Source organism: Lactococcus sp. (genome assembly GCF_036648155.1).
In the GTDB taxonomy this organism is placed as follows: domain Bacteria; phylum Bacillota; class Bacilli; order Lactobacillales; family Streptococcaceae; genus Lactococcus; species Lactococcus cremoris.
The window spans coordinates 57,672-115,342 of sequence record NZ_JAVXIY010000006.1; the positions used below are offsets into that span (position 1 = coordinate 57,672).

The following is a 57,671-nucleotide window of genomic DNA, read 5'->3' on the forward strand; positions in this document are numbered from 1 at the left end:
TTTGAAATTAATTCAAGGATCATATGCTTTCGCGCTCATGGACAGAGAAGATGCAGATTTAATCTATGTAGCAAAAAATAAATCTCCACTCCTCATTGGACTTGGCGATGGTTATAATATGGTTTGTTCAGACGCAATGGCAATGATTCGTGAAACATCAGAATTTATGGAAATTCATGATAAAGAGCTCGTTGTTTTGACAAAAGATAAGGTTGAAGTGATGGACTATGAAGGTCAAATAATTTCACGCAATTCTTATACTGCTGAACTTGATTTGTCAGATATTGGAAAAGGAACTTATCCTTTCTATATGCTTAAAGAGATTGATGAACAACCAGCTGTCATGCGTAAACTGATTGCGACTTATGCCAATGAAGATGGCACGATGAAAGTTGATCAAGATATTATCAAAGGCATTCAAGAAGCAGACCGTATCTATATTATTGCTGCTGGGACCTCTTATCATGCTGGTTTTGGTGCGAAGATGATGCTTGAAGCACTTACGGATACTCCTGTTGAACTTGGTCTTGCATCAGAGTGGGGCTATGATATGCCATTATTGAGCAAAAAACCATTCTTTATCTTCCTTTCACAATCTGGGGAAACAGCAGATAGTCGTCAAGTTTTAGTAAAAGTAAATGAATTAGGACTTCCTAGCTTAACTGTTACAAATGTTCCTGGCTCTACCTTGTCTCGCGAAGCTACTTACACAATGTTAATTGGAGCTGGTCCTGAAATTGCGGTAGCTTCAACAAAAGCTTATACTGGTCAGATTGCAACTTTGGCCTTTCTTGCCAAGGCAGTTGGGGAAGCAGAGGGTCAAGCAAAAGCTAAAGACTTTGATTTGGTTAAAGAACTCTCTTTAGTGGCTCAATCTATTGAGTCTACTTTATCTGAAAAAGATGAGATTGCGGCTATTGTATCAGAACTATTGCCAACAACGCGTAGCGCCTTTTATATCGGTCGTAAACAAGACTATTATGTTGCAATGGAAGCTTCGCTTAAATTAAAAGAAATTTCTTATATCCAATGTGAAGGATTTGCAGCTGGAGAATTAAAACATGGAACGATTTCATTGATTGAAAAAGGGACTCCAGTTCTTGCTTTGATTTCTAATAATGAAGAAGTAGCAGCCCATACTCGTGGTAATGTGATGGAAACTGTGGCGCGTGGTGCCTCAGCAATTACAATCGTTGAAGAAGGAGTGGCACGTGAAGATGATACAATTGTAATCAATCAAGTTCACCCTTATTTGTCAGCAATTTCAATGGTTATCCCAACACAATTGATTGCTTACTATGCCTCAATGCAACGTGGTCTTGATGTTGATAAACCCCGTAATTTGGCTAAAGCAGTAACAGTAGAATAAAAATTTACTGACAGAAAGGTCAGTAATAAAATATAAAAAAGTTCTGATTCTGTCAGAACTTTTTTATATTTTTTTAATTTGTCAGTGACAAACGATTTGTTTTTTCGTATAAGTAAGTATGTACGAATTAAAAGAGAAATCTTATCCAATGCAACCAAGAGAGCGTTTAGAACTTTTAGGTGAAGAGTATTTGTCCGATGTTGAGTTACTTGCAATATTATTGCGGACGGGTCGAAAAAAATACTCATCATTGAATTTAGCTTTAGAACTTTTGCAACATTTTGGGACATTGGATAATTTTCGCAAAGCATCTATAAGTGAACTCAAGGAGATTTCGGGTATTGGGCAAACAAAAGCTATTGAATTGCGAGCAATGATTGAACTTGGAAAAAGAATACAAACGACAACCAGAAAACGTTATGGTCAAGTTTTAAGTTCAAAAGAATATGGCATGAGTCTTGCTTTTGAAATGCAAAATTTTGAGCAAGAACATCTTACCGCGACCTATTTAGATGGACAAAATCAGATTATTGAGAAGAAAACTATTTTTATCGGAGCAGTTAATCATGCAACTGCTAGTCCTCGAGAGATCCTTTATCATGCAGTAAAAAATCTCTCGGTTGGTTTATTAGTCGCACATAATCACCCCTCGGGCAATTTACAACCCAGTCAAGCAGATAAAATTTTTACAAAAAAAATAAAAAATGCTTGTGATAATATAGGAATTAATTTTATTGATCATATTATTGTGGGAGCGGGTAATTATTATAGCTTTCGGGAGAAAGATAGCAACTTATTTTAGTTGACTAGCCTTAACTTCCGAAAAATAATAATGATTAACTCGATTGAAGATATGCTGGAATTAGTACTAAATAATAAACTAAAAATTTGTGAAAAAATTAAAATGATGATGGCTTGAAAATAAAATACCTAAGCACACGAAGGCCTAGGTATCATTAATAGTTTTGATAAAATTTTGCTTGTCTTTTATTCTTCTTGAGCTCCCATGAAAAATAACAAGGTTTGCAATTCTTTAGTTAAATCAATAGATTGAACAACAACATCCGAAGGGACTTTCAAGCGAATAGGTGCAAAGTTAAGAAAGCCTTTGATTCCTGCTTTAACAAGGGTATCAACCACTTCCTGAGCGTTTTCCTTACGAACAGATAGAATGGCTGTTTTTATGTCTGATTTCTTAACATTCTTTTCTAAATCAGAAATATTATAAATTGGAATGCCATCATCTGTTTGAGTCCCAACTAGTGGATTTCCAGAAATATCGTAGGCCTGAGTAATTCTCATTTTATTTCTGTCTTGAAATTGATAATGAAGAAGCGCACGTCCAAGGTTTCCGACCCCAATCAATGCGATATGAGTTTCTTGATCTTGTCCAAGGAGTTCTCCAAAGAAATCACGAAGAACTTTTGTTTCATATCCGTAGCCTCGTCGTCCTAATTCCCCAAAGAGAGAAAAATCACGACGAATTGTGGCAGCATCTACCCCAATTTTTTCAGAAATAAGTTGTGAATTTGTGCGTGTCACATTCTCTTCGACTAGACTTTTGAAAAGTCGATAGTATTGTGGCAACCTTTTTGCAGTTGCTTTTGGTAAGCTTTTGCTTGGTTTATGGTCAGTCATTGTTATACCTCAAAAATGTAATTCGTATTTATTAAAACTAATCATGATTAGTTTCTTTGTGATAATTTTATCAAAAATTTGTGAAATTATCAAACAAAAGGAACGATAGAACAAATAAAAATGAGTGAAAAATGATAATGATTAAAAAATATTAATATTATTCTTTTAATTAAGGCGCTTTCATGGTAGAATAGAATTATGAAAAAATAGATAGGGAGAATATATGATTAAAATTTATCTTAGTGGTTCGTGCTCGTCTTGTAGAAAAGCCAAAAAATGGTTGAATAAACGTCATATTGAGTTTGAAGAAATTAATTTAATAAAAGACATCATGGAGAAAGATGATTTAATCAAGATTTTGTCTCTCACAGAAAATGGTTTGGAAGATGTCATTGCTACCCGAGGAAAGACTTACTCTGGCTTAAACCATAATTTTGATGAATTGGGCTTAGAGGAGGCCTATAGATTGATTCAAGAAAATCCTCGTCTTCTAAAACGTCCATTAATTTTTGATGAGCAAAGATTATTGATTGGTTTCAATGAGGACGGAATTAGAGCATTTATCCCACCTGAAGTTCGTAGAGTAGAATTAAGAGAAAGATTAATCTTAATTTAATAATATTTTTAAAAAACTTATCAAATTTGATAGGTTTTTTTATGACACTATTTGAGAAAACTACAAAATATATCGTTTAAATGCTATAATAGAAGGACTGCTTTTTCTATGAAATATAAGAAAAAAATCAGGGATAAAAAGGTTTAAGATTTAACGAAGAGGATTAATAATAATGATTTTATTGCAAGGAAATGGAATCGCACGAACTTTTGGTGGCGATGTCTTATTTGAAAACATTAGTTTCAGCCTACAAGACCATTCAAGAATAGCTTTAGTTGGACGAAACGGTGCCGGTAAATCAACTTTGCTTAAAATTATTGCTGGGGTTGAAGAAGCAAGTCTTGGAACCATTTCAAAAACAAAAGACTTAAGCATGAATTATTTGGCTCAGGATACTGGCTTAAATTCGCAAAGGACGATTTTTTCTGAAATGTTGTCTGTTTTTGACCAGCTTCGTCAAATGGAAAAGCAATTGCGTCAAATGGAACTGCAAATGGGAGAACTTGCCGCTGATGAATTGACGCTTTTAATGAAGCGCTATGATTCATTGTCAGAAGAATTTCGCATGAAAAACGGCTTTACTTATGAATCTGAAATTAAGTCAGTTTTAAATGGTTTTCGTTTTGATGAGTCGATGTGGGAACGTGAAATTTCAAGTTTATCAGGTGGACAAAAAACGCGTTTAGCCCTAGCGAAAATGCTTTTAGAAAAACCACAGCTGTTGATTTTGGACGAACCAACTAACCACTTGGATATTGAAACTTTGGCTTGGCTTGAAAATTATCTTAAAAATTATGATGGTAGTTTACTAATTGTCAGCCATGACCGTTACTTTTTGGATAAGGTAGTCAATGAAGTTTTAGAGTTATCAAGAGGCGAGTTGACTCGTTTTTCTGGTAATTACTCACGTTATGTCGAACAACGGGAGCAAAAACTTCTATTAGAACTTAAAAACTTTGAAAAGCAACAAAAAGAAATTGCAAAATTAGAAGACTATGTTGCCAAAAATCTAGTGCGCGCTTCAACGACCAAAATGGCACAATCGCGTCGCAAAAAATTAGAAAAAATGGATCGACTGGATGCACCAACGAGCGATGACAAATCAGCTCATGTTACTTTCACCCCGGAAAAAACCTCAGGAAATGTTGTCCTGACCGTGTCAGAGGCTACGGTAGGCTATTCAGACAATCGTCTATCTGGACCAATCAATATTGATGAACGCAAAGGGGAGTCTTTGGCTATTGTTGGGCCAAACGGTGTGGGTAAAACGACCTTAATCAAATCCATTGTCGGTCAAATCCCTTTTTTGGCTGGCCAAGCAAAACTGGGTGCCAATGTTACCTTGGGATATTATGATCAAGAACAAGGGCGCTTGACGACTTCAAATACCGTTTTGGACGAATTGTGGAATGAACATCGCTTGCTTAATGAAGTGGAAATTCGCAACATGTTAGGAGCCTTTCTTTTTAGCGGTGATGATGTCAAGAAAACAGTGGGAATGCTCTCTGGTGGGGAAAAAGCGCGTCTTTTACTTGCAAAATTAGCAATGAATCATGATAATTTCTTAGTCTTAGATGAACCTACGAACCATTTGGATATTGACTCACGTGAAGTTTTAGAAAATGCTTTAATTGATTTTCCTGGAACAATCTTGTTTGTTTCCCATGACCGTTACTTTATTAATCGTGTAGCGACAAAAGTTTTAGAAATCGCTCCAGAGGGAAGTACAGAATTTTTGGGCGATTACGACTATTATGTTGAGAAAAAAGAAGAACAGTTAGCCCAAAGTGATGAATCAGACAATGGGGGGCTTGTAGAAAGTCTTGCTCAACAAGATTTTACGGCTCAGAAAGAAGCCCAAAAAAATCGTCGAAAAGTGGAGCGAGAAATTACTTCTTGTGAGGAAAAACTAGCAGAGTTAGAAATAAAAATCGAAACACTTATGCTTCAAATGCAAGAGAATACTTCTGATTTTGTGAAATTAGGTGAGTTACAAGCTGAAATTGACCTGCTTAATGATGAAAAAGATGAGACAGAGATGGCGCTTTTAGAAGCAATGGAAGAATTAGAAAGTTTGTAAGCATCATAGGATATTGAAGAAAAGAATAGTGTTTCTATTCTTTTTTTCTAAGCCAATAAAGAAATATTGAAAAAACTAAGACTTGCAAATCTCTCTTAAGTTTGTTAAACTAATAAGCAATGTAACTTTTAAACTAGTCCAGAGAGGCTAGCAAGGTTGAAATCAGGAAAACTAATTTTATTTTTACTGACAGGATTTTCTGTCAGTAAAAATGAACTTGTTTTGATACTTTTTACACTTGCTAAGTCTCTTGGCAGGTGTTTTTTTATTGCTGACAATTACCACGATTGGGTCGCACGTTATCCATGTTCGTTATGGTGGTTCTGTCAGTAAATTGAGAAGGAGAAATCATGTCAATATCAAAAGCCATTGCTGCAGATTTATTAGAAATTAAGGCGGTCAGTCTTTCACCAAGTCAACCTTTTACTTGGGCCTCAGGAATTAAATCACCAATTTATACTGATAATCGAGTGACATTAGCCTATCCAGAAGTTCGTAGTCAAATCGAAGGAGCTTTTGCGGAATTGATTAAAACGGAATTTCCAGAAGTTGAAGTGATTGCTGGAACTGCGACAGCCGGTATTCCCCATGGGGCAATTATTGCTGACTATCTCAAATTACCATTTGCTTATATCCGTAGTAAACCAAAAAACCACGGGGCTGGCAATCAAGTTGAAGGTCGTGTGGCTAAAGGGCAAAAAATGGTTGTAGTTGAAGATTTGATTTCCACTGGAGGTTCTGTCTTAGAAGCGGTCGCGGCCGCAGAACGTGAAGGCGCTGATGTCCTTGGTGTGGTTGCCATATTCACTTATGAATTAGAAAAAGCGACTAGAAAATTTGCTGATGCCGATGTCAAATTGGCGACACTGACAAATTATTCTGAGTTGATTGAAATTGCTAAAGAAACAGGATATGTCACTAAAGAAGAACTAGAGTTACTCAAAAAATTCAAAGAAAATCAAGAAACTTGGCAAGGATAATTTACTGACAGAAAATAGAATAACATTGTCAGTAAAGTTGCTAGTTCTGCTGTTAAATATCAACTTGTCAGTTTGATTCAACTCACAGAAATTATTGAATTGGCAAATGACAGGACTTGTCAGTAAAATTGAAAGGTGAAAATGACTTTATTAATCAAAAATGGTCGTCTGATTGACCCTAAATCAAATCGTGATGAAATTTTAGATATTTTAATTCAAGAGAATAAAATAGCTAAAATTGGCATAAACTTATCAGAAGAAAATGCTGAAATCATTGACGCAAGCGGTCTAGTGATTGCTCCTGGATTAATTGACGTTCATGTTCATTTTCGTGAACCAGGACAGACCCATAAAGAAACCATTCATAGTGGCGCAAAATCAGCAGCGGCAGGTGGTTTTACAACAGTTGTCATGATGGCCAATACGAAACCTATTTTATCTACGCCAAAAGGACTGACAGAGACTTTAGCAATTGCCAAAAAAGAAGCAATTAAGATTAAAGCAGTTGCATCAATTACGCAAGATTTTGATGGGGAAAACTTGACAGATTTTGCTGAACTTATCAAAGCAGGGGCAATTGGTTTTTCTGACGATGGCATTCCGTTGACAGACGCTGGAGTCTTGCGGGAAGCCTTGCAGAAAGCCAAACTAACAGATCGTTTGCTTTCGATTCATGAAGAAGACCCAAATCTAATCGGGACACTTGGAGTTAATGATGGAGAAGTGGCTCATAAATGTGGCTTCACAGGAGCGCCGACCGTTTCAGAATACAGTATGATGGCGCGTGATGCTATGATTGCTTATGAAACAGGCGCACGCTTGCACTTACAGCATCTTTCTGCAGGAGAATCTGTCGAAGTGGTTCGATTTGCTAAAAATTTGGGCGCGAAAATTACAGCAGAAGTGACACCACAACATTTTTCAATTACAGAACAGATGATTTTTGAGCAAGGGACAAATGCGAAACTCAATCCTCCATTGCGTAGAGATGCAGATATCAGTAAAATTATTGCGGGCTTAAAAGATGGGACAATTGATGTGATTGCGACTGACCATGCCCCTCATACTCATGAAGAAAAAAATGTCAGCATTGATAAAGCCCCATCAGGAATGATTGGCTTAGAAACTTCATTGCAACTTGGTTTGACGAATTTGGTTGCCAAAGGTCATTTGACTTTGCTCGAATTACTGACAAAAATGACTGTCAATCCAGCTAAATTATATGATTTTGATGCAGGTTACCTTGCAGAAGCTGGTCCGGCTGACCTTGTGATATTTGATGCCGAAAAGACCTATCAAGTTGGTGAAACTTTTGATTCCAAAGCGACCAACTCACCGTTTATCCATCAAAAAGTTCAAGGACAAGTTAAATATACAATTTGTGATGGGAAAATAGTTTTCAAGCAAAATGAAAATACAGAAAGTATTGTATTTTGATAGAATGATAGTAAAAAAGGACCCTAAGGAAATACTTTCCTCGGGTTTTTTCTTTCTTTTCTATAACTCTTTTTAAAACAAAGAGCTACTATAAAGTAAATCATTGAGTGAATGGATGATTTCTAAGCCATTTTTGATTGATTCTTCAGTTTCCATTGTTTGATTTTTTTCTGTTTGAACTTTCATTTCTTTTTTCCTTTCGACTGCATCTCTTATTTATATATAGTATAGCAATAATTTGCATGAAAATTTCTTACAAAAATGTAATTTAAAAAGAATGGGTAGATTTGATTAATTTTAGTAATTTAAATGCTGGATTTCTGGGTGCTGTTTTAGAATAGCTTATAATGAATAACAGCCAATAAAATAATAAATCAAATATGTAGTATTCAGGGTGAAAATTTGAATTACAAAAATAAAGACAAGGAGGGTTATTATATAGTTTATAAGATTTAATTATAAAACCAGAAGAAGAGAGAAAATATAAGCTTTTTATTTTTCAAATTTTATTCCTCAAATCATAAACAACATTATTACAATTTTCTAGCAACATATCTACTTGTTTTTGAAATGTAAGCGTTATATAATTTAGTAGTCATAATTTATGATTAGAAATTTTTAGGAGCTATTATGGAAAGAAGTTTGAAGAAAAAAGTAGTTTACACATTATTAGGTTTAACTATTTTGAGTTGTGGGACACTGACTAGTAAAGCCCATGCAAGTACGGAAAAATCGAAAGTAGATGAATTTTCCAATTTATTAGACCTAAGTGCGACGCCAACGGAGCGTACTCATGGAGTTTATGATACGAATTATTTTAATAATTTTTCGGATTTAGGTTCTTGGCACGGCTATTATCAGCCGGATAAAAATAATAAGGAGTTGTTAGGTGGATTTGCAGGTCCATTAATCATTGCAGAAGAATATCCAATAAATTTATCTGCAAGTTTAAATAAATTGACACTTAAAAATAAAGAAACTGGGGAAGTTTATGATTTAAGTCAGAGCAATAAGCTAGATTTAGATTACTTTCCGGGACGTTTAGAGCAAAAATACGTTTTAGAAGATTTGACCCTTCGTCTTTCATTGATTTTTGTTAGTAACCGTACAGCACTTATTCAGACGCGTATTACTAACACAGGAGAAAAACCTATAACTTTAGAGGCAAGTTGGACTGGAAGTGTCTTTGATAAAGTGATTGATGGTTCTGATATCATTTCAACAGGAGCTCATCTGAAATCTGAAGGAAATGAGATTCAAGTTCAGTTCAAAAAAGTGAGAGAACAATGGAGTTATTTTTCTACTGAATCAACGAGGTATACTATTCATCACGCGGATAAGGTGAGCACGAAAATTGATGGTGGCAAATATGTAGCAACTGCAAAGGATATTACGTTAGCAGTTGGAAAGACTTATGAAACCAAGACAACAGAAAGTTATACCTTCACAGAAAAAGAGTTAGAGACAGAGAAAAATAAATTTGATGATTATACTAAGAATGCCTCTGATTATTTTAAAAAGAACAAGAAGCGATGGCAAGGTTACTTAGACAAGACATTTAGCCATAAGAATGTAAAAAAATATCCAGAATATCAGAATGCTATTGTAAAATCTATCGAAACACTTAATACTAACTGGCGAAGTGCAGCTGGAGCTTTCAAGCATGACGGAATTATACCTTCAATGTCTTATAAGTGGTTTATAGGGATGTGGGCTTGGGATTCTTGGAAAGCAGATGTTGCGGTTGCAGAATATAATCCTGAGTTGGCTAAAAATAATATGCGCGCATTATTTGATTATCAAATCACCCCGAAAGACTCAGTACGGCCACAAGATGCAGGGGCTATTATTGATGCAGTCTTTTATAATCAGAATGAGGAAAGAGGGGGAGAAGGTGGAAATTGGAATGAAAGAAACTCTAAACCACCACTCGCTGCATGGGCAGTTTGGCAGATTTTTAAAGAAACTAAAGATAAAGACTTTTTAAAAGAAATGTATCCAAAATTAGTTGCTTACCATAATTGGTGGTATTCTAATCGGGACCACGATAAAAATGGTATTGCCGAATATGGAAGTATGGTGAGCGAAGCACAATATCAAACGGATGAAAATGGGAAAATTATCAAAGATACCAATGGAAATAATATGCTTGATGAAGAGGCAGTTATAGAGGCAGCAGCTTGGGAAAGTGGAATGGATAATGCAACACGTTTTGATAAAGAAGGAGCTGGAAAGGGAGATATCGGCGTTCAAGTATTTGAAAATAAAAAGGAGGGTAAAACAATTGGCTATTCAATTAATCAAGAATCCGTAGACTTAAATTCATATCTTTATGCAGAAAAAGGTTTCTTATCCTCTATGGCTTCAGAACTAGGTAAGAAAAAAGAAAGTAAAGAGTATAAAAAAGAAGCCAAAAAAGTGCAAGAATATATCCAAAGTAAAATGTACGATGAAAAATCAGGTTTCTTTTATGATTTACAAATTAGTGAAAATGGATTAAAGACAAAATTACTTGTTAATCGTGGCAAAGGAACTGAGGGTTGGATGCCATTATGGGCTAAAGTAGCCTCTAAAGCTCAGGGCAAATCTGTAAAGAAAACTATGATGAACGCAGATATGTTTAATACATATCTGCCGTTCCCAACCGCTTCAAAAGATAATCAAAAATTTTCTGCAACTCAGTATTGGCGTGGACCAGTTTGGTTAGATCAAGCACTCTATGGAGTAGAAGCGCTGCATAATTATGGCTATAACAAAGAAGCAAAAGCAATGACAGAGAAATTATTCCTTCATGCGGAAGGGCTAATGGGAGAAGGTTCAATCTATGAAAATTATGATCCGCTAACTGGAAAGGGATTAAGTACTAAAAACTTTAGTTGGTCTGCATCGGCCTACTATCTTCTTTATAAAAATTCACTTTTAGGGAATAGTTCAACCGCACAATCAGCCTTTGATATTCAGTAAATGGGATCCCCTTTTTAAAGTAAAAAACTACTAAACATGTTTTTAGTAGTTTTTTTATGAAATCAGCAGCTGTTATTATTTAAGGTTATCTAGAGAGTTTAAAAAAGATCGTCGATAAGAAAGTGGTGTGGTATTCATTCTATCAACAAAAAATTTTGAAAAATAGGATGGAGAGGAAAAACCTATAGAACAACTAATATCTGTAATACTTAAAGAACTTTTTCTTAGTAGGGAACAAGCCTTTTTTAATCTCAAATTTTGAATATATTTACTCGGAGTAGTTTTCCTATGACGTCTAAATAATCGATAAAGATGTGTACGATCAATCTCATAATATTCAGCAATTTCATTTACTGAAATATCGTGCATATATTTTTCGTCAATATAAAGAATAATATCTTCAAATAAACTCTCTGGAGCCTTCTGGATTCTTTGTTTAGCCGTTTTTTGAGCCAAGTACTCGAATAAAGTGTATGAGTAGCGTAAGGTTGAAAAATTATTTTTTTCCTCAACTCCTAAATAAATCAGTTCAAAGATATTATTTAATTTTTCGTCTACTGAACTTTTTAAAACACAATTCTTAGAATTTAATCCTAAACTTTTAAAATATTTACTGGCACTGACTCCGGAAAACCCAACCCATCGATAGCTCCAAGGTTTTGTTTTACTAGGATAATACTTGTTGCTACAATTGGCAGGTATTAAAAACAGGTCTCCTTGAGTGATATGATACTTAGGGGATTCAGGGGTAGAAAAATATCCCTCACCATCGGTACAATAATGCAAAACCCAATAGTCAATTGAGGTGCATTCGAATGGTTTTGTAGGCTGGCATTTTTCATAACCAACCTCGCAAACTTGAAATTCATCGATTGCAATACTTTGGATTAGAATACTTACGTCATTTTGGAATGGTTTTAACATGATATAGTCCATCTATTTCTATATGTTATTACTAATATATTATATTTTGATGTCAGAGTCAATTAATAATTAATTTAATGAAATTGCACGTAACTTATAAAAATCCCTTCTTTTTTTAAAATGAGATTCAGATCTATAACATAAACATTCGTTTATATTTGACAATACATAAACATTTGTTTATATTATATATAAACGTTTGTTTATGTTTGGGAAAGGATTTTATGAATTACGAAAGAATTGCAATGAGTTTGAAGGCATTAGCTGAGCCAAATCGTTTAAAAATTGTCGACCTGCTGTCATGTGGAACAAAATGTGCTTGCGACCTATTAGAGCATTTTGATTTTTCACAACCTGCATTGTCCCATCACATGAAGGTTTTAGAAAAAGCAGAAATTATCACTGTTGAGAAAAAAGGGACTTGGAATTACTACACTTTAAGTGATGATTTTGCTAAAGAATTCCAAAGCATGTGTATGACTCTATTCTCACATAACGAAGATACTTGTGTGTGTGGTACTGATAAAAAATGTAATTGTTCTAATTAAGAAAGGGAACGATAATGAAAAAAATTGAAATTTTTGAAGCTGCGATGTGTTGCTCTACTGGAGTTTGTGGTCCGTCAGTTGATTCAGAGTTACTTCGTATTACAAACCTATTTGATACATTGAAAGAGAACGAGGAGGTAAAAGCTTATCGTTATAATCTTACAAGTAACCCTCAAGCGTTTGTGGTTAACGAAAAAGTTCTGAATCTCATACAAAAGCAAGGAAATGATGTTTTACCAATCACATTAATTGGTGGAAAAATTCTCAAAACTGAAAGCTATCCAACTTCTGAAGAACTTGGGCTAAGCGATATTAATACTGAAAAAGGTGCTTGTTGCTCAAATTCTCAAGAAGAAGTCAAAGTAGAGGCAAATACTTCATGTTGTGGTGGAAATACTGCTTGTTGTTAATAGGGGAGAAATGATGAAAGCTTACGATCCAAAAAAATTAGAATTGACTAAATACCTATTCTTTACAGGAAAAGGTGGGGTTGGCAAAACAACCTCTGCTTGTGCAACTGCAGTAAGTCTTGCGGATTCAGGTCATAAAGTGATTCTTGTCAGTACTGACCCTGCTTCTAATTTACAAGATGTATTTCAAACAGAATTAACCAATAAACCAAAAGAAATTCCAGAAATTCCTAATTTAAAAGTCGCAAATTTTGACCCAGTATCTGCGGCAAATGATTATAAAGAAAGTATTGTTGGTCCATATCGAGGAATTCTGCCAGACTCAGCTGTAGAAAATATGGAAGAACAGCTTTCAGGTTCGTGTACCGTTGAAATTGCTTCTTTTAATGAATTTGCAGGTTTCCTAACAAATAAGGACGTTGAAAATGAATTTGACTATGTCATTTTTGATACCGCACCAACTGGACATACCCTCAGAATGCTTGCTCTTCCTTCCGCATGGTCTAACTACCTTGATGAAAATGATACTGGTGTTTCGTGCTTAGGTCAACTTTCAGGACTGGGAGATAAAAAAGAAAGTTACGAACGAGCAGTAAAAACATTAGCAAACGGTGAACTAACAACGCTTATGTTAGTAACACGTCCTCAAAAAGCTTCAATTGAGGAAGCCAATCGAGCTTCTGGTGAACTTGCGGAACTTGGAATAAATAATCAAAAATTAATTATTAATGGACTATTAACTCAAGCAGATGATGAAGTATCAAAGATTATTGCCAATCAACAAGAAGATGATTTAGAGCATTTGCCTAACTCTCTCAGTAAATATGAACAATTCTTTATTCCACTCAGACCTTATAATGTGACTGGGTTAGAGAAGCTTCGTATCCTCTTAGATACAGTTCAATCCGAATTGCCTGAGATTGATTCAGAAATGAGAGAATATCCAGATCTTTCAATGGTGATTAACGATTTTGTTAAGACTGGTAAAAAAATTATCTTTACAATGGGTAAAGGCGGAGTTGGAAAAACTACTGTAGCGATTAAAGTTGCTCAAGCTTTGCAAAAACAAGGTAAAAAAGTTCATCTGGCTACTACAGACCCTGCGGACCATCTTAATTTCTATTTAGGGGATACTTCCGGACTCTCATTAAGTCATATTGATGAAGAAAAGGAACTTCGAGAATATAAAGAAGAAGTTTTAAGCAAAGCAAGAGAAACAATGTCAGGTGATGATTTTGACTATGTTAAAGAAGACTTGGAATCACCATGTACACAAGAAATTGCAGTCTTTCGTGCTTTTGCTGAAATTGTTGAGAAAGCAGATGATGAGATTGTAGTAATTGATACTGCGCCAACTGGTCATACCCTTTTATTACTTGAATCAACTCAAAGCTATGCGAAAGAGGTTGAACGGACAAGTGGTGAAGTTCCAAAATCAATTCAAAAACTCTTACCAAGATTACAAAACTCAAATGAAACAGAAGTTTTGATGGTGACTTTACCAGAAACCACTCCAGTTTATGAATCAATGCGATTAGCAGATGATTTAGATAGAGCGAATATTGCTCATACTTGGTGGTTGGTAAACCAAAGCATGAGTGCAACTCATACCTCGAATGAAGTATTGAAAGCACGTGCATCAAATGAAGTAGAATGGATTAATAAAGTTGCTAAACTTTCTAATCAACACTATGCAGTAGCTAAATGGCAAGCTGACTTTGAAAAATAAAGGAAATAATTATCCTATGAAAATTATTATAATTGGTTCTGTGGCTTCAGGAACAAGTGTCGCTGCTAAGGCACGTAGAAATACGGAGAGTGCAGAGATTACTCTTTATGATAAGGACACCGATATTTCTTACGCAGTATGTGGTATTCCATATGCTATTGGTGGGGAAATTGGTGATTTTGATGAGTTAACTCCTCGTGATGCTCGATGGTTTAAAAAACGTTACAATGTTGATATTCATACTTCTCATGAAGTTTTAGATATTAATCATTCAACAAAAACTCTCAAAGTTAAGAATCTTTTGACTGGTGAAATATTTGATGATTCTTATGATATCCTTGTTTTTGCAACTGGAGCAACTTACCATAGACCGGAAGTTTTTCAAGGTAAATCATTCGATAATGTATTTCAAGTAAGAAATATTAATAGTGGTAAAAACATTAAATCTTTCTTGGATGATAAAAAACCAAAAACAGCAATTGTTGTAGGAGCAGGTTATATTGGTCTTGAAGTTGCCGAACAACTCAAAGAACGAGGACTTGATGTTACTGTGCTTCAACGTGGAAAACACCCAATGGCACACCTAGATTGGGATATGTCTATTCGCATTGAAGATGAAATGGAAAAGCAAAATGTTCATTTTCTATCTGAGGAAGTAATCACTGAAACAAATGGAGAACAGACACTAAAAAGTGTCATTACAAGTAAAGGTAATGTCCTTAGTGCTGATTTGTATATATTGGCTACTGGTGTTCGACCAAACACTCAACTTGCAGAATCAATCGGTGTGAAGCTAGGTGAAACTGGAGCGATTGCAACAGATACAACAATGGAAACTAATATTGAAGGTGTTTATGCCGTTGGAGATGTCGCAGAAAGTTTCCATGTGATTACTGGGAAAGCGACATATCGACCTTTAGCATCAACTGCAAATAAGATGGGGAGAATTGCAGGAGATGCAATGACAGGTGGACCACTTCGCTTTCAAGGTGTGCTTGGGACTGGAATCTTACGCTTCTTTGATTTAACCATTGCTCAAACAGGATTAACTGAAAAAGAAGCGATTGAAGAAGGTTACGAAATAGCAGTATTATTCAATATTAAACCAGACAAACCTGATTATATGCACGGTAAAGAAATGGTTATCAAAGCAGTCGCAGATAAGTTATCACATCAAATTCTTGGAGTTCAAATTATTGGTCCTCAAGGTGTTGATAAAAGAATAGATGTCTTTGCCTCAACAATAACATTAGGGGTAACTGCCGAAAAATTATTCCATATGGATTTAGCTTATGCCCCACCATTTTCAACAACTAAAGACCCTGTCGCATATACAGGAATGGCACTCACCAATGCCTTAACTACTGCGCCATTAATAACGCCTCATGATTTGATGGAACTTCAAAAAAATAGTGCAGATATAACAATTATTGACACACGTGCAAAAGCAAGTTATGAAAAGAAACAGATACCAAATGCAATTAATATTCCGCTGGCAGAACTTCGTGAAAAATCATCTATCCTTGATAAAGATAGATTGACAATCGTTTACTGCAATAAGGGAGTCACTGGTAATGCTTCTCAAAATATCTTGAGAAATGAAGGATTTAGAGAAGTATACAATTTATCAGGCGGAAATAAAAATTATCAAGAAATTGCAAAACAAGAAAAAAATTAGAGGAAAAACTCAATTATGAATCAAGTCACAAAGAAACTGTCGTTTTTAGACCGTTATCTGACGCTTTGGATATTTGTAGCAATGGGAATTGGAGTTGCTTTGGGGTACTTCGTTCCTAGCGCTGCAACCACTATTAATGACTTATCAGTAGGAACAACATCAATTCCAATTGCCATTGGACTAATTCTCATGATGTATCCTCCATTAGCAAAAGTAAAATATGGGGAAATGGGAAAAGTATTTAAAGACTGGAAGGTTCTGTTACTTTCATTAGTTCAAAACTGGATTATTGGTCCAATATTAATGTTTATACTTGCTGTCGTATTTTTACAAGGTTATCCAAGCTATATGATTGGGCTTGCACGTTGTATTGCAATGGTTATTGTTTGGACTGATTTAGCAAAGGGTGATAGTGAGTATACCGCAGGACTTGTAGCCTTCAACTCACTTTTTCAAGTATTCTTTTACTCAATCTTTGCTTATTTCTTTGTGACTTTGCTTCCAAAATGGTTAGGCTTAGGAAATTTTGCAGTACATATAACAATTGGTGAGATTGCTACCTCAGTATTTATCTATTTGGGAATTCCATTTATTGCAGGGATTATCTCTCATTTTGGTTTGATTAAATTAAAAGGTAAAGAATGATTTGAAGAAAAATTCATTCCAAAAATTAGTCGTATAACATTGGTTGCTCTTTTGTTTACAATCATTATCATGTTTGCGGTTAAGGGAGAAAAAGTAGTAGAGCTTCCATTTGATGTAGTTAGAATAGCAATTCCAGTGCTTCTATACTTCGTATTGATGTTCTTTGTTTCCTTCTTTCTCTCTAAAAAAATAGGGACAAGTTATCCTGTTACAGCCTCTTTATCATTTACAGCAGGAAGCAACAACTTTGAGCTTGCCATAGCAGTTGCGGTAGGTGTATTTGGAATTAATTCGGGAGAAGCCTTTGCGGCGGTTATTGGTCCATTAGTGGAAGTTCCTGTTATGATTGCTTTAGTTAATGTGGCTTTGAAGTTAAAAGAAAAATCATTTTCGAAGTGTGAAATTATGTAAAGTGTTCTTTAAGAGTTTTTAAAAACTTTATTGAATGGTCCGGATAAAATAGAAGGTAACAAAAATACTCCTCTTGCGAGTATTTTTTAGTGAGCTCCTCTAACGTCAAAGACTCTCTGTGATTAAGATTTATTAAATATTTAAGCTAAACATGTTGGATAACTTAGAGACAAAATTATTTGTTTATAACTAAGTAAGTTACGATTTTTAATGATGTTTTGATTAGACCACATTGAACCTTATTAGCACGATATGCTATAATAGTTCTATGAATTATTACGATGAATATAGCAAAGGGCATTTAGTTTTACCAACGGTGATTTTGTCACATTTTAGTGAACTTTTCCCTTCGGCTTTTGATTTTTTAGTATGGTTATACTTTTTTGAAAATCGAGAAATTGCGCCCAGCGAGATTGCGGATAAGACTGGGAAAAAAATGTCTGAGGTTAATCAGGCGATTGATAGTTTGTCCAAATTTGGGGCAATGAAAGTTACATTGATTGAGATTGATGGAGAAATGGAAACTTTCTTTGATATTAGTCCAGCCTTCAAGCATTTAGATGAACTAGTGGGTTCTCCAGCGATAAATCTTAAAGCAGAGGATAAAAAAGTTCAAGATGAAGGTCAACTTAAAGAGTTGATTAGCATGTTTGAGGCGGAAATGGGGATGATTTCTCCTGTTCAAATGGAAGAATTGCGTGCTTGGCTTTTTGAGGATGGTTATGACTTGTCTTTGATAAAACAAGCCTTACGAGAAGCGGTTTTAAATCGCAAAGTATCATTAAACTACATAAAAGCTATTTTGCGCAATTGGAAAAACGATGGGGTTAATTCAGTTCAAGCGATTGAAAGTCGTCAAATGGAACGTGAAGAAGCTAAAAGAAAGAAACCGCAAGAAGATTTTTACATTCCTTTAGATGGACCTTGGAATGGATAAAATAGATAATGGACAAACATTATGTTAAGTAAAAAAAGATATCTTGAAGCTTTAGCAATCATTGAAGAAATGTTTCCCCAAGCACATGGAGAGCTGGTTTGGGAGACGCCTTTTCAACTATTGATTGCGACAATTTTATCTGCTCAAGCAACTGACAAAGGAGTCAATAAGGCGACGCCGGCACTTTTTGCTGCTTTTCCGGATGCTCAAGCCATGTCACAAGCTAAAGTAGAAGAGATTGAAGTGCTGATTCGAACAATCGGTCTTTATAAAACTAAAGCTAAAAATATTCTGCGAACTTCACAAATGTTAGTGGCGGACTTCGGAGGGATTTTACCAGACTTGCCGAAAGATAAAAAGCTTTTACAGACTCTACCTGGAGTCGGGCGAAAAACGGCTAATGTTGTTCTAGCGGAAGCTTATGGAATCCCAGGGATTGCGGTTGATACACATGTTGAGCGAGTTTCTAAGCGATTGGATATTGTTGCGCAAAAAGCGACTGTTTTAGAAGTTGAAGAAAAACTGATGAAGTTGATTCCTGAAGATAAATGGGTTCAATCTCATCATCACTTGATTTTCTTTGGTCGCTATCATTGTACAGCGAAAAAGCCTAAGTGTGCAGGTTGTCCCGTATTAGATTATTGTAAATTTGGAAAGAAATATTTAGAAAATGAATGAAATTAAACTTTCAAAACGTTTGAAAGCAGTTGCTGACTATGTTGATAAAGGGGCGAGATTGGCTGATATCGGTTCAGACCACGCCTATTTACCGACATATCTTGTACAAAAAAATGAAGTTGAATTTGCGGTGGCTGGTGAAGTAGTCAAAGGTCCTTTTGAAATTGCTAAAAACCATGTTGCACAAGCAAATTTAAAAGAGAATATTCAAGTGAGGTTGGCGAATGGTTTAGCGGCCATCGAGAATGTTGATAAGATTGATACGATTGTAATTGCTGGTATGGGCGGTATTTTAATTTCTGAAATCTTGGAAGCGGGTAAAGGTAAGTTAAGTTCTGTTAAGCGTTTGATATTACAAGCAAATAATCATGAGGATACCTTGCGTCAGTGGCTGACAGAGCATCAATTTGTCATAAAGGCGGAACAAATTTTATTAGAGGCAGGCAAGTTCTACGAAATTATTGTTGCAGAACCTACTACAAATGAAAATCCGGTCTTGTCAGCAAATGATTTACTGTTTGGTCCTTTTTTATCCAAAGAAAAATCGGTTATTTTCCAACAAAAATGGCAAAAAGAATTGAATACTTTGAATAAAATCATTGACCGTCTACCTGATGAACAAACTGAAAAACGCGAAGAAGTTTTGACAGAAATTGCCAAAATAAAGGAGGTTCTTCAATGAAGATTTCTGAATTTATGTCTAAATATGAAAGCTTTTGTCCAAAAGAGCTGGCAGTTGAAGGAGACCCAGTTGGATTACAAGTTGGTAATCCCGAACAAGAACTGACAAAAGTTTTGGTGACCTTGGATATTCGTGAGCAAACAGTAGCAGAAGCAAAATCACTGGGTGTAGATTTGATTATTGCTAAACATCCTTTGATTTTTCGGCCATTGACTGCTCTAACTTCAATGGATAACCAAGAAAAATTAGTTTTAGATTTGGCTCAAGCTGGTATTGCCGTTTATACTAGTCATACCAATATTGATGTTGTCAAGGGGGGATTGAACGATTATTTTGCTCAATTACTTGGACTTACTGATGTTGAGGTGCTGGATGATGATGAAGGATTGGGCCGTGTCGGAAATATTGAAGGTACAGATTTGTCAGTGCTGACAGAAAAAGTGAAAGAAGTTTTTGAATTAGATAGACTACGACTTGTCACTTATAATCATGATTTGACTCAAAAAATTGAACGAGTGGCAATTTGTGGCGGCTCTGGTGGGAAATTATGGCCGAAAGCTTTAGCTAAAGGAGCTGATGTATATCTGACAGGGGATATTTATTATCATGTTGGTCATGATATGCTGTCAGCCGGTCTGATTGGAATAGACCCTGGACACTATATTGAGCAGAAATTTATCGGTTTAGTCGCTGATAAACTTCGATCTTTTGGTACAGATGTCAAGATTTATGAAAGTCAAGAAAAGACAAATCCATTTTATGATATATAAAAAAGACCCTCTTGGAGGGTCTTTTTTAATTATCAACTCACTTTTTGTTTTCCACGGAAGTCAACAATTAACAAGTTGGGACTGAGTAATTCAGCAGTACTGCGTAACTCAATCAAATTATAAGAAGTGTTGATTTTGGTTGACATTTCATCTTGGAAGAAATAAGAACCATAACCTTTATAATAAATTGGGCCAAATTCAGAATCAATACTTGCATCAAATTCTTCTGGAACATTCCCTTTTTCTACCGCTACAATACGATAACGAGAAATTCCACCAGCACAAGCATCAACCTCAGTATTCACTTCACTCAAAGTATGGTCAAAATCAAAAACTAAATCAACATCGCCAAGTGCTTTAATTTTAGCAGCTGTTTTTTCATCAAATGTAATTTTCATTTTATTACCTCCCTAGATAATGAAAAGAATAGGATAGAAGATAAACTTATCTATCTGATATCTTGTGATATCTTTCTATAATCTTATTATAACCTTTCAAGGTTGATGAGAAAACAATAATGCTTATAAATTTGCTAATTAAGCTTGGTAATCTTTTAAAACCCATTCATTTATGGCATGAGCAACACCAGATTTGGCATTTGATTTTGTGATGTGCTTAGCAATTTTTTTCAGTTCGGTTTTTCCGTTCTCCATTACAACGGGACAACCAGCAACTTCAAGCATTGAACGGTCATTTTCTTCATCACCGATGGCCATGACTTCATCTAAATCAAAAGAAAGTTTTTCAGCTAAGTGTTTAACCGCAGACCCTTTACTAGCTTTTTTATTCATAAATTCTAAATAGTAGGGTGTTGATTTGACCACATTATAACGCTCGAAAAATTCAAAGGGAAGATAAGCAATTCCATCATCAAGTGCCTCTTGTTCATCAACCATCATTACCTTAGCAATTTCTAAAGCAGCGATATCTTCTGGCTGACGAATATAAAGTGGCATTTTTACCATTTGAGCTTCTTGAACGGTGTATCTTCCAACATCATGATTCGGAGTGTAGATTCTTTCGCGGGTTATCGCATGGATAGGGAGACCAATCTTGCGGGCGGCCGCATCAAGGTCTAACCAATCTTCGGAACTTAACGTTTCTTTGATAAATTCTTCACCTGTTGCACGTTGGACCAATCCACCATTGTAAGTAATGACATAATCACTTTGGTCAGTTAATTCGAGTGCTTTAAGGATGTCAACTACACCTGGTAAAGGACGACCAGTTGTGATAACAATTTTAACACCAGCCGCTTTGGCTTTTTTAACAGCAGATTTTACTTCGGCAGTAATTTGGCGATTTGGGTCAAGTAAAGTTCCGTCAAGGTCAATAGCAACGAGTTTAATCATAAGAGTATCTCTTTCTAATTTCTATATAATATAATAAATTTTGGGTCAGTACTTAAAGATTATCATCAAGTGATAATTGTTGACTGACAGCCTTGTCAGCAATTTCGGTAGGCTGAATGCTGTCAGTAATTAAGCTGTCATTGACGATGTATTTTGTAAATTTAGGGTTTTCAAGCATTGCTTTTGGAAAATAAAAACGACTGTTTCCGTGAATTGTTCCTGTCAAACTTTTAATAAGTGGAGAAAGTACTGACAGCTCTGTCAGCGAACCGTTTTTTTGTAGAATTTTTATTTCAGTACGTGGTTTTTCAGAACTTGGTCGATAAAAGTCATAAGGTAAATCATAATTACTATGAATCCCAGTGTAATAGTCAGGATTAAATCCAGCCTCTTCTACTAAAGAAGATAAAAAATCTAAATCTTTAAGCTCCACGGCTTTAGGGTCAAAAGTAATTGATTTCAGCAAATGACGATTGACATAAGCAGAAGCTAAATCAGCAAGAATTTCATCCTCGTGGCTCATCCAAACTTGAAAATAGGTATTCATCACCCCGTCGTCAAGTCGTAAATAATCTTTTAAATTATGGTTTTTTTCAAAAAATGGGACGAGACAAGGACTGCTCAATGCGAAATAATCAGGATGAAGATTATATAAAAATTTAGCGCGGGCTAGTAATTTTTGCAGTAAAACTTCCATTGAACGTGAGGCAGCATGAAAATAAACCTGCATATACATTTGATAACGGCTGACAATATAATCTTCGACCGCATGCATTCCCGAATATTTAAAGGCAATTCCATTTTCGGTTGGAACGATGACTCTTAAAATCCAGGTCAAATCAAATTGTCCATAAACTGCACCAGTAAAATAAGCATCTCGCAGGAGATAATCCATTCTGTCAGCATCAATTTGACTGGAAATCAATTGAACAACTTGAGGATTAGGATACTCATGTGAAATGACAGAAGCTACTTTTTCAGGAAAATCAGCAGATACCTTGCGTAAAATGGCATTAATTTCTGTATCTGGTGAAGTAATGATTTCACGAGTGACTGCTTCATGGTCTGTATTAAATAAACCTTCAAAAGTGTGTGAATAAGCTCCATGTCCAACATCGTGTAAAAGAGCGGCACATTGTGTTACCAGATTTTCGTCAGGATCCCATTCCAAAGGAAAATTTAAGCTGAAATAATCTGTGATACGTTTGGCGATATGATAAACACCCAGACAGTGAGAGAAGCGCGTGTGTTCAGCTCCATGAAAAGTGAAACTTGATGTTCCAAGCTGTTTAATTCGTCTTAAACGCTGAAATTCAGCAGTATCAATCAGTTCAGAAATTACTGGATGTGTCACTGTAATATAATCATGAACAGGGTCACGAAAGACTTTTTCCAAAACAAAACCCCCTCTAAATTTTAAGGTCAATTTTAAATTAAAATAATCAAACTTTTCCTTATTTTATCTTAATTATACCCTATTTTATCTTAAAATGCAGAGCCTTATCATCAGGATTTTTTCGCTTACTACTATGTTTTTATTATTCATCGAAATATAGTAAAATGTTATTATGGAAATTATAATTAGGAATAGAATTAAAATTGACCAGCAAGAAGAAATGGTCAAGGAAATATATCAAGGAGAGTTTAAAAAGGTTAATTTACAAACTCTGCTTAAATACGAGAACGCGGCAAATGAGAAGGTGCTTCTCAAAATTGACGAGGATGAAGTTATTATGACTCGTTTTGCCAAGCGACCAATCAAAATGCATTTTCAACCGGAAGGTACGACATTAACCGAATATGAGGGGTTGGGTGAGCTTTCTCTTTTTACAAATACTTTGAGTATTGATCAAGAAAGAAAAATTATCAAAATTAATTATCAACTTTCGCAAGGTGCCCAAAAAATTGCTGATTATCACCTTAGAATTGATTGGACAGAAGAAGCGAAAGGAAGAAAAAATGGATAAGATACATCTCCCCAAAGAAATATACGAGCGATTAGACCTTCAGGAAAATGAAGAAATTGAAATCGTTGATTTAGCAGCAGACAGTTTCACGATTCGTAAAGTCAATGCTCGAAAATCAGATAAGGCCGCAAAATGGTTCATTATCCCTACCATTATTTCAGCTCTAATATTTATTATCTTTGCCTTTGTTTTAAAACATCCACACGTTATTGCACTCTCAGGTAATGAATCACTGGCAACCGCAGTAATTACCGTTGCGAATGCGGTAGGGATGCTGACCTTTATTTCGGCATATTTTTCAAGACGTAAAGAGTTTTATAAACAAATGACCAAAAGAAGTTATTGGCGTACTTTTGCCACAGTTACCCTATCAGTTTTATTGATTGTAATCTTAGCGACAATGGGGTTGTTTTGGTTTTTAGGACAAATTTTTTATGGTGTAAGTTTTGGATTATTTACATCAACCTTACTTTTTACAATTTTTTCTGGAATCATTAATTATGTCATGATTTTTGTTGTGGATACTTTTTCGATTAACATGATGGTGACGATGCTTTTAGTTGTATCAGTCGGCGGATTTGTCTCAAGTATGGCTACTAATGGGAATCAATATTGGTGGCAAAGAAACTTTAGTTTACTTGGAACTCAGGCCTCTCGTTCGAGTTGGCAATTTAATCTGACTTTGATTGTTTCTGCGGCTCTCTTTGCGGCATTAATTGATTATATTTTTGTTGCTCTTCGTCAAAAAGCAGGAAGTCATTATCGTCAAAATATTTTACAAGTCTTACTAACACTCTGCGCAATTTCTATTGCTTTAGTGGGATTGATTCCCAATGACCCAGGTTGGATGCATATTGCTCATGATATTGTTGCTCAATTAATTGTCTTATTTATGGCTATTTCAATACTAGGAATTCGTTGGTTTTTACCAAATGCCGACCCTAATTTATATCGAATGTCCTATTTTATTGTTGCTCTTATTTTAATTTCTTATGTATTATGGCATCCAATACATTATTTGACATTGACTGCATTTGAAATATTATCGTTTAGCCTTTCTTTTGCTTGGTTACTCTTATTGGTTAATACGCTTATCAATATGCTTTGGAATACAAAAAAAATATATCAGGTCTCACTTAATGGTATAGAAGAAAAAAGTGAAAAATAAGACTTGAAAAGTCGCAAAAGAAGTAGTATAATAATATAGTTGTCTTTGTGAAGTCTCATAAAGTGCAACCGCACGAAGTTTCGTAATAAGTGGCGTAAGCCCACGAACAAAGGCGAGTCTAACAGTCGCTTGACTTAAAAGCGATGAAATCTAACAAGGAGGAATCACAATGTCAAACTATGCAATCATCAAAACTGGTGGTAAACAAGTTAAAGTTGAAGAAGGTTCAGTAATCTACGTTGAAAAACTCAATGTTGAAGCTGGTCAAACCGTTACTTTCGACGAAGTTATCTTTGTCGGAGGCGAAACAACTAAAGTTGGTGCACCGCTCGTTGAAGGCGCAACTGTTGTTGGTGAAGTCGAAAAACATGGTAAGCAAAAGAAAGTTGTTACTTTCCAATACAAACCTAAAAAACACTCACACCGTAAACAAGGTCACCGTCAACCATACACTAAAGTTGTTATCAAATCAGTTAACGCTTAATTATGATTGAAGCTTGTATCAGGACAAAAAGAGACAAGATTGTTTCTTATGAAATCTCAGGACATGCTGAATCTGGCGAGTACGGACACGATGTAGTCTGTGCGGCGGTCAGCGTTCTATCAATTACGACTGCAAATAATATCTACGAGATGGCTCACATTAAACCTGTGACTCAAACGGAAGATGGTTACTTGTATGTTGAAATTCCTTTGAGCATACCTGAAAAACAAGGCGTATTGGCTCAAACTTTGCTCGAAGCTTTTGCAAATTCGATGAAAGCAGTTGAGAAAAGCTATGGTCAGTACATTACACTTAAATTTGAAAATGGAGGGCAATAATATGCTTGAACTTAATCTGCAACTCTTCGCCCACAAAAAAGGTGGGGGTTCTACTTCCAATGGACGTGACTCACAAGCTAAACGTCTCGGTGCTAAAGCATCTGACGGTGAACTTGTAAGCGGCGGTTCAATCCTTTTCCGTCAACGTGGTACACATATCCATCCAGGTACTAACGTTGGCCGTGGTGGCGACGATACTCTCTTCGCTAAAATCGAAGGAACTGTTAAATTCGAAATGAAACGTGGTAAAAAACACGTATCAGTTTATCCAGTAGTGGCTAAATAAGAATTTTGAAATCTGTCTTTGGACAGATTTTTTTTATTTCAAAAAAGGAAGCTCATTTTTGGGGCTTTTTTTATATATTTTGAGTCTATTTATAAATATATGCTAAAATAATTGAAATAAAGATAAGGCGGTGCTATAATGTTTTTATTATCAATTATTGATTAAAAAGTTTGATAATTTTTTAATCGATAACTGATGCATTAAATTACTATAAAAATATACTTAACTATAAAGGGTGCTGAATTTTATTCAGCTTAGAATTTGGAGAAATAATGAATGATAAAGAACATCAACGACATCGATTGATTTATCATACGAATGGAAAATCCTTAGAGGAAATAAATGGGACAGTAGAAGTGCCTAAAAATGTTGGTTTTTTCAAAATGTTGCTGACTTACTCAGGACCAGGTGCGCTGGTCGCGGTTGGTTACATGGACCCTGGGAATTGGTCAACGTCAATTACTGGAGGGCAGAACTTTCAATACTTACTGATTTCGGTTATTCTGATGTCCAGTCTGATTGCAATGCTCCTTCAATATATGTCAGCAAAATTAGGAATTGTCAGCCAGATGGATTTAGCTCAGGCTATCAGGGCGCGCACCAGCAAGACTCTGGGAATTGTTTTATGGATTTTAACTGAACTGGCAATCATGGCCACTGATATTGCTGAAGTCATCGGTGCGGCTATTGCCTTATATCTTCTGTTTAATATTCCGTTAATATTAGCTGTTTTTATCACAGTCCTTGATGTCTTTTTGCTTTTATTGCTGACAAGAATTGGTTTTCGTAAGATTGAAGCCTTGGTTATTTGTTTGATTCTAGTTATTCTAGCAATATTTGCTTATCAAGTTGCTTTATCCAATCCAGATTGGAAAGGAATTATTGAGGGATTTATTCCTAATAATAGAACTTTTGCTTCCTCACCAACAGTAGCTGGGATGTCGCCTTTAACAGGCGCATTAGGAATTATTGGCGCTACGGTTATGCCTCATAATTTATATCTTCATTCTTCTATTTCACAAAGTAGAAAAATTAATCATCAAGATAAAAGTGATGTTGCCAGAGCAGTAAGGTTTTCGACATGGGACTCTAATATTCAGCTGACAGTTGCTTTTGTAGTAAATTCTCTTTTACTAATTATGGGTGTAGCGGTCTTTAAAACAGGAGTAATTGATGATCCATCATTCTTTGGTTTATACGATGCATTATCTAACCCTTCGGTTTTAAGTAATGGCCTTCTTGCAGACGTTGCAAAAACGGGTGCACTTTCAACCTTATTTGCCGTGGCTCTCCTTGCTTCTGGGCAAAACTCAACCATTACTGGAACTTTAACAGGACAGGTTATTATGGAAGGATTTATTCATATGAGAATGCCAATGTGGGCAAGAAGATTGGTCACTCGCCTGCTATCGGTAGTTCCTGTCTTGATTTGTGTCTCTATGACTAGAGGACAAACTTTGAAAGCTCAACATGAAGCAATAAATAATTTGATGAATAATTCTCAAGTTTTTCTAGCTTTTGCCCTTCCTTTTTCGATTATTCCATTGTTAATGCTAACTAATAGCAAGGAAGAAATGGGTGATTTTAAAAATAATTTAATCATTAAGTTTTTAGGTTGGATTTCAGTTATTGCCTTGACTTATCTCAATTTAATTGGCTTACCAAATCAGATTGATAGTTTTCTTCCGAATAATCTAAGCTTGTCTCATTTTATTGCTGGTTTATTGATTGTTGGAGTTATCCTTTTATTAATCTGGACGATTTTTGAACTTCATCGTGGAAATAAAAAACTCTATTTAAAATAGAGTTTTTCTTTATATAGGTAGGGTGTGATTTAAATTAAAATATGAAATGTGCTATAATGTAAGAAAATGATTAATGGAGATTATGTATTTGACTAAAAATTCAATTGAATTTAAACTAGAAAATCCTGAAGATGCTAGTCTTCTTTTTGGGGTACAAGATAAATATTTGAAATTAGTTGAGTCTCAACTGTCTGTTGAGATTAATTATCGTGGGGAAATGGTGCAAATCATTGGTCCTGACGAACTGACACGAGAGCGAGCGCGAAAAGCACTGCAAGCTTTACAAGTATTAGTTAGTCGTGGAGTTCCTGTCCATGCGTCGGATGTTATCATTGCTATAAAAATGGTTTTAAATGATGATATTGAAAATTTCACGGCACTTTATGAGATTGAACTGACAAAAGACGCAGCTGGTAAACCTATCCGTTTGAAAAATTTGATTCAGAAGACTTACGTGGATTCTGTTAAACAGCATGATATTGTTTTTGGGATTGGTCCTGCGGGGACAGGGAAAACTTTTTTGGCGGTCGTGATGGCTGTTCAGGCTTTACGAAATGGTCAGGTCAAACGAATTATTTTGACAAGACCAGCAGTGGAAGCTGGGGAAAGTCTTGGCTTCTTACCTGGTGATTTGCAAGAAAAAGTTGATCCATATTTACGTCCTGTTTATGACGCGCTTTTTCAGATTTTGGGTAAAACAGCGACTGAGCGAATGATGGAGCGAGGAGTTATTGAAATTGCACCACTTGCTTATATGCGTGGTCGAACGCTTGATGACGCCTTTGTTATTTTAGATGAAGCACAAAACACAACAAGCATGCAAATGAAAATGTTTCTGACTCGTCTTGGTTTTAACTCGAAAATGATTGTCAATGGTGATATTTCGCAGATTGATTTACCAAATAAAGTTAAATCTGGTTTGATTGATGCCAAGGATAAATTGGGTCATGTTAATGCGATTGATTTTGTCTATTTCATGGCAAAAGATGTTGTCCGTCATCCCGTGGTTGCCGAAATTATCAAAGCTTATGGCGATGAATGATTTTCAGCAAATCAATAATGGAGGGTAAATGTTTTTTCAAATAAATGATTTACAGTTGCACTATGAAATTGTGGGCAAGGGAAAACCGTTGCTGATTTTACATGGTTTAGCAGGCAATCTAACAACAATGAAAGCTGTGTATGAACCAATCTTTACTGGTGAACTGAATACGAGATTTCAGCGAATATATGTAGATTTACCGGGTATGGGAAATTCAAATGGACCAGATGATTTTGCTTCGTCTGAAGCTATTTTAGAAGCTTTGATAATATTTTCAAAAACAATCATCAACACCCCTTTTTTGTTAGTTGGCTATTCATATGGTGGCTATTTGGCGCGTGCTATGGTATTGAGAGGGCTCGAGATAGAAGGTTTATCACTAGTCGCACCAATGGTAATACCTGAAAGAAAAGAACGGGTTTTGCCAAAAGTTGAATGGTTTTATGAAACTGACCTCTATAAGAATTCACAAGTAAAATATGATGAATTTTGTAAAATAAATAATAATCATTTTTTGGAGAAATTAAGTGAAAAATATGCCTTAAATTGGGATATTTTAAAAACGTATCGTTATAAATTCCCCAGTCTTATTTTGCTAGGACAGCAAGATTCGATAGTTGGATTTTCAAATCAAATGTCTTTAATTTCCGACTATCCAAGATCGACTTTGGCAATTTTGGATATGGCTGGGCATAATTTGCAAATAGAACAATATGAACTTTTTACGTACTTGACTAAAGATTGGCTGAAACGTTGTGAGGAGATAGAATAATATGGCTGAAGGCTATGTCATGGATTTGCGCAAAAAAATTGGTCATGTGCCAATGGTAATAGCTTGTGCAAGTATAATTATTTATGACGAAGAACGAGGTGTTTTACTACAAAAACGCACTGATAATGGGAAATGGTGTTATCATGGTGGTTCAGTAGAGCCAAATGAAACAGTCGCAGAAGCTGCTAAACGTGAACTTTTTGAAGAGGTGGGTTTGTTAGCTGGGTATATGGAATTATATACGGTTGCTTCTGGAGCTGATCAACATTTTTTCTATCCCAATGGTGATGAAGTTCATATTGTTGATACTGTTTTTATTTGTAATGATTTTTCTGGTGAATTAGTTTTAGAAGAAACAGAGGTTCTTGATTGTCAATGGTTTGCTTTTGATAACTTACCAGAAGAAATTTTGCTTGCCACAAAAGCACCCATCTTATCATTTTGTCAAGAAATGTTGCAAAAAAAGCTTAGCGGAGTTACTGACAATTAATAAATAATTTACTGACAGCCAGGTCAGCAAGTTCTAGTGGTAAAAATTTATTGATGGAAATTCTAAATGTTCATAATTGTTAATTTAGTGAGTCAATCTTTCATTTCAATTTACCAAATTTCATATTATCATTAAATCATTGACTGCTAGGATAAATAAGCAAAAATGGAAAGCGCATGAGCTACTTTCTGACAGATTTGTCAGGAATAAAATATAAATAAGGAATAAAATGTACGTAGAATTAGTTGATGAAACAGGCCAAGTGCCAAGTGAGATTATTGAGCAAACTAAAGAAGTTTTAGCGTTTGCCGCTAAAAAATTAGATTTAAAAGAATCAACAGAAATGTCGGTGACTTTTGTGGACAATGCGCGATCACATGAGTTGAATTTGCAATATCGCGAAACTGATCGTCCAACAGATGTTATCTCACTAGAATATAAGCCTGATGAGTCAGAATTCTTTTTTGACGAAGATATGGAACTTCCAGAAGAGTTATTAGAAGAAATGGATCCATTTATTGGTGAGTTGTTCATTTCAATTGATAAAGCTGCCGAACAAGCTGCCGACTATGGTCATTCGATAGAACGTGAGTATGGTTGGCTAGCAGTTCATGGTTTTTTGCATATAAATGGTTATGATCATTACACGCCAGAAGAAGAGTCAGAAATGTTTGCTTTGCAAGAGGAGATTTTAACTGCCTATGGACTCACACGATAAAGATGTAAAACTCTTTAAGAAAAATGATTTTCATAAGGGAAAAACGCCTGTTCAAAAGGACAGAGCCCGTTGGAAAAATCGAAATTTACTTTCGAGTTTAGAGTTTGCACTTACAGGAATTTGGACAGCCTTTAAAGAAGAACGCAATATGCGCAAACATGCCCTAGCGGCTGTTTTAGCAATTGTTTTTGGCTTCATTTTTCAAATTTCAGAATTTGAATGGTTATTTCTCTTGCTTTCTATTTTCTTAGTTTTCATGGCTGAACTTTTTAATTCGGCTATTGAAAATGTTGTTGATTTAGCTTCAGATTATCAATTTTATATGCGTGCTAAACGGGCTAAAGATATGGCTGCAGGGGCAGTGCTTGTTATTTCTGGCTTTGCTCTTATTGTTGGACTCTTTGTATTTTTACCTAAAATTTGGACATTGTTTTTCTGATTCTGGGGAGAGACTTATGAATAGAGAAAAAGAACTTTTAGACATCTTGACAAAAAACTCAGATTTAATGATGATTTTAGATGAGATTTCAGAACTGAAGTTATCAAATTGGTATGTGGCTGCAGGGAGTGTCTTTCAATCCGTCTGGAATTATCTTGATAAAAATGATTTAATGACGAATGTTCATGATATCGATTTGGTTTATTTTGATGACCAGATTTCTTTTATAGATTCGGTCAGTAATGACAAACAACTAGAAAAATCTTTGTCAGAAAAATTTCCTTATCGTTTTGATGTCCACAATGAAGCCTATATGCACCTTTGGCAAAATAGTAAAAAGATTCCATACGAAAACACCGAAAATGCGATTGAGCGTTGGATTGCTACTGTTCATGCAATCGGAATAAGTGGAAATTCTGACCAGTTTACTATATTTGCTCCTTATGGTATAGAGGATATATTTACAAAAACGATTCGCCCGATTTATCATAAAGATAATAATCAAGAACTCTATGAAAATAAGGTAGCCAAATGGCAAGAGCGTTTTAGTGATTTAAATATTATAAAATGGACGGAACTAAAAGTTAATAAATGATAAAAAGCTGAAAAGCTTTTTTTTTATTTACTGACGGTATATTTGATCTAAGTGAAGGCTTAACGGCAGAGTGAGAAAGTTGTAATTTCAATCGGATTAGCTTTCTTTAAGGTTTTTATTGCATGATAAAAAGTAGTTCCAGTTGTATAAATATCATCAATCAAAATGATTTTTTTGGGTATTTTTTCACCCTCTTTCAACTTAAAAGGATTGGTAGTTGATAGACGTCCCTCGCGATTAAGGCTTGATTGTCTGACAGTATCCTCTTTTTCAAGCAAATCAAGATAAGTTCTATCTTTTAGAAAAGCTGTTACTTGGTTAAAACCTCTTTCTTGTAATCTTTTAGGAGAAACCGGAATGGGAACCAGAGGAATTTTTTTGGACAAATTTTTAAAATAGGAATCGAAGACTTCGTGTAATCGATAATCTCCCATAAATTTGTAAAGACTAAAGTAATCCTTCATTGCTTGGTTATAAATAAAAATTGCCTGATGATTAACAATGATTCCTTTTTCCTCCCGCTTGATACAGTCAGCACAGATACCTTTAGAGTTAGATTTGGAGCAACGAGGGCAACGTTCGTTAGGGATTTTTTTAAACAGTGATTGGCATTTATTGCATATTAAATTTCTCTTATTCTTTAGTAAAAAGAATTCACTAAAAGTGAGTGTTTGTTTTATAATTCTGGAACAAAGCAGACAAGTTTGCATTAAAAACCTCCGAGTCGGTTCATTTTTTTAATTTCTTTCTGAGCTTGACACATGGCTAAAGATTTTCCAGAGTGAAAAAAACTAACTAAACCTGTTGGACGTTTAGAGTCGCGTCCCACTCGTCCGGCCATTTGAATGAGGGCAGATTTTGTGAAATTAGGGTGTTCGCTATTAATGACAAAGACATCAATTGAAGAAAAAGTTACGCCTCGTTCAAGAATAGAAGTTGTAATTAAAATCGAAACCTGTTTCTTTCGAAAAGCTTCGACAATCGTTTTTCTGCTTTTAGTTGTTGAAGCGACAAAAGCCATTTTTTCTTTTGGGAATTTTTCTTGTAAATTTTTGGCAAAGTCTTGACCGAAGTCGATTTCGGCAACGAATATTAGAAGTGGGAAACCAGTCTTTCTTTGCTCAATGAATTTTTTATAAAATGTTTTTTTCCAAAAAAACTTTGGAATGACCAAAGGATGACCGTGAAAGCGGCGTGGTAAAAAAAGGCGTTTAATTTCATGCTTTTTTATCTGTTTGTCTAATTTGTCAGTAGATGTAGCGGTTAAGTAGAGCAAGTTTCCATTAATTTTTTTAGCATTTTCAAGAGCGAAATAAAGCATGTCATTATCTCTAAAAGGAAAGGCATCGACTTCATCGATGATAAGCAAATCAAAGGCCTCTTTGAAACGTAAAAGTTGGTGACTGGTCATAACGACCAAAGGCGAACGAAAATAATAATCTCCCTCATGATACAAAAGGGGAATTTGACAAGTGAAATCACGTGATAAACGTTGATGAAGCTCAATGCATACATCAATTCTTGGGCTGGCTAAACCGACCGAACCCCCATGGCTAAGAATTTGTTCAATAAGCTGATATATCATTTCTGTTTTACCAGCACCAGTAACGGCTTGAACAAGTAGTTTTTGATTATTAGTAATTTGCTGACAGAGAGCGTCAGAAATTTTTTCTTGATTTTCTGTTAATTTTCCAGCCCAACGTAAATAAGTTTTTTCTGGAAAGTTTTGTTGAGGGAGATGATAGAAATATTCATCTGAGCGGACACGACCAAGTTCAAGACAAGTTGGACAGAAAAAAGCACCAATCGGAAGTTTAACATTGGTTTTTATATGAATCGTGCCACATCGATTACATCTTACTTTATTAGCACTGACAGATGTCATTGCACAAATTTTAATTAATTTGTTTTCATTGTTAACTTGGTCAGTAAAATTATAAAAAGCTGAAATATCTTTTTCTAGTAAAAGACGTCCAAGGAGATTTTCTAAAATTAAGTTCATACTTAACTATACGGAAATGCTGTTCAAATGTAACAAAATTTGTTAAAATCATTAGCATGGCTATCACTATAAAAACTGATTTTATCAATGAAGAGGAAATCAAAAAATCACGCTTCATCTGTCATTTAAAAAGGATATCTACAGAAGAAGAAGCTCGTGATTTTATTGCGAAAATCAAAAAGGAACATTGGAAAGCAAATCATAACTGTTCAGCATATACCTTAGGCAATCGTCAAGAAATACAGCGAAGTAGTGATGATGGTGAACCATCAGGAACCGCAGGTGTACCAATGCTTGAAATTTTAAAGAAAAAAGAAATTATCAATGTTTGTGCGGTCGTCACTCGTTATTTTGGCGGAATCAAGTTAGGTGCAGGAGGTTTGATTCGTGCTTATGCTGGAAGTGTGAATCATGCGATAGAAGAAGTTGGTTTAGTTCAAATTGTTAACCAACGAGAACTTATCTTGAAACTTGACTATAGCCTCTATGATAGTGTTCAACGCTTTTTATTGACTCAAAATTTACAAATTTCAGATAGTGAATTCTTGTCAGAGGTTACTGTAAGATGTTTTATTGATGAAGAGAAAATCAATAACTTTTTAGAATTACTGACAGAAAGCTTTAATGGAAAAATTAGAGTAGAAAAAGGCGAAAATCAGCAAGTTGAGATTGACTATAGGATAGGGGATTAGGAAGGAAAGAATCCCTTTTTATTGGTTGAAGATATTAAAGACTTCATTATCAGTAACAAGTAAAAAGCGATTAATAAGATAAATCAAATTCTATTCATTGAGAAAGGAGGGAGAATGGTTAAAAATTTAGCTAAGTTTTTGTTTATTATTTATATATTGGGACTGATTTGGCTCGTGCTATTTAAACTTTCTTTTAATCCAATTACTTATCTTGAATTTACAAACACAAGAAGTCTTAATCTAGTTCCTTTAGCAATGTCTGGGGGGCGTAGAGAAGTTTTATTTAATATTATAGCGTTTATTCCTTTTGGTATACTATTTGGTATGAATGCATCTAAAGGGTCCTTCTTTATAAAAGTTTTTCTATCTTCTAGTTTAAGTTTTTTATTTGAAGTTTCACAATATTATTTAGCAATTGGAGCGACTGATATTACAGATGTCATGACAAATACGCTAGGCGCTCTTATGGGATTAAGTGGGTATGGGCTATTAGTTAAATTTTTTTCAAAATCAAAAGTAGATTTTATAGTGACAACCCTTTTTACTTTCTTATTGATTTTTACACTATTTTTTATTTTTTCAGAATTAAGGCCAGAAATCTAAACTCAATCTGTCTTAAAAAGTATGATAAAATAGAAAAGAAGTTTATTTTTAGAAAAGGGGACCTATGAAAATATTCAGAGGCTCATTTATTGTTAGTTTAGTCGCCCTCATCATCGCATTTATTTATGGCGGATGGAATGGGCTTTTTATTACACTCATTCTTGCCGTGCTAGAAATTTCTTTATCTATGGATAATGCCATTGTTAATGCACGAATTTTAGAGCGGATGAGTTCAGCTTGGCAAAAGGCATTCCTGACTTTAGGAGTTTTGATTGCAGTGGTTGGAATGCGTTTGATTTTCCCTCTATTGATTGTGGGAGTATCCGCACAAATAGACCCAATTAGTGCTCTAAGGTTAGCTTTAGAAAAAGGAAATCCAAGTACAGCGGGAACTTATGGCTATATTTTACATCATGCCCACCCTCAAATTGCGGCCTTTGGTGGAATGTTTCTCCTAATGCTTGCTTTAGGATTTTTCTTTGATGAACGCGCTCATACTTGGTTGAAATTGCCAGAAAAATTCTTGCAAAAAATAGGTCACTTTCCAGCAGCGAATGCAATTATTTCAATCATTATCTTGTTGATTACTTCAGAATTTATCGCTAAAGATTCCCATGCTGTTTTGTTTGCAGGGATACTTGGGATTTTAACTTTTATGCTCGTCGATGGCTTTGGCGAAACGATGAGCCATTCAAAAGCCGCAACCTCTACGGACTTTGTTGTTGCTACGAGTAAAGCAGGGTTGGCCCTTTTCTTATATTTGGAAGTTATTGATGCTTCATTTAGTTTTGATGGAGTTATTGGTGCTTTTGCTATAACGGCTGATCCAATTATTATATTATTAGGACTTGGCGTGATTGGGGCCATGTTTGTAAGAAGTCTTACGCTCTATCTAGTTCAAAAAGGAACTTTAAATGATTTAGTCTATCTTGAGCATGGAGCTCATTGGGCTATTCTGACACTTGCTTTTCTGATTTTAGTGAGTATCAAATGGGAAATTGGTGAGGTGGTAACAGGGCTTACGGGAGCTATTCTTATTATTCTTTCATTTGTGTCCAGTGTGATCTACAATCGCAACCATTAAAAGTGACCTTGGACATTTTTAATGATTGCGAAACACAATATATAGTATTTTTGTGATAAAATATAAGTATTAAATACTATATATAGGGTTGGTTATAATAATGAAACTTACCATTTTACATACAAATAATGTTATTTTGAATTCTAATAATCATTATTCTTTGATAGATGAAATTAAGGAGAGAAATAAAAAGACCGCAGAGGAAACATTATTTCTAGGAGCTACTGATATAAATTTTAGTAAGTCAAATTATCAAAATGATGAAAAAATTTTTTCAAAAAAGCTTAAATATGATGCGATAGCAATAGGGGAACATCAATTTGATGAAGGTTCACAAGGTCTTGCTAAATTTCTCAAGCAATTAGATTTTCCAGTTTTAGCTGCGAATGTCCATATTGAAAAAGATGAAATATTAAATACTTTTGAAAAAAATGGAAAATTTTTACCTTATTTACTGAAAAAAAGTAAATTTGGTAAGATTGGGATTTTTGGACTGACTCCAATGAGTACGGTTTATGATTCTTGCCCGAGTTCGGACACGATTTTTACCAATCCTTCTGACAGAACTGAGTTTATTGTAAAAATGCTAAAAAAGAAAGAAGCAAATCTTATTATTCTACTCAGTCAACTGGGGCAAGATGAGAACCAAATTTTAGCTCAAAAATTTCCTGAAATTGATGTCATCATTGACAGAGCAACTTATAAGACCGATAAAACAATTAATAAATGGAAAGAAACACTTATGGTCCAGACAATGGCTGATTTTCCTTCCATCTTTGAATTAGAGCTAGAAGTTGATGAGCAAGGAAAGTTACTGACAGCTCAGGAAAAATATCATGAAGTATTTGAAAGTGTTAATTATGGATAAGTTTATTTTATCTTGACAAAATGAGAAAATAGCGCTAGAATTTATAAGTAGCGACTCGAAGATAGTGAAAGTTCGAGAAAGAAAATGGCTTAATTTAAAATCGTAATGAACACAAATAAAGTAAAAAATAAAGGTGGAACCGTGCATGTGCACCCTTTGTCTCTTTTCAGATTTTCTGAAAAATGACGAGCGTGTGAATGTACGGTTTTTTGAATTTCTGTAGAAAGGAGGAAGAAGTGGTTAAAGAAGAAGGAACTGTTTATGCAATTCGAAATCCTCTTTTTAGAATGTATGTAAAAATTGGGATAACATCTGATACGATGAAGAAAAGATTATTTTCATTGAATACAAGCGTACCTAAAGATTTTGAAATTATTGATACTGTAAGAGTGAAAAACTATAAAACAGTAGAAAAACTATTACATACATTATTTAAAGAATACCGTTATAATGAAAGTCGGGAATTTTTTATTGTTTCAGATGATAAAATAAAAGAACACTTTTCTTATATTCGAGAATTAGCTGGTATAGAAGAAAATATATCTTTAACTAGGCTCAAAGTAAATTCAAAGTCTGTTATAGAAACTGATAAACATGAACATATAACTCGTGGTCAATTAGTAGAATTTATTAAAGAAGAGCACGACAAAAATCCAGGCATATTAAGAAAGTATATCGGTTTGAATTCCTCCAAAGTTTCTGCTAGAAATAAAAATTTTGGTAAAATAAAAATTTATCCAATTCCTAAACTAGCTGGCAATGGGCGAATGATGACGGTAGCTATTGAAAAGGACATTAATGTTTATGTTAACTATTCAAGTTTCGATATTAGCCAAGCATATCGACAATATCAATTATTATTTTTACGAGGAGAATTAGAATAATGGCAAATAAAAAATTAGCATTTCAAGATATTATCTTGACTCTACAAGGCTTCTGGTCTAAACAAGGAGCGAACCTGATGCAGGCCTATGATAATGAAGTGGGAGCAGGGACAATGAGTCCTTATACTTTCTTGCGTTCAAATGGTCCTGAGCCATGGGGAGCAGCCTACGTGCAACCTTCACGACGCCCGGCAGATGGTCGATACGGTGAAAACCCAAACCGTTTGTTCCAACATCACCAGTTTCAAGTTGTTTTAAAACCTTCACCAAAAAATATCCAAGAACTTTATCTTCAAAGTTTAGCAGCACTTGGTATTGATGCTTTGGAACATGATATTCGTTTTGTTGAAGACAACTGGGAAAACCCATCAATGGGTTGTGCAGGTATTGGCTGGGAAGTTTGGATTGATGGACAAGAATGTACACAATTTACCTATTTCCAACAAGTTGGCGGAATTGAAGTTGATTCAGTAACATCTGAAATCACTTATGGTTTGGAACGCATTGCTACAGTAATTCAAGAAGTTGATTCTGTCTATGACCTTGAATGGGGAAATGGTGTGGCTTATGGTGATATTTTCAAAGAACCTGAATACGAACATTCTAAATTCGCTTTTGAAGAATCAAATCAAGAACTTTTACTTAAACTTTTTGGTGAGTATGAACAAGAAGCCCTTGATTTACTTGATAAAGGTTTGGTTCACCCAGCTTATGATTATATTTTGAAATCTTCACATACCTTTAACTTGCTTGATGCGCGTGGAGCGGTATCTGTAACAGAGCGCGCCGGTTATATGCATCGTGTGCGTACGATGGCACGTAAAGTAGCTAAAACTTTCATTGAAGAACGTGCGAAACTTGGCTTCCCACTCTTAAAAGATGAAGCCTTACGTGAAAAATATCTCGGTAAAAAAGGAAAATATACGAAGATTGTAGAAGGAGAAGAAAAATAATGACAAATTACTTACTTGAAATTGGTTTGGAAGAAATTCCAGCACATTTGGTGACTCCTTCAATCAATCAATTGGCTGAACGAATGGAAGCATTTCTTAATGAAAACCGTTTGAAATTTGATAAAATCATTAAATTTTCAACACCACGCCGCCTAGCTCTTATTGTGGAAGGATTGTCAGAATCATCAGAAGCGATTGATGAAGAAGTTAAAGGTCCTTCTGCAAAAATTGCTAAAGACGCTGAAGGAAATTGGTCAAAAGCGATTCAAGGTTTTTCACGTGGTCAAGGAGCGACTCCGGATGATTTAATCCTTAAGGGTGATTATTATTATGCTAAAAAACATGTTGATGGTGTAAAAGCAGAAGAAATTCTTTCAAAAGTTGGGGATGAAGTCATTGCAAAAATGACCTTCTCAACTTATATGAAATGGGGAAATAATGATTTTCTCTTTGTTCGTCCGATTCAATGGATCGTATCACTTTTAGAAGATGAAATCGTTGCTTTTGATTTATTAGATGTGACTGCCAATCGTTTTTCACGTGGTCATCGTTTCTTGGCAAATGTTGAGATTGAACTCAAAAATGCCAATGATTATGCTAGCAAAATGCCAGAAAATTTTGTTTTAGTTGATGCTGAACATCGTAAAGCAGAAATATCTGCACAAATTTTGGCTCTTGCGTCTGAAAATAATTGGCAAGTTACTTTGCATAAAGATTTATTAGAAGAAGTAAATAATATTGTTGAATATCCAACAGCCTTTGTAGGCTCATTTGATCCAAAATATTTGTCTGTTCCAGCAGAAGTTTTAGTGACATCAATGCGTGATAATCAACGTTATTTTGAAGTTTATAACCAAGAAGGTCAATTGGCTCCTAACTTTATTTCGGTTCGTAATGGGAATGCCGAACATATTGAAAATGTAGTGCTTGGAAATGAAAAAGTCTTGGTTGCTCGTCTTGAAGATGCTGAATTCTTCTGGAAAGAAGATCAAAAACTTAAGATTGAAGACTTAGTGGCTAAACTTGCTAAAGTAACTTTCCATGCAAAAATTGGTTCAATCACTGAACATATGGCACGAACAAAATTAATTGCTGCTAAATTAGCTGATATTGCTGGTTTAACAGATGAAGAAAAAGTAGACGTGGCTCGTAGCGCTGAAATTTATAAATTTGACCTTTTGACAGGAATGGTTGGAGAATTTGATGAATTGCAAGGCGTGATGGGTGAAAAATACGCTCTTTTAGCAGGGGAAAATGCAAATGTTGCTGCGGCTATTCGTGAACATTACATGCCGACCTCAGCTGACGGCCAATTACCTGAAACAAAAGTTGGTTCTGTTCTTGCAGCAGCAGATAAAATTGATTCAGTCCTTTCTTTCTTTAATGTTGGTTTGATTCCATCTGGTTCAAATGACCCTTATGCGCTACGTCGTGCAGTACAAGGATTGATTCGAATTATCGAAAAAATGAATTGGCATTTCGACCTATCTTTATTTATCGACCAATTTGAGGGTCAAAATCATGCTGAAATTTTGGAATTCGTCAAAGCACGCGTTCAAAAACTTTTGCTTGAAAAATTAGACCGTTATGATATTGTTGAAGCAGCAATTAATAGCTCAAACTTTGATATTACAAATATGATGGAATCAGCATTTGTTATTGATGGTCATAAACTTCACGAACCATTTAAACCAGCGATTGAAAATGTTTCACGTTCAATTAATTTAGTTAAAAAAGCAGCTGATATTGCTGAAATTAATCCAGCACTTTTTGAAGAAGATACTGAACAAGCACTTTATGATGCCGTTATTTCTCTGCAAAATCAATGGACTTATAAGCCATGTGAAGAAAAATTCCGAGCAATTGTTCATACGCTTGCTCCTGCAATTGAAGCTTTCTTTGATAATGTGATGGTTATGGCCGAAGATTTAGCTGTTCGTGATAATCGGATTGCCTTATTGTCAGAAGTTGTTGCATTAACAAGTGTTATGGCTGATTTTTCTTTGATTAATACAAAATAAAGCTGACTTATTTACTGACAGAGAGTTGCAAAGCCCTTTTAAATGCTGTCAGTAAAAATAAATTCTGTCAGTAATTTTAAAAACATTTACGAAAAGGAATTAAGAAATGACAATTACAAATGAACAAGTAGAACGCATTAATGAATTGGCGCGTAAGAAAAAAGCCGAAGGTTTATCAGAAGCAGAACTTGAAGAACAAGCCCTTTTACGTCGAGCTTATCTTGATAGTGTTAAAGCAAATTTCCGTTCACAAGTTGAAACAATCAAAGTCATTGATGAAAAAACGGGAGAAGATGTGACTCCTGACAAACTCAAAGAAATTCAACGGAAAAATGGCATGCGTGACTGAGCTTTTTCTTGCAAATATTTCATAAAATGTTAAAATAAATATTAATAATGATGGGTATGGTGCACACCCGAAACCGCTTTAAGAATAAAATCTTAAAACTAATGGCGCCTACAAACAAAAGGCTGTTTTTAAGCAGTCCTGTTTGTAGCGCCTTTTGTTTTGTGAAAATTAAGATAAATGAGCCTTGCTCATAAATAAGGAGTATTGAAACAATGAATTTTTTTAAAGTAGGAATTTCCAGAAGTGCAATTTTATATGTCTTCTTAGCTGTAATTATTGGTGGCTTAATTGGGGTGGTTGATGCGATTTTTGGTCGAGGTCTTATCTATATTACCGAATTTAGAGATGGACATACCCTATATTTGATTCCATTTTTAACTTTAGCGGGTCTCTTGATTGTCTATCTCTATAAAAATTTTGGTAAAGATAGTCAAAAAGGCATGGGACTAATTTTTGAAGCGGGAAATCATGGGCGAGAAGATATTCCAAAACGTTTGGTTCCTTTAATTGTTTTCTCAACTTGGCTTTCTCATTTATTTGGTGCCAGTGTCGGACGTGAAGGGGTTGCCGTTCAAATCGGTGGCGTCATTGGTCATGCGATTGGTAAAAAACTTTCAGCAAAAGAGGCCCAAAAAATTCTTTTGATTACTGGTATGGCTGCTGGTTTTGCTGGTCTTTTTCAAACGCCAATCGCGGCAACTTTTTTTGCCATTGAAATTTTGATGTTAGGGAAAATAGAATACAGAGCTTTGATTCCAGCCTTAGTTGGTTCCTATGTCGCCAGTTGGACTTCAAATTATCTAGGATTAGAAAAATTTTCTTTTGCGATCAATACTAACATTCATCTTGACCCCTTAGTTCTTTTAAAATTGGCCATCATCGCAGTATGTTTTGGTTTGGTGGGGAGATTTTTTGCGGAATCTTTAGCTTTTATGAAAGCAACCGTTGCTAAAAGAATTGTTAATCCTTATCAAAGAATTATTTTGATGGGAATTGTCATCTCAATTGGTTTACTTGTTATTCATTTGGACCGTTATGCTGGTCTTGGAACGAATTTGATTGGTTTGAGTTTTAATGGTGGTCATATCAATGGATATGATTGGATTTTAAAATTGATCTTTACGGTTTTGTCTATTTCTGCAGGGTTCCAAGGAGGGGAAGTGACACCGCTTTTTGCGATTGGTTCCACACTAGGTGCGGCTTTGGCAATGTTGTTTGGTTTGCCTGTTGAATTTGTAGCAGCTGCAGGTTATGTTTCAATCTTTTCTGCTGCAACAAATTCATATTTTGGACCTATCTTTATTGCCGCCGAGGTCTTTGGCTTTGGTTCAGTTCAATATATTTTACCAATTATGACAATTGCCTACGTTTTGAATGGAAATTCATCAATTTATGCACAAGAAGTTCTAAATTTGGAAGTTTAAATAAAAAATGACCATTATTGGTCATTTTTTTTATATAATTTTTCAGTTTCTATATAGCTAATAACGTCTTGAGGGAGGAGGTAAGTCGGCTTAATATTTTGAACAAACATTTCTCTTATCATTGTGCTAGAGATTGGTAGAAGTGGGGCTTCTAACCATTGGACAGGATAAGGGCTCTCAATATTTTTTTCAGTTCGCCTAATCGCGATAAATTTAACTAGTTCGATTAATTCATCAATCTTATACCATTTTGGCAGATATTCCACCATATCGCCACCGATAATGAAATAATAATCAGTATCTGGATTAGCTTTCGTCAAGAGTTTGAGGGTATCATAACTATAGGATTTTCCACCGCGTTCAATTTCAATCAATTCGAGACCAAGTCTAGGGTTGTCTTTGATGGCAAGCTCAAGCATTTTAACTCGATGTTTTGCAGAAATTGTTTCCTTTTCATCAACATGAGGTGGGATGTTTTCAGGCATGAGTAAGACCTGATCCAAATTCATTTGTTGAGCCACTTGGTCAGCCATCATTAAATGAGCGTGATGAATGGGATTAAAATTTCCTCCCAACAAACCTATTTTTTTTCTGTTCCCTTTATCCATAAGGGGCTTTCTCCTTAATTTTTTATGAATATTTAATGTACCAATGACTTGAATCAGTCATTTTATATTGTACCATAGCTCATCGAAATCTATAAGACTAAAGAAAAACTCCTCAAGGGAGTTCTTTATTTTAAGATTCTATTTGGACAATGTATCTACTGTTAATATAATGCTCGGTGTTATCCTCATCAATTACAAGGCAATTTCCGTTGCTGTAACCTTTCTTGAAATGTAAGGCAGAGACGACTGTTCCGTCTATTAAGTGGATTTTCACACTATCATTTTGTTTAAGTAGTTTTTTTAGATAACTAATCATAATCCTCTCCTTTCTCCATTACTTCTATTGTAGTATAAAAAACATAAGTGGAGCAAAAAATAGCATTGGTTTCTAAAAATTATAAAGGGAAATAAAAAATAGAAATGAAGAATAGCTAAATATTTATTTATTGTGCTTTTGTAAAGGGTTCCCAGTACAAATTTAGGGCAAAATTTGATAAAATAAAGATTAGAATTGCGTTAAAATCGGTGTGATTAGCGAAAGTGAATATGGGAGAAAAAATTATGCCACATCTATATCAAGACGACAGTCTTACATTACATACGGACTTATATCAAATTAATATGATGCAAACTTACTTTGAGCTTGGAAGACACCAGCGCCATGCAGTCTTTGAAGTTTTTTTCCGTGAGATGCCTTTTAAAAATGGTTATGCTGTTTTTGCTGGTTTAGAGCGAATGGTTGAATATTTAAAGAATCTCAAATTCTCGGAAACAGATATCGCCTATTTGCGTGAATTAGACTATCCAGAAGATTTTCTAAATTATTTAAAAGAATTACGCTTTACAGGAACAGTCAGAGCCATGCAAGAAGGTCAACTTGCTTTTGCTAATGAACCTTTGGTACAGGTTGAGGGTTCACTTGCGGAATGCCAGCTGGTAGAAACAGCTATTTTAAATATTATTAATTTCCAAACTCTAATAGCGACAAAAGCCGCCCGTATCAAATCTGTAATTGGGGAAGACCCTTTGTTGGAATTTGGGACAAGAAGAGCTCAAGAAATGGATGCAGCGATTTGGGGAACAAGAGCAGCAGTTATCGGCGGCGCTGATGCGACATCAAATGTTCGGGCGGCTAAAATTTTTGGCTTGAAAGCAAGCGGAACACATGCGCATGCTTTAGTTCAATCTTATGGTAATGACTATGAAGCTTTTAAGGCTTATGCTCAAACGCATAAAGATTGTGTCTTCCTGGTTGATACTTATGATACTTTACGTGTTGGGGTTCCGTCAGCGATTAAGGTGGCACGTGAGTTTGGTGATAAAATTAATTTTCAAGGTGTCCGAATTGATTCAGGAGATATGGCTTATATCTCGAAAAAAGTTCGTCAGCAACTTGATGAAGCTGGCTTTACTGACGCAAAAATTTATGCTTCAAATGACTTAGATGAAAATACTATTTTAAGTTTGAAAATGCAAAAAGCAAAAATTGATGTTTGGGGAGTCGGAACAAAATTAATTACCGCCTACGACCAACCAGCGCTTGGTGCGGTTTATAAATTAGTTTCTATGGAAGATAAACACGGAGAAATGCAAGATACGATTAAGCTTTCAAGTAATGCGGAAAAAGTATCGACACCGGGTAAAAAGCAAGTTTGGCGCATCACCAAAAAAGCAGATGGAAAATCAGAAGGAGATTACATCACTTTTTCTGATGAGCATCCAGATGAAGCAGAAGAAATCTACATGTTCCACCCGCTCTATACATACATTAATAAAAATGTTCGGGATTTCAATGCTAATCCACTTTTAAAAGATATTTTTATTGATGGTGAACTTATTTACCAACTTCCAGAACTACAGGAAATTAAAGCATTTGCTCATGGAAACTTGGAAGAACTTTGGGATGAATATAAGCGAGATTTAAATCCACAGCCTTACCCAGTGGATTTGTCTCAAGAATTATGGAATCATAAAATGCGTCTGATTTCACAAGTACGCACGACAGTATCAATGACCAGATTGGATGATGAATGATGAGAATAAGACGAATAGATCTCAGTGATGCACGACTTTTTTGGGATGTCCAAAAGCAATTGGATATTGAAAGTAAGTTTATGATGCTTGAGCCAGATGAGCGACGATTTGATTTTAGTCGTACAATTGGTCATATTTCACGTTTTGATTTTTTGATTGGTGCAGATGTTGATGGGAAAATTGTTGGCTACCTTTCTGCTGAACGAGGAGCTTTCAATCGGATTAGAAATACTGCTTATGTGGTAGTAGGCATCATTGAAGAATTTCAGCATCAAGGAATTGGCTCTCAACTTTTTGAAGAATTAAATCGTTGGGCGAAAGAAAAAGAAATTAAACGCTTAGAGTTAACTGTAATGGTTAATAATTATGCAGCAATCGCTCTTTATCAAAAGTATGGTTTTACAATTGAAGGGGTTCGTCGCAAGTCTATGTGTGTCGATGGGGAATTTATTGATGAATTTTACATGAGTAAAATTTTAGATTAAAAGTTGTTGTGGAGCTGTCAGTAAAATTTTAAAGCTGTCAGTGAAAGGAAGAGAAAATGACATTACAAGAAGAAATTATTAAAGAACTTGGTGTGAAACCAATTATTGATCCTAAAGAAGAAATTAGAGTGTCAGTTGATTTTTTGAAAGATTACTTAAAAAAATATTCTTTTATTAAATCTTTTGTATTAGGGATTTCTGGCGGACAAGATTCTAGTTTAGCAGGCCGCTTAGCTCAGATTGCTATCGAAGAAATGCGACAAGAAACAGCTGATGCTTCTTATAAATTTGTTGCTGTACGTTTGCCTTTTGGTGTGCAAGCCGATGAAGAAGATGCTCAACGTGCGCTTGCCTTTATTAAGCCAGATGTCAGTTTGGCAGTAAATATCAAAGCAGCTGTTGAAGGACAAGTCGCGGCTCTAAATGAAGCAGGCGTTGAGGTTTCAGACTTCAATAAAGGAAATATTAAAGCCCGTCAACGTATGATTACCCAATATGCTGTGGCTGGACAATATCAAGGTGCTGTTCTTGGAACAGACCATGCAGCAGAAAATATTACTGGATTTTTCACGAAATTTGGTGATGGCGGAGCTGACTTATTGCCACTTTTCCGTTTGAATAAACGTCAAGGTAAAGCACTTTTAGCAGAACTTGGTGCTGATCCAGCAATCTATGAAAAAGTTCCAACTGCTGACCTTGAAGAAGGTAAGCCTGGACTTGCTGATGAGATTGCACTTGGTGTGACTTACAATGATATTGATGACTATACAGAAGGAAAAGTAATTTCTGATGATTCCAAGGCTAAAATCGAAGCTTGGTGGAATAAAACGCAACATAAACGTCACTTACCAATCAGTATCTTTGATGATTTCTGGAAATAAAAATAAATAAAATTACTGACAGTTCAACACGACCAAAGTGAGTGTTGAATCGGTGGATAAAAAGTTACTGACGAGAGTTTCGTCAGTAACTTTTCATTTCTGTCAGTAATTTTTATATTAAAAAAGCTGAGGATAGAGATAAAAAGAAAAGATTAATTAGATTATAATTATATGGAAGTCCCAAAAACCTGATAACCACACCATGTCAGCTTAAGAATTACAAACACAAAATTAATGGCAACAGGAGTATTTGAAACGGAAAGCCTCTTATCCCAATCTAGAGGTTTTTAATTTTAGTTACCTTATCCGCTCCTCTTGCTTTATAAAATGACTAGCAAATTTAATAAAAACGTAGTATAATAAATTCAGAATCGAAACCCTTGGCAAAGAGATATAATTATGTTACGCTCTGTCAGCGCAGTTGAGACTATTCTTTTTGCTGTTGGCTTCCTTAATGATGTGATTATGCACGTTCCAAGAATTTGGAACGTTTTTCGTTTTAGAAAAAAGCGAACGCTTTCTCAAATGGATTTTGGAGGAAGTTTGAAATGATTAGAATGAAAAATTGAGCAGTTAGAACAACGAATAAAATATGGTGGAGACATACGATGGCAAATCAAAATGAAAATCAAATAGCAATGAATGAAGCGGTTGATTTAGGGGGATTAGAAAAATCACTGACTGAAGCGATTGAAAGCCAAGTGAGTGATTTGGATAGTTTAACTGAAGAACTTCAAAATATCGGCAATCCTGAACAACTTGGGAAAGTTGTGATGGATACCGTTTGGGAGCAGCTGATGAACAATATGGGATCAGTTGCTGGAGAAGATTTTATCAAAGAAAATGGCAACATGACACTTGATTTAAGTAAAGATGCTCATATTCAAACTACTGATAATTTTGCTGATGGGAAAATTGCATCTCACAATAAAGAAATCAATTACCAAGAAAGATATGATAATTGGCAAGGTAATTTTGAAAAGGATAAAAGTGAGCAGATAAAATATCATTCTGATAGAACAGGTAAACAAAAAGAAAATTTAGTTAAAGGTGCAAGAAAAAAATATGATGAAGGTCGTCCTAAGGGTTCAAAAGAAAAAGGAATGGATATGGATCATACTGTCTCAGCTGGAGAAATAATCAGAGACCCTAAGGTGGCTGCACATTTAACTGAACAAGAAAAAATCAATTTCGCTAATAGTTCCAGTAATCTAAATGAAATGAATAGTAGTCACAATCGCTCAAAGAGTGATTTATCTATGAAAGAATGGCTAGAAACACCGAATGCTAATGGGCAAAAGCCAAAAGATATTTTTAATGATTTAGATGATGAAACGATTAAATCTTATTATGAGAAAGATATGCAAGCTAGAGAAAAATGGGGTAAAACAAAAAATCAAGGGGAACAAAGTTCAATAGAATCAGGCAAAAAATCCCGAAGAGAAGAAGCTTTTAAAGTAGGCAAAGCAGCAGTGGGAGCTGTTGCAATGAGTTTATTAGCTGCATTCATCAAAGAAGTCGTAAAAAAATTCATAAAATGGCTTAGTTCTAAGGAAAAAACTTTAGAAAATTTACTTGCCAACATCAAAGCAGCCATTAGTAGTTTTGTGAAAAATTTAGGACAGAATCTATTATCTGCTGGGCAAACACTCGCTACAACGATTGCAACCGCCATTTTCGGTCCTATAACAAGAACCTTTACAAAAGCATTTACCATGCTAAAACAAGGCATGAAGTCAGTTGCGGATGCGATTGCCTACATTAGAAAACCAGAAAACCGCAAAAAATCTTTATCAATATTGGTTGCTGAAGTCGGAAAGATTATCGTCGTCGGATTGAGTGCAGTTGGTGCGTTGGCTCTGAATGATGTGATTGAAAAAGGCTTAATGGCTATTCCGCCACTTGCCATTGAAATTCCATTATTTGGCAGTTTGGCAAGTATTTTAGGATTGGCTACCAGTGGCTTGATAGCGGGATTGATTGGTGCAATGGTGTTGAATTACATTGATAAGTGGATTGCCCAAAAAAGAAAAGCCGAAGCAACAGTGAAAATCATTGAGAAGCAGAACGAAATTCTCCAAACGCAAGAAGTTCAAAAGCTGGTTGTGGAAGAAGAACTTGTGCAGACAAAAGAACGCGCATTTCAAAATATAGCTGACAGGCATACGGAAGCTAGAAAAATAATGAAAGAAACGCTTGCTAATGTCTTTGAAGAACCAATGAAAGATGTCACACCTGTAGAAGAAAGTGACAATAAAAAAGATTTAGATGAACTTCAACGACTTTTGGAAGGTTTGTTATAAGGATATATCCGTAGATCATGATGATCTTTGAGATATTTTCCAAAAATTAATAGGGAGTGACGAGTATGGACTGGAAAGAGCTTTCAAATAAGTACGATAAATACACTGACTTCAGCGTTTTTAGAAATATCGCTGCACAAGAAGAAATACATAATTCTTTTCATAGTTATAACGGAGAGGAAGATGTTTATTGTGGAATATGGGATGAAAATACTAAAAGCAACATTTTTTTTTCTGAAACAAAAATTTATCTAATAGATTCTAATGGTAATAAAAGTGTGATTGATTATAAGGATATTTCCAATGTGCAAGGAGCGGGTTACAAATTACAAATCTATTGTGGAAATAATGTGTTGGTTTATTCATCAGATACAATTTTAAAACCTCTATCAGGATTTGAAAGCTTAAAAATAGAATTAATTGATTTTATTTTGGCAAAACGAGATATTATGGAACTGAAGAAAGAAACTACTAAGTCAAGTAAAAAAAATCAAGAAATGAAAGAAGATTTACCATTAAATAAATTAAAAATTTATCTTTCACAGGAATATCCAAAAGGTTCTTGGTTTACGAAATCGGACCTAAAATTCGTCGCAGATATAAATGCTTATTGCATTGCCCAAGGCTATGCAGATGTTTATGAGGTTCTTGAAGTTCTTGTGAGTGAAAAATTTTTGACTAAGGATTATCGGTTTGGGAAGTATTTGTATGAAATTAATTCTTCTAAAACAACAGAAAAAGATAATAAAATTGTAGAAAAATCAAAGAATAACTTACGAAATCAAAAAACTCAAAGTAACGAAATAGTTGCGCATGATATTAAAAAAAAGAAGAATGTAGCCCAAGTTTCTCGAAATCAAAAATCTGTCAGTAACGAAATAGTCGCACATGATTTTGAGAAAAAGAAACAGCAACTTCAGAAGTTTGCAAAAACTTTGCCAAATGCTTCAAACTTACCAACAGTTCCTACTTCCGGTGGACTTTTTGGATGGTTTGATTATAATGTGACAGGTAACGACTTAAATGAACTGACAAGAAATATAGAAAACAAATGGATTGCTCAAAATAAAGAATTAGTCAGGGTGATAAAAGAGTTTGATACAATTTACGAAACTTTTGATGAGTTAGACAAAGGTTATATTCAGGCAATTATTGCCTCCCTTAAATCTGCTGAGGAAGCAGCCAGAAAAGCTTCGAAAGGACTTGATGGCGTAAAAGAAAACAGTCGTCAACTTGAAAAAGATCAGAAAGACATCAAAACGATAATTGATTCACAAAAAATAGCAGTAAAAGCTGTACTATCTTTCAAAGAAAAGCTTGCCAAGATTGAGCATATCTTAGATGTTGACCAACTCTTCTCAGATGTCGATAAACTCAACAACGAATTATCTTCTTTTCAAAAAGAGATTGAACAATCAAATCAAGAAGCTAAAGCATTTGTGAATCAGAAGCTTTCTCTAGTGGAGAATACAGCTGAAAAAATTCAGTCCTCTCTGCAAGATAAGATTACTTCTATCATCACGAATCAAGCAAGTGAAAATAGTGATATTAGAAAACTAATTCACAAAAATACTCAGAAAACCGATGCAAGTCTCAATGATTTGAGCCAGAAAGTGGCAAGTAATAATGATGAGATGAAGTCAGTAAACCAATCCATTTCCGTATTGCAGCAACAACTTAAGATAAGCAGAATCGTTGCTGTAGGTATCTTTAGTGTACTCGTAATTTTGATGATTTTGATACTTAGTGGGGTGTTAGGATGATTTCAGATAAATACCAACGACAACTCATTTCCGAAAGCAAGCAGTTAGACGATTTGTTAGGAAATTCATCAGGATTTGAGAAATTAGCAACCGAAATCATTGCTGACAAAAACAAACAATCTTGTTTAGAAATGATTAAAAATCTTGGTCAAGTCGCAAAACAGTATCCATCATCAAACGTATATAAAAAGCAAGAGAAGATTTGCAATTGCCTGTTTTTGTATATCGGTTCAAGTGAAGTCCAAGAGATGTTTGAAACACTTCAAGAAGTATCTAGCTTACCTTTAGATGCCCTCTTAAAGCAGTTAGGTGACCTTGTTGGATTGACGAAAGTCAAACAGAGCGTGAGGGATTTAATCAGCTTTAACCAAATCCAGCAACTGAGAGAAAAAAATGGTCTAAAAAAGTCGCACAAAACACTTCACATGGCATTTTTAGGAAATCCAGGTACAGCCAAAACAACTGTGGCAAGAATTGTGGGTAGGATGTATAAAGCAATCGGCTTGTTAAGTAAAGGGCAGTTTATAGAGGCAAGCCGAACAGATTTAATTGCTGAATATCAAGGGCAAACAGCCATTAAAGTAAAAAGATTGGTCAATAAGGCACGAGGAGGTGTGTTGTTCATTGATGAAGCATATAGTATCACGGAAAATGACCATTCTGACAGCTACGGCAGAGAATGTCTGACAGAATTAACGAAGGCATTAGAAGATTATCGGGATGATTTAGTTGTAATCGTTGCTGGATATACCGCTCCTATGGAACAATTTTTTGATTCAAATCCTGGATTGAAATCACGATTTAATACCTTCATTAGCTTTGATGATTACACGATTGATGAACTGCTTGGTATCTTTTTATATGACTGCCAAGCAAATGATTATATCGCTGATGAGTCTGTATGCTCAAAAGTGAAAGATTATTTACAAAAGGAACTGGATAAAAAAGAAAGCAACTTTTCAAATGGCAGGTCGGTTCGGAATCTGTTTGACGATATCGTGATGAAACAGTCAATTCGCTTATCTATGGAAGTTGGCGAAATAAGCAAAGAAATGTTGCAAACGTTTGTTTTGGAGGACGTTCCGAAAAATCGAAAAATTGAAGGTTAATGTTATACTGAAATTATGTTTGGGCTAGTCGCCTAACAAGCTTTCTGTTGAATGGACAGTTTAGCAGTTAAATCTGTCCCCATATTCCAACAAATCGCACTGCGACTTCAGGCAATTTTGTCTGAAGTTTTCCCTTTATCAATGTCTCCGAGAGAATTCGTGAATTAGCGACAATCAAAGTTTTAGGATTTTATGACCGTGAAGTCACACTTTATATTTATCGGGAAACGATTTTATTAAGCTTTTTGGGGATTTTGGTAGGTTTTGGTCTAGGGGATTATTTCCATCAGGTTATTATGAACCAATTGTCAGCTGATCAAATCATGTTTGCACCGGGGCTACTATGGACAAATCTTTTGTTATCAGCAGCGATTACTTTTGCGACCACTCTTTTGCTGGCGCTTGTTGTTCATTTCAAATTAAAAGCCGTGGATATGCTTGGAGCTCTGAAATCAGTAGATTAATCATAAAAATTTTACTGACAGCTTTTTTTTATTATTTTTCAACTTTACGTTTAAGGTCTCCAATTTGTTGACCTTTGTCTTCGTCAGCTAAAATATCTTCAAAAGCAGGGAGTTGAATTTCTTCACCATATTTTTGGTAAAGAGCAGTAGTCACTAGACGATAAGCCAGACGGGCATTTCTTGATAGAATTGGACCATGGAAATAAGTTCCAAAAGTATTTTTGTAAATTAAACCTTCAGTTTGGTCATCTGGATTATTTCCACTACCATAAACGACGGTTCCTAAGGGTTTTTCATCATCAGAGAGATAGGTAATTCCTGAATGATTTTCAAAACCATAGTAGGTTTCGCCAAATTCTTCATTGTGAGTTTCAATATCGCCAATAAAACGGTCAGTTCGTAAATTTTCAGTATAATGTCCAAGAATTCCTGTCCCCTGAATTTTTGTCCCTTCGGAATTAACATAATACTGACCGAGCATTTGATAACCACCACAAATTGCAAGAAGTGGTTTCTCAGATTCAATGTAATCTTTTAAAGGTGCTGACAAGTCAAGCAGTGATTGGTCAGCGATAATTTCTTGTTCATAATCTTGACCGCCTCCCCAAAAGACAAGGTCGTAATCTTCTTTAGCAAAAGTGTCGCCTAAAGAAACAATATTGAAGGTCATTTCTGCCCCTAATTTTTCTCCGACATACTTGAGCATGAGAATATTTCCATTATCACCATAAGTATTCATTAAATCACCATAAAGGTGAGCCACATTAAGGGCATACTTTGGATGTTCAAGGTTTGATTTTAAAGAGATATATGCCATTTAACGCATTTCCTTTCCAAGATAATGACCTTCAGCCAGTAGTTCACGCATTTGCAACATGGCAGTATAAGTTGCCAAAATATAGACATGATCTTTTTGACTTTCTTTGATTGCCTCTAATACTTCTGAAAGTTCTTTACGCTCGGAAATCTTTTGGGCATCAAATCCAGTCACTCGCATACGTCTAGCCATTTCAGATGAACGAACACCGCCTGTGATAATTTGGTCAATTTCCATGTCATTAATTAATTCAAAATTAGCATCCCAAATCCAACTTGTGTCAATTCCGTCAGCATAATTGGCATTTAAAAGGCTAACTAAAGTGAAAGGATAATTGGCTAATTTCATCATTTCAAGGGCTTGATTCGCACCTACTGGATTTTTTATCAAAACAATGGTTACTTTTTTCCCGTCGATTTCAAGAGTTTCTTGACGACCAAAAACTGCTTTGGAAAGTTCAAAACCAGCCGCAATTGTTTCTTTTGGCACATTGAAATATTCAGCGACAGATACAGCAGCAAGGGCATTGTAGATGTTATAAAGTCCACCGACATTGATTTTATAATCTGTCCCATCAATGACAAATTTAGAAGAAGTATTTGTAATCTCAGATAATTCTGTCAGTTGATAATCTAATTCTGGACGACTAAAGCCACAATTTTCACAAATATAATTTCCTAAGTTAGCATAGGTGTTCATCTTGTAAGCCAAAATATGATGACAAACCGGACAAACAATCCCCTCAGTATTGTAATGAGCATGAGTGGGTTCATGACTTTCGTGATTAAAGCCATAATATTTTACAGGATTAACTAATTTTTTTGAATTGAAAAGTGGACTGTCACCATTTAATAAAACAGTACCTTTAGGGCTATTTGCCGCACCTTTGACAATGAAATCGTAGGTGGTGTAAATCTCGCCATAGCGGTCCATTTGGTCACGGAAAATATTAGTAAACACAAATAACGAAGGTTTGATATATTCAGTGATTTTTGGCAAACTCGCTTCATCAATCTCAAGGACAGCAAATTTCTTTTCGCCAGTTTTCGCTTTGGGAGCTTTGAGAAAAGTTGATACAATCCCCGTAATCATATTGGCTCCAGTTGGATTTGTCACAACTGGTCCAAAAGCCTTTTCTAAAATCCCCACGGTCAGTGCTGTGGTCAATGTTTTTCCATTGGTTCCAGTCACAACAATGATTTCATAATTTTTGGTCAGTGATTTAAGAATTTCAGGGTCAAATTTTAAAGCAATTTTTCCTGGTAAAGTTGAGCCACGCTTGAAAAATTTTTCCAAGACAAAGCGCGATGAATTACCAGCAAACTTTGCAAATGAAGTTTTTATTGTCATAAGCAATATTATATCATAGCCAGTAAGACGAAACAATGTTTCGAGTGACTGGTTTCCAATAATTATGACCGAACGAAGCGTAGGATAGCTGTTGTCACTCTAGTGGCTTACAGATATGCTAGTTGTCACATCAAGAAACGATAATTTTTTCGCTGAGTGAGTAATCTGGTGTCTAGGAAATTTGCCTTAGCGATTTCCGTTTGCCGTTTCTGCTTTAGCAGAATAGGGACAGTGACATTTATATCAAATGCGAGGATTTTTTGCTCTATAAAATTTATAAAAAAATTTATAAAACATATTTGATACTACTAACAAAAAAAAGTGATAAAATAATATCATTATGAATAGCAGAATATTCCAACACAATACATTTACGACACTCTCTAGCGGCTTTTACAAAGGTACAATTACCCTCAAAGAAGCACTAACACACGGCAAAGTCGGTATCGGTACGCTTGATACGGCAAATGGCGAGGTGACAATCATTGATGGCATCGCTTATCACGGTGACTCAGAAAATCAAGTCAGATTAGTTGAAGAAAATGAAACGATGCCTTATGTGGCAATGGTTGAACATCAACCCATCGTTAAATTTACTGACAACTCTGTCAGTAACTCAGAAGATTTTCTGTCAGCGCTGACTAAGCGTTTTCCAACGGCAAATACTGCTTATACGATTGTCATGACCGGTCAATTTAAAGAAGTGACCGTCAGTAGCAAGCCCGCCAATAACACTCGTCCTTATGATGAAATTATGGCTGACCAACCTTATTTTACAAAAGAAAATATCTCTGGTACGATGCTTGGTGTTTGGGCACCCAAACATTTGACTGACCTTTTCGGAATTGGTTTTCATTTGCATTTTGTCAGTGAGGATAAAACATTTACGGCTCATGTCCAAAATTTCATCACTGAAAATCTTGCGATTGAACTTGGCAAAATTACCCAAATTGAACAAGAATTTCCTGATGAGGATGAAAATTTTGACCAGCACTTATTTCAATAATTTTGTCTAACATAGAAGACAAGTTTCTCTAATTTTACTCTTATTCAGAGAGAAACTATTAGTTTTATTAAAATGTAATTTATAGAATATTTTGCTTCAAAGTAAAGTTATTATAGCTATCACGGAACCGCTCCTTACATAAAAAGAGCGGTTTTTTATTGCAAAATATGCTATAATTATTCTAACTGATTTTTAGTTATAAAAAAGCGAAATGGAAGTTCAGTGGACAAAATTAAATTTTAAGTCACAAGAACTCTTATAAAGGAATCAAAATGAATTTACAAGAAATGAACGCGCGTAAGGAAAAAATTCGTAATTTTTCGATTATCGCCCATATTGACCACGGGAAATCAACCCTTGCTGACCGTATTCTCGAGCAAACTGAAACTGTCTCAAAACGTGAAATGCAAGCCCAACTTTTAGACTCAATGGACCTTGAACGTGAACGTGGGATTACCATTAAGTTAAATGCTATCGAGTTAAATTATAAAGCTAAAGATGGCGAAACTTATATTTTCCACCTCATTGACACGCCAGGGCACGTCGATTTTACTTATGAAGTTTCACGAAGTCTTGCTGCCTGTGAAGGGGCAATTTTAGTTGTTGACGCCGCTCAAGGAATCGAAGCCCAAACCCTTGCTAACGTTTACCTTGCTTTGGATAATGACCTCGAAATTTTACCAGTCATCAATAAAATTGACTTACCAGCTGCTGACCCAGAAATGGTTCGCCAAGAAATTGAAGATGTGATTGGTTTAGATGCTTCCGAAGCGGTTCTAGCCTCTGCTAAAGCTGGGATTGGGATTGAAGAAATTCTCGAACAAATCGTCGAGAAAGTTCCAGCCCCTCAAGGTGAAGTTGACGCACCTCTCAAAGCTCTAATTTTTGACTCAGTTTATGATGCTTATCGAGGAGTTATTCTTCAAATTCGTGTGATTGACGGTTCAGTCAAGGTTGGAGATCGTATTCAACTGATGAGTAACGGCAAAGAATTTGATGTTACAGAAGTTGGGATTTTCACGCCAAAAGCAGTTTCCCGTGATTTCTTGATGGCCGGAGATGTTGGTTATGTTGCAGCCGCAATCAAGACAGTTGCTGACACACGTGTTGGGGATACAGTGACACTCGCTTCAAATCCAGCGACCGAAGCCCTAGAGGGTTATAAGGAAATGAACCCAATGGTGTTTGCTGGGATTTACCCAATTGAATCAAATAAATTTAACGACCTTCGTGAGGCCCTTGAAAAACTTCAATTAAACGACGCTAGTCTTCGTTTTGAGCCTGAAACATCACAAGCTCTTGGTTTTGGATTCCGTTGTGGTTTCCTTGGTCTCTTGCACATGGATGTCATTCAAGAGCGTTTAGAACGTGAATTTGGTATTGAATTGATTATGACTGCCCCATCCGTTGTTTATCATATTAATACTACAGATGGTGAAACATTAGAAGTCGCTAACCCATCGGAATTCCCAGATCCTACACGCATTGAAAATATTGAAGAACCATTTGTCAAAGCTCAAATCATGGTGCCAAATGATTTTGTTGGTCCTGTGATGGAATTGGCCCAACGAAAACGCGGAATTTTTCTAACAATGGATTATTTAGATGCAAATCGTGTCAATATCATTTATCATATTCCATTGAGTGAAATTGTCTTTGATTTCTTTGATAAACTTAAATCATCAACCAAAGGTTATGCCAGCTTTGATTATGAAATTTCTGACTATCGTCCATCAAATCTTGTAAAAATGGATATTCTCTTAAATGCTGAAAAAGTCGATGCCTTAAGTTTCATTGTCCACAAAGACTTTGCCTTTGAACGCGGAAAAGTAATTGTTGAAAAACTTAAAAAACTCATTCCACGTCAACAATTTGAAGTTCCAATCCAAGCAACCATTGGAAACAAAATCGTTGCTCGTTCAGACATTAAAGCTCTTCGTAAAAACGTATTGGCCAAATGTTATGGTGGAGATATTTCCCGTAAGCGAAAACTCCTTGAAAAACAAAAAGCCGGTAAAA

56 protein-coding genes, 2 pseudogenes, 1 riboswitch and 1 other annotated feature (2 of these 60 cut by a window edge) are annotated in these 57,671 nt (G+C 35.3%); of the genes and pseudogenes, 47 read left to right on the forward strand and 11 right to left on the reverse strand.

The features are described 5' to 3' along the window. Together glmS and radC are read left to right on the forward strand one after the other, a co-directional pair. Positions 1-1,369 carry the 3' portion of a glutamine--fructose-6-phosphate transaminase (isomerizing) gene (glmS, locus tag RSC39_RS07095; protein WP_332536147.1) on the forward strand. 449 nt of this gene lie to the left of the window's left edge, so only the last 1,369 of its 1,818 coding nucleotides appear in the window; its start codon lies beyond the left edge, outside the window; its stop codon occupies positions 1,367-1,369. A gap of 118 nt (positions 1,370-1,487) precedes the next feature. Next, positions 1,488-2,171, forward strand: coding sequence for a DNA repair protein RadC (radC, locus tag RSC39_RS07100; RefSeq protein WP_332536149.1), 684 nt, complete (start codon positions 1,488-1,490; stop codon positions 2,169-2,171). A gap of 185 nt (positions 2,172-2,356) precedes the next feature. Here radC and RSC39_RS07105 read toward each other — a convergent pair whose 3' ends face one another. Beyond that, a complete protein-coding gene (locus RSC39_RS07105; protein ID WP_011835356.1) occupies positions 2,357-3,007 on the reverse strand; it encodes a redox-sensing transcriptional repressor Rex in 651 nt (216 codons plus the stop codon). A gap of 223 nt (positions 3,008-3,230) precedes the next feature. On the opposite strand from RSC39_RS07105, the gene RSC39_RS07110 reads away from it, so the two are divergent. Further along, positions 3,231-3,623 carry a Spx/MgsR family RNA polymerase-binding regulatory protein gene (locus RSC39_RS07110; protein WP_063282300.1) on the forward strand — a complete coding sequence of 131 codons (393 nt, stop codon included), beginning with the start codon at positions 3,231-3,233 and terminating at the stop codon, positions 3,621-3,623. Between the two features lie 172 nt (positions 3,624-3,795). Then, entirely contained in the window at positions 3,796-5,703 is a 1,908-nt protein-coding gene (locus RSC39_RS07115; RefSeq protein WP_332536152.1) for an ABC-F family ATP-binding cassette domain-containing protein, read from the forward strand. 128 nt (positions 5,704-5,831) lie between these two features. On the opposite strand, the gene RSC39_RS07120 is transcribed toward RSC39_RS07115, so the two are convergent. Then, a complete protein-coding gene (locus RSC39_RS07120; RefSeq protein ID WP_155723362.1) occupies positions 5,832-5,981 on the reverse strand; it encodes a hypothetical protein in 150 nt (49 codons plus the stop codon). Between the two features lie 72 nt (positions 5,982-6,053). Here RSC39_RS07120 and pyrE point away from each other — a divergent pair, with 72 nt between their 5' ends. The 3 genes from pyrE to ygjK all read left to right on the forward strand — a co-directional run bounded on the left by pyrE (position 6,054) and on the right by ygjK (position 11,084). Further along, positions 6,054-6,683 carry an orotate phosphoribosyltransferase gene (pyrE, locus tag RSC39_RS07125; protein WP_332536154.1) on the forward strand — a complete coding sequence of 210 codons (630 nt, stop codon included), beginning with the start codon at positions 6,054-6,056 and terminating at the stop codon, positions 6,681-6,683. 141 nt (positions 6,684-6,824) lie between these two features. Then, positions 6,825-8,120: a dihydroorotase gene (locus RSC39_RS07130; protein WP_332536156.1), complete on the forward strand. Its 1,296-nt coding sequence runs from the start codon at positions 6,825-6,827 to the stop codon at positions 8,118-8,120. Between the two features lie 630 nt (positions 8,121-8,750). Continuing rightward, a complete protein-coding gene (gene ygjK, locus RSC39_RS07135) occupies positions 8,751-11,084 on the forward strand; it encodes an alpha-glucosidase (protein WP_332536158.1) in 2,334 nt (777 codons plus the stop codon). 75 nt (positions 11,085-11,159) lie between these two features. On the opposite strand, the gene RSC39_RS07140 is transcribed toward ygjK, so the two are convergent. Beyond that, positions 11,160-12,020, reverse strand: coding sequence for an AraC family transcriptional regulator (locus tag RSC39_RS07140; RefSeq protein WP_332536160.1), 861 nt, complete (start codon positions 12,018-12,020; stop codon positions 11,160-11,162). 212 nt (positions 12,021-12,232) lie between these two features. On the opposite strand from RSC39_RS07140, the gene RSC39_RS07145 reads away from it, so the two are divergent. From RSC39_RS07145 to RSC39_RS07185, 9 genes and pseudogenes are all read left to right on the forward strand, one after another. Then, entirely contained in the window at positions 12,233-12,556 is a 324-nt protein-coding gene (locus tag RSC39_RS07145) for a metalloregulator ArsR/SmtB family transcription factor (RefSeq protein WP_063282305.1), read from the forward strand. A gap of 14 nt (positions 12,557-12,570) precedes the next feature. Then, the gene (gene arsD, locus RSC39_RS07150) at positions 12,571-12,966 is read left to right on the forward strand and encodes an arsenite efflux transporter metallochaperone ArsD (RefSeq protein WP_332536163.1); all 396 of its coding nucleotides are present in this window, start codon (positions 12,571-12,573) and stop codon (positions 12,964-12,966) included. A gap of 13 nt (positions 12,967-12,979) precedes the next feature. Beyond that, the gene (gene arsA / locus RSC39_RS07155) at positions 12,980-14,695 is read left to right on the forward strand and encodes an arsenical pump-driving ATPase (RefSeq protein WP_332536165.1); all 1,716 of its coding nucleotides are present in this window, start codon (positions 12,980-12,982) and stop codon (positions 14,693-14,695) included. Positions 14,696-14,711: 16 nt separating this feature from the next. Continuing rightward, positions 14,712-16,373 (forward strand): FAD-dependent oxidoreductase, encoded by a 1,662-nt coding sequence (locus RSC39_RS07160; protein ID WP_332536168.1) that lies wholly within the window; start codon positions 14,712-14,714, stop codon positions 16,371-16,373. Positions 16,374-16,388: 15 nt separating this feature from the next. Then, a pseudogene (gene arsB, locus RSC39_RS07165) lies at positions 16,389-17,429 on the forward strand (ACR3 family arsenite efflux transporter). Between the two features lie 268 nt (positions 17,430-17,697). Then, on the forward strand, positions 17,698-18,366 hold the full coding sequence (locus RSC39_RS07170; protein WP_011676080.1) for a DnaD domain-containing protein: 669 nt from the start codon (positions 17,698-17,700) through the stop codon (positions 18,364-18,366). A 21-nt stretch (positions 18,367-18,387) separates the two neighbouring features. Beyond that, on the forward strand, positions 18,388-19,044 hold the full coding sequence (nth, locus tag RSC39_RS07175) for an endonuclease III (protein WP_063282310.1): 657 nt from the start codon (positions 18,388-18,390) through the stop codon (positions 19,042-19,044). Further along, positions 19,037-19,726, forward strand: coding sequence for a tRNA (adenine(22)-N(1))-methyltransferase TrmK (locus RSC39_RS07180; RefSeq protein ID WP_332536172.1), 690 nt, complete (start codon positions 19,037-19,039; stop codon positions 19,724-19,726). Before nth ends, RSC39_RS07180 begins: the two co-directional genes overlap by 8 nt. Continuing rightward, positions 19,723-20,496 (forward strand): Nif3-like dinuclear metal center hexameric protein, encoded by a 774-nt coding sequence (locus tag RSC39_RS07185; protein ID WP_096816059.1) that lies wholly within the window; start codon positions 19,723-19,725, stop codon positions 20,494-20,496. Before RSC39_RS07180 ends, RSC39_RS07185 begins: the two co-directional genes overlap by 4 nt. A gap of 32 nt (positions 20,497-20,528) precedes the next feature. Here the strand turns inward: RSC39_RS07185 and RSC39_RS07190 are convergent, their stop codons facing one another. From RSC39_RS07190 to RSC39_RS07200, 3 genes are all read right to left on the reverse strand, one after another. Then, positions 20,529-20,894, reverse strand: a complete 366-nt coding sequence (locus RSC39_RS07190) for an iron-sulfur cluster biosynthesis family protein (protein ID WP_011835343.1) — start codon at positions 20,892-20,894, stop codon at positions 20,529-20,531. Positions 20,895-21,032: 138 nt separating this feature from the next. Then, positions 21,033-21,848, reverse strand: a complete 816-nt coding sequence (yidA, locus tag RSC39_RS07195; protein ID WP_332536176.1) for a sugar-phosphatase — start codon at positions 21,846-21,848, stop codon at positions 21,033-21,035. Between the two features lie 52 nt (positions 21,849-21,900). Then, positions 21,901-23,244, reverse strand: coding sequence for an HD domain-containing protein (locus tag RSC39_RS07200; RefSeq protein WP_332536178.1), 1,344 nt, complete (start codon positions 23,242-23,244; stop codon positions 21,901-21,903). Between the two features lie 172 nt (positions 23,245-23,416). Here RSC39_RS07200 and RSC39_RS07205 point away from each other — a divergent pair, with 172 nt between their 5' ends. The 12 genes from RSC39_RS07205 to RSC39_RS07260 all read left to right on the forward strand — a co-directional run bounded on the left by RSC39_RS07205 (position 23,417) and on the right by RSC39_RS07260 (position 31,952). After that, positions 23,417-23,815, forward strand: a complete 399-nt coding sequence (locus RSC39_RS07205; protein WP_011835340.1) for a DUF1934 domain-containing protein — start codon at positions 23,417-23,419, stop codon at positions 23,813-23,815. Then, positions 23,808-24,983, forward strand: a complete 1,176-nt coding sequence (locus tag RSC39_RS07210; RefSeq protein WP_021037141.1) for a DUF998 domain-containing protein — start codon at positions 23,808-23,810, stop codon at positions 24,981-24,983. The genes RSC39_RS07205 and RSC39_RS07210 overlap by 8 nt, the downstream gene beginning before the upstream one ends. Positions 24,984-25,039: 56 nt before the next feature. Then, positions 25,040-25,113 (forward strand) — a sequence feature (ribosomal protein L21 leader region). 39 nt (positions 25,114-25,152) lie between these two features. Then, the gene (gene rplU, locus RSC39_RS07215; protein WP_003130644.1) at positions 25,153-25,467 is read left to right on the forward strand and encodes a 50S ribosomal protein L21; all 315 of its coding nucleotides are present in this window, start codon (positions 25,153-25,155) and stop codon (positions 25,465-25,467) included. Between the two features lie 2 nt (positions 25,468-25,469). Beyond that, positions 25,470-25,805, forward strand: a complete 336-nt coding sequence (locus RSC39_RS07220; RefSeq protein ID WP_011676089.1) for a ribosomal-processing cysteine protease Prp — start codon at positions 25,470-25,472, stop codon at positions 25,803-25,805. A gap of 1 nt (position 25,806) precedes the next feature. Further along, the gene (gene rpmA, locus RSC39_RS07225) at positions 25,807-26,091 is read left to right on the forward strand and encodes a 50S ribosomal protein L27 (RefSeq protein ID WP_003130646.1); all 285 of its coding nucleotides are present in this window, start codon (positions 25,807-25,809) and stop codon (positions 26,089-26,091) included. 272 nt (positions 26,092-26,363) lie between these two features. Beyond that, complete coding sequence (locus tag RSC39_RS07230; RefSeq protein ID WP_021037142.1) at positions 26,364-27,896, forward strand: Nramp family divalent metal transporter; 1,533 nt, start codon at positions 26,364-26,366, stop codon at positions 27,894-27,896. Between the two features lie 88 nt (positions 27,897-27,984). After that, complete coding sequence (locus tag RSC39_RS07235; RefSeq protein WP_041931308.1) at positions 27,985-28,938, forward strand: PhoH family protein; 954 nt, start codon at positions 27,985-27,987, stop codon at positions 28,936-28,938. Between the two features lie 28 nt (positions 28,939-28,966). Further along, positions 28,967-29,710, forward strand: coding sequence for an alpha/beta hydrolase (locus RSC39_RS07240; protein WP_063282317.1), 744 nt, complete (start codon positions 28,967-28,969; stop codon positions 29,708-29,710). Position 29,711: 1 nt separating this feature from the next. Then, positions 29,712-30,200, forward strand: a complete 489-nt coding sequence (locus tag RSC39_RS07245) for an NUDIX hydrolase (protein ID WP_332536185.1) — start codon at positions 29,712-29,714, stop codon at positions 30,198-30,200. A 229-nt stretch (positions 30,201-30,429) separates the two neighbouring features. Continuing rightward, on the forward strand, positions 30,430-30,918 hold the full coding sequence (gene ybeY / locus RSC39_RS07250) for an rRNA maturation RNase YbeY (protein WP_011835335.1): 489 nt from the start codon (positions 30,430-30,432) through the stop codon (positions 30,916-30,918). Next, positions 30,902-31,357, forward strand: a complete 456-nt coding sequence (locus RSC39_RS07255; protein ID WP_011676094.1) for a diacylglycerol kinase — start codon at positions 30,902-30,904, stop codon at positions 31,355-31,357. The genes ybeY and RSC39_RS07255 overlap by 17 nt, the downstream gene beginning before the upstream one ends. 16 nt (positions 31,358-31,373) lie before the next feature. Further along, positions 31,374-31,952 carry a nucleotidyltransferase family protein gene (locus RSC39_RS07260; RefSeq protein ID WP_332536187.1) on the forward strand — a complete coding sequence of 193 codons (579 nt, stop codon included), beginning with the start codon at positions 31,374-31,376 and terminating at the stop codon, positions 31,950-31,952. Between the two features lie 59 nt (positions 31,953-32,011). Here the strand turns inward: RSC39_RS07260 and RSC39_RS07265 are convergent, their stop codons facing one another. Next, positions 32,012-32,416, reverse strand: a complete 405-nt coding sequence (locus tag RSC39_RS07265; RefSeq protein WP_231105852.1) for a phosphoribosyltransferase family protein — start codon at positions 32,414-32,416, stop codon at positions 32,012-32,014. Positions 32,417-32,661: 245 nt separating this feature from the next. Continuing rightward, the gene (locus RSC39_RS07270) at positions 32,662-33,954 is read right to left on the reverse strand and encodes a DEAD/DEAH box helicase (RefSeq protein ID WP_332536190.1); all 1,293 of its coding nucleotides are present in this window, start codon (positions 33,952-33,954) and stop codon (positions 32,662-32,664) included. 56 nt (positions 33,955-34,010) lie between these two features. On the opposite strand from RSC39_RS07270, the gene RSC39_RS07275 reads away from it, so the two are divergent. The 9 genes from RSC39_RS07275 to RSC39_RS07315 all read left to right on the forward strand — a co-directional run bounded on the left by RSC39_RS07275 (position 34,011) and on the right by RSC39_RS07315 (position 42,832). Continuing rightward, entirely contained in the window at positions 34,011-34,646 is a 636-nt protein-coding gene (locus RSC39_RS07275; RefSeq protein WP_332536192.1) for a YigZ family protein, read from the forward strand. Positions 34,647-34,760: 114 nt separating this feature from the next. Further along, complete coding sequence (locus RSC39_RS07280) at positions 34,761-35,249, forward strand: VanZ family protein (protein WP_332536194.1); 489 nt, start codon at positions 34,761-34,763, stop codon at positions 35,247-35,249. 64 nt (positions 35,250-35,313) lie between these two features. Then, on the forward strand, positions 35,314-36,333 hold the full coding sequence (locus RSC39_RS07285; protein ID WP_332536196.1) for a DUF475 domain-containing protein: 1,020 nt from the start codon (positions 35,314-35,316) through the stop codon (positions 36,331-36,333). Between the two features lie 100 nt (positions 36,334-36,433). Continuing rightward, positions 36,434-37,201, forward strand: a complete 768-nt coding sequence (locus tag RSC39_RS07290; protein ID WP_332536198.1) for a 5'-nucleotidase — start codon at positions 36,434-36,436, stop codon at positions 37,199-37,201. Positions 37,202-37,437: 236 nt separating this feature from the next. Further along, positions 37,438-38,085, forward strand: coding sequence for a GIY-YIG nuclease family protein (locus tag RSC39_RS07295; protein WP_332536200.1), 648 nt, complete (start codon positions 37,438-37,440; stop codon positions 38,083-38,085). Beyond that, positions 38,085-39,038: a glycine--tRNA ligase subunit alpha gene (gene glyQ / locus RSC39_RS07300; protein WP_011676101.1), complete on the forward strand. Its 954-nt coding sequence runs from the start codon at positions 38,085-38,087 to the stop codon at positions 39,036-39,038. Before RSC39_RS07295 ends, glyQ begins: the two co-directional genes overlap by 1 nt. After that, positions 39,038-41,059: a glycine--tRNA ligase subunit beta gene (glyS, locus tag RSC39_RS07305; protein ID WP_332536203.1), complete on the forward strand. Its 2,022-nt coding sequence runs from the start codon at positions 39,038-39,040 to the stop codon at positions 41,057-41,059. Before glyQ ends, glyS begins: the two co-directional genes overlap by 1 nt. A gap of 106 nt (positions 41,060-41,165) precedes the next feature. Continuing rightward, positions 41,166-41,408 (forward strand): DUF896 domain-containing protein, encoded by a 243-nt coding sequence (locus tag RSC39_RS07310; RefSeq protein ID WP_011835325.1) that lies wholly within the window; start codon positions 41,166-41,168, stop codon positions 41,406-41,408. Positions 41,409-41,451: 43 nt separating this feature from the next. Next, a riboswitch (Fluoride riboswitch) is annotated at positions 41,452-41,526 on the forward strand. A 94-nt stretch (positions 41,527-41,620) separates the two neighbouring features. Beyond that, entirely contained in the window at positions 41,621-42,832 is a 1,212-nt protein-coding gene (locus RSC39_RS07315; RefSeq protein ID WP_332536205.1) for a voltage-gated chloride channel family protein, read from the forward strand. 14 nt (positions 42,833-42,846) lie between these two features. Here the strand turns inward: RSC39_RS07315 and RSC39_RS07320 are convergent, their stop codons facing one another. Next, entirely contained in the window at positions 42,847-43,440 is a 594-nt protein-coding gene (locus RSC39_RS07320) for a nicotinate-nucleotide adenylyltransferase (RefSeq protein WP_332536207.1), read from the reverse strand. Positions 43,441-44,001: 561 nt separating this feature from the next. Here RSC39_RS07320 and RSC39_RS07325 point away from each other — a divergent pair. From RSC39_RS07325 to RSC39_RS07360, 8 genes and pseudogenes are all read left to right on the forward strand, one after another. Further along, positions 44,002-45,474, forward strand: a complete 1,473-nt coding sequence (locus RSC39_RS07325) for a nicotinate phosphoribosyltransferase (protein WP_063282328.1) — start codon at positions 44,002-44,004, stop codon at positions 45,472-45,474. Continuing rightward, positions 45,471-45,959: a GNAT family N-acetyltransferase gene (locus tag RSC39_RS07330; protein WP_081213968.1), complete on the forward strand. Its 489-nt coding sequence runs from the start codon at positions 45,471-45,473 to the stop codon at positions 45,957-45,959. The genes RSC39_RS07325 and RSC39_RS07330 overlap by 4 nt, the downstream gene beginning before the upstream one ends. A 56-nt stretch (positions 45,960-46,015) precedes the next feature. Further along, positions 46,016-46,840, forward strand: coding sequence for an ammonia-dependent NAD(+) synthetase (gene nadE / locus RSC39_RS07335; RefSeq protein WP_332536211.1), 825 nt, complete (start codon positions 46,016-46,018; stop codon positions 46,838-46,840). 399 nt (positions 46,841-47,239) lie between these two features. Further along, positions 47,240-47,392, forward strand: coding sequence for a hypothetical protein (locus RSC39_RS07340; protein WP_332536213.1), 153 nt, complete (start codon positions 47,240-47,242; stop codon positions 47,390-47,392). Positions 47,393-47,448: 56 nt separating this feature from the next. Continuing rightward, positions 47,449-49,143 carry a hypothetical protein gene (locus RSC39_RS07345; protein ID WP_332536215.1) on the forward strand — a complete coding sequence of 565 codons (1,695 nt, stop codon included), beginning with the start codon at positions 47,449-47,451 and terminating at the stop codon, positions 49,141-49,143. A gap of 65 nt (positions 49,144-49,208) precedes the next feature. After that, the gene (locus tag RSC39_RS07350; protein WP_332536217.1) at positions 49,209-50,906 is read left to right on the forward strand and encodes a hypothetical protein; all 1,698 of its coding nucleotides are present in this window, start codon (positions 49,209-49,211) and stop codon (positions 50,904-50,906) included. After that, positions 50,903-52,015, forward strand: coding sequence for an AAA family ATPase (locus tag RSC39_RS07355; RefSeq protein ID WP_332536219.1), 1,113 nt, complete (start codon positions 50,903-50,905; stop codon positions 52,013-52,015). The genes RSC39_RS07350 and RSC39_RS07355 overlap by 4 nt, the downstream gene beginning before the upstream one ends. Before the next feature lie 137 nt (positions 52,016-52,152). After that, a pseudogene (locus RSC39_RS07360) lies at positions 52,153-52,479 on the forward strand (ABC transporter permease); the annotation flags it as partial. Positions 52,480-52,510: 31 nt separating this feature from the next. Here the strand turns inward: RSC39_RS07360 and gatD are convergent. Both gatD and murT read right to left on the reverse strand, forming a co-directional pair. Beyond that, positions 52,511-53,296: a lipid II isoglutaminyl synthase subunit GatD gene (gene gatD / locus RSC39_RS07365; RefSeq protein WP_332536221.1), complete on the reverse strand. Its 786-nt coding sequence runs from the start codon at positions 53,294-53,296 to the stop codon at positions 52,511-52,513. Further along, positions 53,297-54,646: a lipid II isoglutaminyl synthase subunit MurT gene (gene murT / locus RSC39_RS07370; RefSeq protein WP_063281792.1), complete on the reverse strand. Its 1,350-nt coding sequence runs from the start codon at positions 54,644-54,646 to the stop codon at positions 53,297-53,299. It lies immediately after the preceding gene. Positions 54,647-54,986: 340 nt separating this feature from the next. Here murT and RSC39_RS07375 point away from each other — a divergent pair, with 340 nt between their 5' ends. Both RSC39_RS07375 and lepA read left to right on the forward strand, forming a co-directional pair. After that, entirely contained in the window at positions 54,987-55,652 is a 666-nt protein-coding gene (locus RSC39_RS07375; RefSeq protein WP_011835316.1) for an acetolactate decarboxylase, read from the forward strand. A gap of 272 nt (positions 55,653-55,924) precedes the next feature. Next, positions 55,925-57,671, forward strand: the 5' portion of a protein-coding gene (gene lepA / locus RSC39_RS07380) for a translation elongation factor 4 (RefSeq protein ID WP_332536225.1). 77 nt of this gene lie beyond the right edge of the window; only the first 1,747 of its 1,824 coding nucleotides appear in the window; it begins with the start codon at positions 55,925-55,927; the stop codon falls past the right edge of the window.

Bases quoted from the DNA above. Each gene is read 5' to 3' on its own strand.
- glyQ (WP_011676101.1), top strand. From the start codon at position 38,085: ATGGCAAATAAAAAATTAGCATTTCAAGATATTATCTTGACTCTACAA.
- rplU (WP_003130644.1), top strand. From the start codon at position 25,153: ATGTCAAACTATGCAATCATCAAAACTGGTGGTAAACAAGTTAAAGTT.
- RSC39_RS07105 (WP_011835356.1), bottom strand. From the start codon at position 3,007: ATGACTGACCATAAACCAAGCAAAAGCTTACCAAAAGCAACTGCAAAA.
- arsD (WP_332536163.1), top strand. From the start codon at position 12,571: ATGAAAAAAATTGAAATTTTTGAAGCTGCGATGTGTTGCTCTACTGGA.
- RSC39_RS07180 (WP_332536172.1), top strand. From the start codon at position 19,037: ATGAATGAAATTAAACTTTCAAAACGTTTGAAAGCAGTTGCTGACTAT.
- RSC39_RS07240 (WP_063282317.1), top strand. From the start codon at position 28,967: ATGTTTTTTCAAATAAATGATTTACAGTTGCACTATGAAATTGTGGGC.
- yidA (WP_332536176.1), bottom strand. From the start codon at position 21,848: ATGATTAAACTCGTTGCTATTGACCTTGACGGAACTTTACTTGACCCA.
- RSC39_RS07355 (WP_332536219.1), top strand. From the start codon at position 50,903: ATGATTTCAGATAAATACCAACGACAACTCATTTCCGAAAGCAAGCAG.
- RSC39_RS07330 (WP_081213968.1), top strand. From the start codon at position 45,471: ATGATGAGAATAAGACGAATAGATCTCAGTGATGCACGACTTTTTTGG.
- RSC39_RS07310 (WP_011835325.1), top strand. From the start codon at position 41,166: ATGACAATTACAAATGAACAAGTAGAACGCATTAATGAATTGGCGCGT.
- RSC39_RS07110 (WP_063282300.1), top strand. From the start codon at position 3,231: ATGATTAAAATTTATCTTAGTGGTTCGTGCTCGTCTTGTAGAAAAGCC.
- RSC39_RS07140 (WP_332536160.1), bottom strand. From the start codon at position 12,020: ATGGACTATATCATGTTAAAACCATTCCAAAATGACGTAAGTATTCTA.
- RSC39_RS07205 (WP_011835340.1), top strand. From the start codon at position 23,417: ATGGAAATTATAATTAGGAATAGAATTAAAATTGACCAGCAAGAAGAA.
- glyS (WP_332536203.1), top strand. From the start codon at position 39,038: ATGACAAATTACTTACTTGAAATTGGTTTGGAAGAAATTCCAGCACAT.
- RSC39_RS07230 (WP_021037142.1), top strand. From the start codon at position 26,364: ATGAATGATAAAGAACATCAACGACATCGATTGATTTATCATACGAAT.
- RSC39_RS07350 (WP_332536217.1), top strand. From the start codon at position 49,209: ATGGACTGGAAAGAGCTTTCAAATAAGTACGATAAATACACTGACTTC.
- RSC39_RS07325 (WP_063282328.1), top strand. From the start codon at position 44,002: ATGCCACATCTATATCAAGACGACAGTCTTACATTACATACGGACTTA.
- nth (WP_063282310.1), top strand. From the start codon at position 18,388: ATGTTAAGTAAAAAAAGATATCTTGAAGCTTTAGCAATCATTGAAGAA.
- arsA (WP_332536165.1), top strand. From the start codon at position 12,980: ATGAAAGCTTACGATCCAAAAAAATTAGAATTGACTAAATACCTATTC.
- RSC39_RS07255 (WP_011676094.1), top strand. From the start codon at position 30,902: ATGGACTCACACGATAAAGATGTAAAACTCTTTAAGAAAAATGATTTT.
- murT (WP_063281792.1), bottom strand. From the start codon at position 54,646: ATGACAATAAAAACTTCATTTGCAAAGTTTGCTGGTAATTCATCGCGC.
- RSC39_RS07220 (WP_011676089.1), top strand. From the start codon at position 25,470: ATGATTGAAGCTTGTATCAGGACAAAAAGAGACAAGATTGTTTCTTAT.
- RSC39_RS07275 (WP_332536192.1), top strand. From the start codon at position 34,011: ATGGCTATCACTATAAAAACTGATTTTATCAATGAAGAGGAAATCAAA.
- RSC39_RS07345 (WP_332536215.1), top strand. From the start codon at position 47,449: ATGGCAAATCAAAATGAAAATCAAATAGCAATGAATGAAGCGGTTGAT.
- RSC39_RS07130 (WP_332536156.1), top strand. From the start codon at position 6,825: ATGACTTTATTAATCAAAAATGGTCGTCTGATTGACCCTAAATCAAAT.
- RSC39_RS07285 (WP_332536196.1), top strand. From the start codon at position 35,314: ATGAAAATATTCAGAGGCTCATTTATTGTTAGTTTAGTCGCCCTCATC.
- RSC39_RS07145 (WP_063282305.1), top strand. From the start codon at position 12,233: ATGAATTACGAAAGAATTGCAATGAGTTTGAAGGCATTAGCTGAGCCA.
- RSC39_RS07245 (WP_332536185.1), top strand. From the start codon at position 29,712: ATGGCTGAAGGCTATGTCATGGATTTGCGCAAAAAAATTGGTCATGTG.
- RSC39_RS07270 (WP_332536190.1), bottom strand. From the start codon at position 33,954: ATGAACTTAATTTTAGAAAATCTCCTTGGACGTCTTTTACTAGAAAAA.
- RSC39_RS07210 (WP_021037141.1), top strand. From the start codon at position 23,808: ATGGATAAGATACATCTCCCCAAAGAAATATACGAGCGATTAGACCTT.
- nadE (WP_332536211.1), top strand. From the start codon at position 46,016: ATGACATTACAAGAAGAAATTATTAAAGAACTTGGTGTGAAACCAATT.
- RSC39_RS07115 (WP_332536152.1), top strand. From the start codon at position 3,796: ATGATTTTATTGCAAGGAAATGGAATCGCACGAACTTTTGGTGGCGAT.
- ybeY (WP_011835335.1), top strand. From the start codon at position 30,430: ATGTACGTAGAATTAGTTGATGAAACAGGCCAAGTGCCAAGTGAGATT.
- RSC39_RS07170 (WP_011676080.1), top strand. From the start codon at position 17,698: ATGAATTATTACGATGAATATAGCAAAGGGCATTTAGTTTTACCAACG.
- RSC39_RS07315 (WP_332536205.1), top strand. From the start codon at position 41,621: ATGAATTTTTTTAAAGTAGGAATTTCCAGAAGTGCAATTTTATATGTC.
- gatD (WP_332536221.1), bottom strand. From the start codon at position 53,296: ATGGCATATATCTCTTTAAAATCAAACCTTGAACATCCAAAGTATGCC.
- rpmA (WP_003130646.1), top strand. From the start codon at position 25,807: ATGCTTGAACTTAATCTGCAACTCTTCGCCCACAAAAAAGGTGGGGGT.
- RSC39_RS07280 (WP_332536194.1), top strand. From the start codon at position 34,761: ATGGTTAAAAATTTAGCTAAGTTTTTGTTTATTATTTATATATTGGGA.
- RSC39_RS07185 (WP_096816059.1), top strand. From the start codon at position 19,723: ATGAAGATTTCTGAATTTATGTCTAAATATGAAAGCTTTTGTCCAAAA.
- RSC39_RS07265 (WP_231105852.1), bottom strand. From the start codon at position 32,416: ATGAAGGATTACTTTAGTCTTTACAAATTTATGGGAGATTATCGATTA.
- RSC39_RS07320 (WP_332536207.1), bottom strand. From the start codon at position 43,440: ATGGATAAAGGGAACAGAAAAAAAATAGGTTTGTTGGGAGGAAATTTT.
- RSC39_RS07160 (WP_332536168.1), top strand. From the start codon at position 14,712: ATGAAAATTATTATAATTGGTTCTGTGGCTTCAGGAACAAGTGTCGCT.
- radC (WP_332536149.1), top strand. From the start codon at position 1,488: ATGTACGAATTAAAAGAGAAATCTTATCCAATGCAACCAAGAGAGCGT.
- ygjK (WP_332536158.1), top strand. From the start codon at position 8,751: ATGGAAAGAAGTTTGAAGAAAAAAGTAGTTTACACATTATTAGGTTTA.
- RSC39_RS07190 (WP_011835343.1), bottom strand. From the start codon at position 20,894: ATGAAAATTACATTTGATGAAAAAACAGCTGCTAAAATTAAAGCACTT.
- RSC39_RS07260 (WP_332536187.1), top strand. From the start codon at position 31,374: ATGAATAGAGAAAAAGAACTTTTAGACATCTTGACAAAAAACTCAGAT.
- pyrE (WP_332536154.1), top strand. From the start codon at position 6,054: ATGTCAATATCAAAAGCCATTGCTGCAGATTTATTAGAAATTAAGGCG.
- RSC39_RS07375 (WP_011835316.1), top strand. From the start codon at position 54,987: ATGAATAGCAGAATATTCCAACACAATACATTTACGACACTCTCTAGC.
- RSC39_RS07290 (WP_332536198.1), top strand. From the start codon at position 36,434: ATGAAACTTACCATTTTACATACAAATAATGTTATTTTGAATTCTAAT.
- RSC39_RS07340 (WP_332536213.1), top strand. From the start codon at position 47,240: ATGTTACGCTCTGTCAGCGCAGTTGAGACTATTCTTTTTGCTGTTGGC.